Origin of the sequence: Micromonospora sp. NPDC092111 (genome assembly GCF_044755745.1) — a bacterium.
In the GTDB taxonomy this organism is placed as follows: Bacteria; Actinomycetota; Actinomycetes; order Mycobacteriales; family Micromonosporaceae; genus Micromonospora.
The window spans coordinates 1-57,671 of record NZ_JBIVRQ010000015.1 but is presented as its reverse complement, the minus strand read 5'-3'; the positions used below and the strand labels follow the sequence as shown (position 1 = coordinate 57,671).

At 69.4% G+C, this 57,671-nt stretch carries 40 protein-coding genes and 8 pseudogenes (1 of these 48 running past the window's edge); 20 read left to right on the top strand and 28 right to left on the bottom strand.

Annotated features, from left to right (window positions below; genetic code table 11):
• Positions 1-5: the beginning of a hypothetical protein gene (locus ACIQG9_RS24510; RefSeq protein ID WP_400406557.1), read on the bottom strand. The gene continues 733 nt to the left of window position 1, outside the view; only the first 5 of its 738 coding nucleotides appear in the window; its start codon is at positions 3-5; its stop codon lies off the left edge, out of view.
• A gap of 224 nt (positions 6-229) precedes the next feature.
• Between ACIQG9_RS24510 and ACIQG9_RS24505 the strand changes: the two genes are divergently transcribed.
• The 5 genes from ACIQG9_RS24505 to ACIQG9_RS24485 all read left to right on the top strand — a co-directional run bounded on the left by ACIQG9_RS24505 (position 230) and on the right by ACIQG9_RS24485 (position 11,036).
• Positions 230-529, top strand: coding sequence for a WXG100 family type VII secretion target (locus ACIQG9_RS24505; protein WP_400406555.1), 300 nt, complete (start codon positions 230-232; stop codon positions 527-529).
• Between the two features lie 6 nt (positions 530-535).
• The gene (locus ACIQG9_RS24500) at positions 536-1,015 is read left to right on the top strand and encodes a hypothetical protein (protein ID WP_400406553.1); all 480 of its coding nucleotides are present in this window, start codon (positions 536-538) and stop codon (positions 1,013-1,015) included.
• Between the two features lie 116 nt (positions 1,016-1,131).
• Complete coding sequence (eccCa, locus tag ACIQG9_RS24495) at positions 1,132-5,073, top strand: type VII secretion protein EccCa (protein WP_400406551.1); 3,942 nt, start codon at positions 1,132-1,134, stop codon at positions 5,071-5,073.
• A 54-nt stretch (positions 5,074-5,127) separates the two neighbouring features.
• The gene (locus tag ACIQG9_RS24490; protein ID WP_400406549.1) at positions 5,128-10,755 is read left to right on the top strand and encodes a hypothetical protein; all 5,628 of its coding nucleotides are present in this window, start codon (positions 5,128-5,130) and stop codon (positions 10,753-10,755) included.
• A gap of 26 nt (positions 10,756-10,781) precedes the next feature.
• A complete protein-coding gene (locus ACIQG9_RS24485) occupies positions 10,782-11,036 on the top strand; it encodes a glutaredoxin family protein (protein WP_400406547.1) in 255 nt (84 codons plus the stop codon).
• Between the two features lie 145 nt (positions 11,037-11,181).
• Here ACIQG9_RS24485 and ACIQG9_RS24480 read toward each other — a convergent pair whose 3' ends face one another.
• The 5 genes from ACIQG9_RS24480 to ACIQG9_RS24460 form a co-directional block, all read right to left on the bottom strand.
• Positions 11,182-22,563 carry a toxin glutamine deamidase domain-containing protein gene (locus ACIQG9_RS24480; RefSeq protein ID WP_400406545.1) on the bottom strand — a complete coding sequence of 3,794 codons (11,382 nt, stop codon included), beginning with the start codon at positions 22,561-22,563 and terminating at the stop codon, positions 11,182-11,184.
• 1,124 nt (positions 22,564-23,687) lie between these two features.
• Positions 23,688-25,082, bottom strand: a complete 1,395-nt coding sequence (locus tag ACIQG9_RS24475; protein ID WP_400406543.1) for an EsaB/YukD family protein — start codon at positions 25,080-25,082, stop codon at positions 23,688-23,690.
• The gene (locus tag ACIQG9_RS24470) at positions 25,060-25,380 is read right to left on the bottom strand and encodes a WXG100 family type VII secretion target (RefSeq protein ID WP_400406541.1); all 321 of its coding nucleotides are present in this window, start codon (positions 25,378-25,380) and stop codon (positions 25,060-25,062) included. The genes ACIQG9_RS24475 and ACIQG9_RS24470 overlap by 23 nt, the downstream gene beginning before the upstream one ends.
• Before the next feature lie 51 nt (positions 25,381-25,431).
• Positions 25,432-25,785 carry a WXG100 family type VII secretion target gene (locus tag ACIQG9_RS24465; RefSeq protein ID WP_400406539.1) on the bottom strand — a complete coding sequence of 118 codons (354 nt, stop codon included), beginning with the start codon at positions 25,783-25,785 and terminating at the stop codon, positions 25,432-25,434.
• Between the two features lie 157 nt (positions 25,786-25,942).
• Positions 25,943-26,620, bottom strand: coding sequence for a DNA-binding response regulator (locus ACIQG9_RS24460; RefSeq protein ID WP_400406537.1), 678 nt, complete (start codon positions 26,618-26,620; stop codon positions 25,943-25,945).
• Between the two features lie 314 nt (positions 26,621-26,934).
• Between ACIQG9_RS24460 and ACIQG9_RS24455 the strand changes: the two genes are divergently transcribed.
• Positions 26,935-27,252 carry a YbaB/EbfC family nucleoid-associated protein gene (locus tag ACIQG9_RS24455; RefSeq protein WP_400406535.1) on the top strand — a complete coding sequence of 106 codons (318 nt, stop codon included), beginning with the start codon at positions 26,935-26,937 and terminating at the stop codon, positions 27,250-27,252.
• On the opposite strand, the gene ACIQG9_RS24450 is transcribed toward ACIQG9_RS24455, so the two are convergent.
• The 4 genes and pseudogenes from ACIQG9_RS24450 to ACIQG9_RS24435 all read right to left on the bottom strand — a co-directional run bounded on the left by ACIQG9_RS24450 (position 27,191) and on the right by ACIQG9_RS24435 (position 32,482).
• The gene (locus ACIQG9_RS24450; protein WP_400406685.1) at positions 27,191-28,297 is read right to left on the bottom strand and encodes a hypothetical protein; all 1,107 of its coding nucleotides are present in this window, start codon (positions 28,295-28,297) and stop codon (positions 27,191-27,193) included. The genes ACIQG9_RS24455 and ACIQG9_RS24450 overlap by 62 nt on opposite strands.
• An 87-nt stretch (positions 28,298-28,384) precedes the next feature.
• Positions 28,385-28,579, bottom strand: a pseudogene (locus ACIQG9_RS24445) (helix-turn-helix domain-containing protein); the annotation flags it as partial.
• Between the two features lie 296 nt (positions 28,580-28,875).
• Positions 28,876-31,566: a right-handed parallel beta-helix repeat-containing protein gene (locus ACIQG9_RS24440; RefSeq protein ID WP_400406533.1), complete on the bottom strand. Its 2,691-nt coding sequence runs from the start codon at positions 31,564-31,566 to the stop codon at positions 28,876-28,878.
• Between the two features lies 1 nt (position 31,567).
• Positions 31,568-32,482 (bottom strand): hypothetical protein, encoded by a 915-nt coding sequence (locus ACIQG9_RS24435; RefSeq protein ID WP_400406531.1) that lies wholly within the window; start codon positions 32,480-32,482, stop codon positions 31,568-31,570.
• Between the two features lie 1,191 nt (positions 32,483-33,673).
• On the opposite strand from ACIQG9_RS24435, the pseudogene ACIQG9_RS24430 reads away from it, so the two are divergent.
• Positions 33,674-34,050, top strand: a pseudogene (locus ACIQG9_RS24430) (transposase); the annotation flags it as partial.
• 406 nt (positions 34,051-34,456) lie between these two features.
• Here ACIQG9_RS24430 and ACIQG9_RS24425 read toward each other — a convergent pair.
• Together ACIQG9_RS24425 and ACIQG9_RS24420 are read right to left on the bottom strand one after the other, a co-directional pair.
• Entirely contained in the window at positions 34,457-34,681 is a 225-nt protein-coding gene (locus ACIQG9_RS24425; RefSeq protein WP_400406529.1) for a hypothetical protein, read from the bottom strand.
• Positions 34,660-35,484 (bottom strand): RHS repeat-associated core domain-containing protein, encoded by an 825-nt coding sequence (locus ACIQG9_RS24420; protein WP_400406527.1) that lies wholly within the window; start codon positions 35,482-35,484, stop codon positions 34,660-34,662. Before ACIQG9_RS24420 ends, ACIQG9_RS24425 begins: the two co-directional genes overlap by 22 nt.
• A 215-nt stretch (positions 35,485-35,699) precedes the next feature.
• Here ACIQG9_RS24420 and ACIQG9_RS24415 point away from each other — a divergent pair, with 215 nt between their 5' ends.
• Both ACIQG9_RS24415 and ACIQG9_RS24410 read left to right on the top strand, forming a co-directional pair.
• Positions 35,700-36,284 (top strand): transposase family protein, encoded by a 585-nt coding sequence (locus ACIQG9_RS24415; protein ID WP_400406525.1) that lies wholly within the window; start codon positions 35,700-35,702, stop codon positions 36,282-36,284.
• Entirely contained in the window at positions 36,284-37,258 is a 975-nt protein-coding gene (locus tag ACIQG9_RS24410) for an aminoglycoside phosphotransferase family protein (protein WP_400406523.1), read from the top strand. The genes ACIQG9_RS24415 and ACIQG9_RS24410 overlap by 1 nt, the downstream gene beginning before the upstream one ends.
• 113 nt (positions 37,259-37,371) lie before the next feature.
• On the opposite strand, the gene ACIQG9_RS24405 is transcribed toward ACIQG9_RS24410, so the two are convergent.
• Positions 37,372-37,824 (bottom strand): DUF4253 domain-containing protein, encoded by a 453-nt coding sequence (locus ACIQG9_RS24405; protein ID WP_400406521.1) that lies wholly within the window; start codon positions 37,822-37,824, stop codon positions 37,372-37,374.
• A 117-nt stretch (positions 37,825-37,941) separates the two neighbouring features.
• Between ACIQG9_RS24405 and ACIQG9_RS24400 the strand changes: the two genes are divergently transcribed.
• Together ACIQG9_RS24400 and ACIQG9_RS24395 are read left to right on the top strand one after the other, a co-directional pair.
• Positions 37,942-38,499 (top strand): hypothetical protein, encoded by a 558-nt coding sequence (locus ACIQG9_RS24400; RefSeq protein ID WP_400406519.1) that lies wholly within the window; start codon positions 37,942-37,944, stop codon positions 38,497-38,499.
• A gap of 661 nt (positions 38,500-39,160) precedes the next feature.
• Positions 39,161-39,316: a hypothetical protein gene (locus tag ACIQG9_RS24395; RefSeq protein WP_400406517.1), complete on the top strand. Its 156-nt coding sequence runs from the start codon at positions 39,161-39,163 to the stop codon at positions 39,314-39,316.
• Positions 39,317-39,481: 165 nt separating this feature from the next.
• Here the strand turns inward: ACIQG9_RS24395 and ACIQG9_RS24390 are convergent, their stop codons facing one another.
• The 8 genes from ACIQG9_RS24390 to ACIQG9_RS24355 form a co-directional block, all read right to left on the bottom strand.
• Positions 39,482-39,832, bottom strand: a complete 351-nt coding sequence (locus ACIQG9_RS24390; RefSeq protein ID WP_400406515.1) for a VOC family protein — start codon at positions 39,830-39,832, stop codon at positions 39,482-39,484.
• Positions 39,833-39,902: 70 nt separating this feature from the next.
• Entirely contained in the window at positions 39,903-40,886 is a 984-nt protein-coding gene (locus tag ACIQG9_RS24385) for a tripartite tricarboxylate transporter substrate binding protein (protein WP_400406513.1), read from the bottom strand.
• A 14-nt stretch (positions 40,887-40,900) separates the two neighbouring features.
• Entirely contained in the window at positions 40,901-41,917 is a 1,017-nt protein-coding gene (locus tag ACIQG9_RS24380) for a hypothetical protein (protein WP_400406511.1), read from the bottom strand.
• Positions 41,914-42,555 (bottom strand): hypothetical protein, encoded by a 642-nt coding sequence (locus ACIQG9_RS24375; RefSeq protein WP_400406509.1) that lies wholly within the window; start codon positions 42,553-42,555, stop codon positions 41,914-41,916. The genes ACIQG9_RS24380 and ACIQG9_RS24375 overlap by 4 nt, the downstream gene beginning before the upstream one ends.
• Positions 42,556-42,600: 45 nt before the next feature.
• The gene (locus tag ACIQG9_RS24370) at positions 42,601-44,199 is read right to left on the bottom strand and encodes a tripartite tricarboxylate transporter permease (protein WP_400406507.1); all 1,599 of its coding nucleotides are present in this window, start codon (positions 44,197-44,199) and stop codon (positions 42,601-42,603) included.
• A gap of 53 nt (positions 44,200-44,252) precedes the next feature.
• Positions 44,253-44,744 carry a tripartite tricarboxylate transporter TctB family protein gene (locus tag ACIQG9_RS24365; RefSeq protein ID WP_400406505.1) on the bottom strand — a complete coding sequence of 164 codons (492 nt, stop codon included), beginning with the start codon at positions 44,742-44,744 and terminating at the stop codon, positions 44,253-44,255.
• Positions 44,741-45,451: an RraA family protein gene (locus ACIQG9_RS24360; protein ID WP_400406503.1), complete on the bottom strand. Its 711-nt coding sequence runs from the start codon at positions 45,449-45,451 to the stop codon at positions 44,741-44,743. Before ACIQG9_RS24360 ends, ACIQG9_RS24365 begins: the two co-directional genes overlap by 4 nt.
• A 67-nt stretch (positions 45,452-45,518) precedes the next feature.
• Positions 45,519-46,514 carry an amidohydrolase family protein gene (locus ACIQG9_RS24355; RefSeq protein WP_400406502.1) on the bottom strand — a complete coding sequence of 332 codons (996 nt, stop codon included), beginning with the start codon at positions 46,512-46,514 and terminating at the stop codon, positions 45,519-45,521.
• 160 nt (positions 46,515-46,674) lie between these two features.
• Here ACIQG9_RS24355 and ACIQG9_RS24350 point away from each other — a divergent pair, with 160 nt between their 5' ends.
• A complete protein-coding gene (locus tag ACIQG9_RS24350; protein WP_400406500.1) occupies positions 46,675-47,499 on the top strand; it encodes a MurR/RpiR family transcriptional regulator in 825 nt (274 codons plus the stop codon).
• A 63-nt stretch (positions 47,500-47,562) separates the two neighbouring features.
• On the top strand, positions 47,563-48,651 hold the full coding sequence (locus tag ACIQG9_RS24345; RefSeq protein WP_400406498.1) for an IS630 family transposase: 1,089 nt from the start codon (positions 47,563-47,565) through the stop codon (positions 48,649-48,651).
• Between the two features lie 18 nt (positions 48,652-48,669).
• On the opposite strand, the gene ACIQG9_RS24340 is transcribed toward ACIQG9_RS24345, so the two are convergent.
• From ACIQG9_RS24340 to ACIQG9_RS24330, 3 genes are read right to left on the bottom strand one after another with little or no spacing between them, the layout of a single operon-like run.
• The gene (locus ACIQG9_RS24340) at positions 48,670-50,373 is read right to left on the bottom strand and encodes a hypothetical protein (RefSeq protein WP_400406495.1); all 1,704 of its coding nucleotides are present in this window, start codon (positions 50,371-50,373) and stop codon (positions 48,670-48,672) included.
• Positions 50,374-50,405: 32 nt separating this feature from the next.
• Positions 50,406-51,008: a hypothetical protein gene (locus ACIQG9_RS24335; protein ID WP_400406492.1), complete on the bottom strand. Its 603-nt coding sequence runs from the start codon at positions 51,006-51,008 to the stop codon at positions 50,406-50,408.
• A gap of 10 nt (positions 51,009-51,018) precedes the next feature.
• Positions 51,019-51,549, bottom strand: coding sequence for an RNA polymerase sigma factor (locus tag ACIQG9_RS24330; RefSeq protein WP_400406489.1), 531 nt, complete (start codon positions 51,547-51,549; stop codon positions 51,019-51,021).
• Positions 51,550-51,682: 133 nt separating this feature from the next.
• Between ACIQG9_RS24330 and ACIQG9_RS24325 the strand changes: the two are divergent.
• Positions 51,683-51,940, top strand: a pseudogene (locus ACIQG9_RS24325) (transposase); the annotation flags it as partial.
• Positions 51,941-52,098: 158 nt separating this feature from the next.
• Here the strand turns inward: ACIQG9_RS24325 and ACIQG9_RS24320 are convergent.
• Positions 52,099-52,542, bottom strand: a pseudogene (locus ACIQG9_RS24320) (transposase); the annotation flags it as partial.
• A 1,051-nt stretch (positions 52,543-53,593) separates the two neighbouring features.
• Between ACIQG9_RS24320 and ACIQG9_RS24315 the strand changes: the two are divergent.
• Positions 53,594-54,043 carry a VOC family protein gene (locus ACIQG9_RS24315; RefSeq protein ID WP_400406486.1) on the top strand — a complete coding sequence of 150 codons (450 nt, stop codon included), beginning with the start codon at positions 53,594-53,596 and terminating at the stop codon, positions 54,041-54,043.
• A 13-nt stretch (positions 54,044-54,056) separates the two neighbouring features.
• On the opposite strand, the pseudogene ACIQG9_RS24310 reads toward ACIQG9_RS24315, so the two are convergent.
• A pseudogene (locus ACIQG9_RS24310) lies at positions 54,057-54,269 on the bottom strand (IS5/IS1182 family transposase); the annotation flags it as partial.
• Positions 54,270-54,339: 70 nt separating this feature from the next.
• Between ACIQG9_RS24310 and ACIQG9_RS24305 the strand changes: the two are divergent.
• The 3 genes from ACIQG9_RS24305 to ACIQG9_RS24295 are packed head-to-tail and all read left to right on the top strand — an operon-like array spanning position 54,340 to position 55,816.
• Positions 54,340-54,648: a transposase gene (locus tag ACIQG9_RS24305; protein WP_400406484.1), complete on the top strand. Its 309-nt coding sequence runs from the start codon at positions 54,340-54,342 to the stop codon at positions 54,646-54,648.
• The gene (locus ACIQG9_RS24300) at positions 54,645-55,340 is read left to right on the top strand and encodes a hypothetical protein (protein ID WP_400406482.1); all 696 of its coding nucleotides are present in this window, start codon (positions 54,645-54,647) and stop codon (positions 55,338-55,340) included. The genes ACIQG9_RS24305 and ACIQG9_RS24300 overlap by 4 nt, the downstream gene beginning before the upstream one ends.
• Positions 55,337-55,816 carry a DUF5662 family protein gene (locus ACIQG9_RS24295; protein ID WP_400406480.1) on the top strand — a complete coding sequence of 160 codons (480 nt, stop codon included), beginning with the start codon at positions 55,337-55,339 and terminating at the stop codon, positions 55,814-55,816. The genes ACIQG9_RS24300 and ACIQG9_RS24295 overlap by 4 nt, the downstream gene beginning before the upstream one ends.
• A gap of 15 nt (positions 55,817-55,831) precedes the next feature.
• Here ACIQG9_RS24295 and ACIQG9_RS24290 read toward each other — a convergent pair.
• Positions 55,832-56,061: pseudogene (locus ACIQG9_RS24290) on the bottom strand (transposase family protein); the annotation flags it as partial.
• A 247-nt stretch (positions 56,062-56,308) separates the two neighbouring features.
• Here ACIQG9_RS24290 and ACIQG9_RS24285 point away from each other — a divergent pair.
• Both ACIQG9_RS24285 and ACIQG9_RS24280 read left to right on the top strand, forming a co-directional pair.
• Positions 56,309-56,908: pseudogene (locus ACIQG9_RS24285) on the top strand (IS5 family transposase); the annotation flags it as partial.
• A 2-nt stretch (positions 56,909-56,910) separates the two neighbouring features.
• Positions 56,911-57,295: pseudogene (locus tag ACIQG9_RS24280) on the top strand (LexA family protein); the annotation flags it as partial.
• Positions 57,296-57,470: 175 nt separating this feature from the next.
• Here the strand turns inward: ACIQG9_RS24280 and ACIQG9_RS24275 are convergent.
• The coding region (locus ACIQG9_RS24275) for a hypothetical protein (protein WP_400406477.1) at positions 57,471-57,671 on the bottom strand (201 nt) is incomplete at its 5' end.

The following is a 57,671-nucleotide window of genomic DNA, read 5'->3' as shown; positions in this document are numbered from 1 at the left end:
GGCATGTGTGCGCAACCCCTCGAAGCAGTTCTCCTGGTCCAGTATCCGCCGGATGCCCGTACCCGTGCCGAGTCCCTCATCGGCTACCGCTGAGGTCCCCGGAAAGTGACTGTCCGGGCGGCTGGCCGCGTTCCTATCGTCGAACTGGCTCGGTCTGCCAACACTCCCGTACCCGACCCTAAGGAAGTTCGCCGTGCCCAGGGAAGTGTCACTGGAGGAGTTCAGGGTGATGATGCGTGTCTTTGGCGAAGCCATCGACACGGTGGCCACCCAGAACAGACGCGTCGAGGCGACGCTCGGCGAGCTACGTGGCGGCTTCGTCGCCTCCCAGGACGACTGGCGCTCGCCGGCCGGCAACACCTTCGCCGACCTGGTACGGGAGTACGACGCCGACGCGGGAGCGCTGAACGAACTGCTCGCCGAGATTCTGCGGCGGATGCGGCAGACATACCACAACTACCACGAGGTCGAGGCGAAGGCCGTGCAGAACCTCAACAACACGCACCCGAACAACCAGGGCGGGAGGTGACGCCCGATGACCAGTCCCACCGGCGCCGTTGCGGTGCCCACCGGCCCCACCTACAGCGCGGCCAGCCCCGAGGCCGACATCATGATGGACATGACCGGGCTCTGGGCGATCGGCAGGAACACCATCCCGGGCCACGTCAGCGAACTGGTCGATGCGCTCGACAAGATATCGAACGCGTTGGACTCGATCCGACTCAACTGGGCCGGCGCGAGCCAGAAGGAAGCGCAGGACATCAATGACCGGTGGCAGGCCTGCGCGAGGTCGCTCTTCGGCACCAAGCAGCAGCCCGAGCTGGGCGTACTCAACCGCATCGCGGGTGGCGTGCAGGGTGCGGCGCTGAACATGAGCGTCGCGGAGTCGCACATCGTCGAACTGTGGCAGAAGTACGTCGAACTGCTGAACCAGTTGCTGGCCGGCCAGGACACGGGTGACAGCGGTGGCGGCGGTGGCGGCGCCGCGCCCACCCCGCCGATCACCGAGGTCTGATTGACAACCATCGAAAGACGGCACCTGACATGACCCGGATTCCCTTCCACCGGCCGGCCCGGCTTGCCTACCCTGAGGCACCCCAGGACCGGATCACGGTCCCGACACCGCCACCGGTGACCCGGGCCCAGACGTCGAGCGCGTGGCTGACCATGATGCTGCCGCTGCTCTCCACCGTGGCCATGGCCGGTTACCTCATCTCGTACCAGCGCCCCCTGCTGATCATGCTGGGCATCGGGTTTGTGGTGCTCTCGGTGGTCGCCACCATCGGCGTACGGTGGCAGATGAAGCATGCGGCCGAGGCGAACCAGCGCCGGCAGCGCGAGCGCTACCTGGAAATCCTGGACGAGGTGCGGACCTCGGCGCGGGACCTGGCCGCCGCCACCCGCCGCTCGGCCGTGGTCCACCAGCCCAGCCCGCAGCGGCTCCTCGCGCTGGTCGGGGCTGGCCGGCGGACCTGGGAGCGGCGCCCCGGCGACCCCGACTTCCTGCGCGTCCGGCTCGGCGCCGGCGCCGGACGGCTCGGCAGTGGGGTCGAACTCGGCGGCCGGATGGACCCGATGGCCGAGTACGACCGCGCCCTCATCGCCGAGGCCGAGGCGGTGGTGGCCGACCACCGTACGGTCGGCGGGAAGGCCGCCTGGATCGACTTCGGGCGCTGCGGCGTGGTGAGCCTCGTCGGTGCCGGGCCGGAGACCCGGGCGCTGGCCCGGTCGGTGGTGGCCCAGATCGCCGCACTGCACACGCCCGAGGACGTCACCATCGTGGTGCACACCGACGGCGCGGACGGCTGGGACTGGGCCAAGTGGCTGCCCCACACGCACGAGCCGGGAGCCGCCTCGCCCAGCGGCGTGCCGTCCCTGGTCGCCGACGACTTCGACCTGCTCGCCGACTACCTGGAACGGGAGCGGGACCGGGCGCGGGAAGAGGCCCGCAACCGCCGTACCTACGCTCCCGGCGCCCTCACCCGGCGGCTGGTGCTGGTGCTGGACGGCTACCGTCCGGGCGTGCCCTGGGCCCGTACGCCGATCCTGGAGTCGCTCTGGGCCGACGCCGGACCGGAACTCGGCATCACCGTTGTCTGCCTGGCCGGCTCGCAGGCCGCCGAACCGACCCGGGTGGACGGGCGCGCGAGCGTCGCCGCCGACGGCACCCTGGAACTGAGCGGGCCGAACCCGGAGCGGTACGCGGCGGTCGAGTCCGCCCGGGCGGACCTGAGCCCGCCGGAGCTCTGCGAGGCGATCGCCCGCCGGCTCGCGCCGCTGCGACTGACCGAGGACCGAAAGCCGGTCCTGTCCCGAATCACCACGCTTCCCGAGATGCTCGGCGTGCCCGACGTGGGGCAGCTCGACGCGCGCCGCGGCCGGGTGCTGCCCGCGGACCCGGACATGCTGCGGGTACCGCTCGGAGTGGACGGCGACGGCGAGCCCGTACTGCTGGACCTCAAGGAGTCGGCGCAGCGCGGCATGGGCCCGCACGGGCTGGTGGTCGGCGCCACCGGCTCCGGCAAGAGCGAACTGCTGCGCACCCTGGTGACCGGCCTGGCCGCCAAGCACAGCCCGCAGCTAGTCAGCTTCGTACTGATCGACTTCAAGGGTGGTGCGACCTTCGCCGGCGTGACCGAGTTGCCGCACGTCTCCGGCCTGATCACCAACCTCGCCGACGACCTGGCGATGGTCGACCGGGTCCGCGCGGCGCTTCAGGGCGAGCAGCAGCGCCGACAGCGGATGCTGCGCGACGCCGGCAACGTCGACTCGGTCCGGGAGTACCAGGTCCGGCAGGCCGCAGGCGGTACCGACGTCAACGGCAAGCCGCTCGAACCGCTACCGTACCTGCTGATCATCGTCGACGAGTTCGGCGAGCTGCTCTCCGGCCGGCCCGACTTCATCGAGCTGTTCGTCCAGATCGGCCGCGTCGGCCGGTCGCTCGGCATGCACCTGCTGCTCGCCACCCAGCGCCTTGAGGAGAGCCGGCTGCGTGGCCTGCAGTCGCACCTGTCGTACCGGCTGTGCCTGCGTACCTTCTCCGCGGCCGAGAGCCGGGCGGTGATCGGCACCCCCGACGCGTACCACCTGCCGCCGGTGCCCGGATCCGCCTACCTGAAGGTGGACGAGACCATCTACACCCGGTTCCGCGTCGCGCACGTCTCCGGCCCGTACCTCGGCACCCGCGACCCGGACGACGAGAACAAGCGGCAGGTCAAGCTGGTGCCGTTCACCCTACGCTCGGTGATCGCCACGACCACCGAGCCGGAGGAGGACCGGCCCGCCGCCACCGCCGTCGACCTGGGCGCCCGCACCGAGCTACAGGTGGCCGTCGACCGCCTCTCCCGCTTCGACCAGCCGGTGCACCAGGTGTGGCTGCCGCCGCTGCCCCCGGTGGTCGACCTCGGCAGCCTGCTCGGCCCGGTCGTCGAGGACCCGCAGCGCGGGCTGACCGCCGGGCTGTGGCAGTGGCCGGGCGGACTGATGTTCCCCGTCGCGGTGCTCGACCAGCCGCTCGACCAGCGGCAGGACCCGATGGTGATCGATCTGTCCGGCAAGGACGGCAACGTCGCCGTGGTCGGCGCGCCGCAGTCGGGCAAGAGCGTGCTGCTGCGCGGCCTGGTGATGTCGGCGATGCTCACCGGTACCCCCGACGAGGTGCAGTTCTCCCTCGTCGACTACGGCGGCGGCGGGCTGTTGTCCCTCGCCGCCGCGCCGCACGTGACCGGCACCGCGTCCCGGCTGGAGCCGACCCGGGTCCGGCGACTGCTGGCCGAGGCGATGCGGCTGGTGACCGAGCGCGAGGAGCTGTTCCGGGCCGAGGGCATCGGCTCTGCGGCCGAGTTCCGGCGGCGCCGGGAGGCGCGGAACCTGCCCTCGGGGACCCGCGGTGCCGACCTCTTCGTGGTGATCGACAACTGGGCCGCCGTCCGGGGCGAGATCGAGGAGGCCGACGCGCTCGTGGTGGAACTCGCCGCCCGCGGGCTCGGCGTCGGCGTGCACCTGGTCCTCTCCGCGAACCGTTGGGTAGAGATCCGGGCCAACCTGCGCGACAGCATCGGCGGACGGATGGAGTTGCGGCTGAACGACCCGTACGAGTCGGAGATCGGTCGCGCCTTCTCCCGCCAGCTCACCGGCGCGGTACCGGGTCGCGGCGTCATCGCGCCCGGCATCTTCTTCCAGGCCGCGCTGCCGACGCTGGACGAACGCGGCGGCGTCGAGGTCACCGAGGAGCTCTCCGAGGCGCAGGCAAAACTGGTCGCCCGGATCGCCGGCGGCTGGCGCGGTACGGCCGCGCCGACCGTGCGCATGCTGCCGGACCGACTCACCGTGGCGGAACTGGCCGCCGCCGGCGTCGGCTCGGCGGGGGTGATCGGCCTGGACGAGGTGGACCTGGCACCGGTCGCCGTCGATCTGACCCGCGAGCAGCCGCACTTCCTCGTCTTCGGCGACAGTGGCTCGGGCAAGTCGCAGTTTCTGCGCACCTGGATGCGGGCGCTGGCCAACCGGGTTCCGGACGACCAGGTCCGGTTCATGGTGGTGGACTACCGGCGCAGCCTCCTGGGCGCCGTACCGGACGGGTACATCGGCGCGTACGCGGGAGACGCGCACTCGGCCGAGGCGTACGCGGCGCAGTTGGCGGAGCGCCTCGCCGAACGCCGGCCACCCAGCAACATCTCCGCCCGGGACCTGCGCAACCGGTCCTGGTGGAGCGGGCCGGAGCTGTATCTCGTCGTTGACGACATGGACATGCTGGCCACCGGCGCGTCGTCGCCGCTCGCGCCGTTGACACCGTTCCTGTTGCAGGCCCGCGAGGTCGGTTTCCACGTGGTGGCCGCGCACCGCTCGGCCGGGGCGTCGCGTGCGCTGATGTCCAGCTCGCTGCTGTCCAAGGTCGCCGAACTCGGTACCGACGGACTGCTGCTCTCCGGCGAGGGGCGGGAGGGGCCGCTGCTCGGCAGCGTCCGCCCCGGCGCCCAGCCGCCCGGCCGGGGCGTGCTGGTCCGGCGCAACCGGCCGCCCGTGCTGATCCAGGTGGCGATCGACCCCGAGGACGACCTGGTCTACTCCTGACCGGAGCAGGCATCCGGCGGACGTACCAGGCGACAAACTTCAGGAGTACAGCAGATGCCCGACTATCTGGGACCGGACCCGCAGACCGGACTGATGCCGCCGCGGTACCCCCCGAGCCCCGGCCCGGATTTCGAGGCGATCTACGCGTACGCCAAGCAGTGGCTCGACCTCGGCGACGAGATCTACCAGTACTACGTCCACCTGGCGGTTCCCGCGCTCTCCGTCACCTGGAGCGGCGCCGCCCAGGCCAAGGCCATGGAGTCGCTCGAACCGCTGCGCAGACTGCTGGTCGACCCGGCGCAGGACTCGAGTGGGAAGTCGTTCCTGAGCGCCGCGCGCATCGTCTGGAACATCGGCGAGTCGATCAACTGGTACGCCGAAAAGCTCCAGGAGCAGCGGAAGAAAGAAGAAGCCCAGGCCCTGAAGGAGATGTTCCTGGGCATCTTCATGTTCGCCCTGATCTTCGTCGCCTTCGTACCGGCACTCGGCTTCATCGCGAACCTGATGGCGACCTTCACGCGGCTGCTCACGGCGGTGGTCCGCATGTTCGAGGGCGCCGTGTGGATGCAGCGAATGGCCGGCTTCGTAGGCGGTGCGATCGACGGCGCGCTCGGCGCCTACGTCAGCGACAAGGTCTTCAACGAGCTGTCCGGAAAAATCGCCGGCACGCACCTGGAGGAAGACCCGAAGAACACCATCATCAACGTCGGCGTGGGTGCCGGCCTCGGCGGCCTGTTCGGCCTGGCGGCAGTCGGCCGGAACGTGCCGCACGACGTGCCGAACGGCGTCGGAGTGAGGGGCGGCTTCGGGGTGGGAGCTTCCGGACCGAAGGGCGTCGGCTCGGGCGTCACCAAGACGCCGGATTTCGGTACGGGCAGCCCCAACGTCGGGTTCCCCCGCAACAACCTCTTCAGCGGGCCGAAGGTGGAGGGGCACGGCCCGCTCACGGTTCGCGACGCCGACTCGATCATCCTCGGGTCGGCTCCTCCCCACACCGCCGGGTCGCCGCAGAACGTGAGGCCCGGCGGCGGGCGGCTCGACCTCGAACCCCCGCCCAGCCAGAGCGTCAAGCCGAACGACGCCACCGCGGGGCATGGCGTACCGATCGACAACCCGCGAACCGGCACCCCCCGTCCGGAGGGTGGTGGCACGTACGGCGGCCCGACCCGGGACACGGTGCTGCTGCCGCCGCGCGACGGGCAGCAGGTCCCGACGGGCGTACCCCGCAACGCGGGGGAACCGCCGCAGCCCGTCCGCAACGTCGGATCCTCCGATCCGAGGTTCCCGGGTACGGGGAACACCCTGGGCGGCAGGCCCGGGGGCAGCAGTCTGCATCCGGAGCCGACCGTCTACGAGGGCCCGCTGCCGAGGGCGCCGCACGAGCCACTGCCCGCTACGCCGAGCGGCTCGAAGCCCCCGGAAACGGGCAACGCGGTGAGCGCCAAGCCGGACGGTGGGAGCTTCCCGGGTACGGGGAACACCCTGGGCGGCAGGCCCGGGGGCAGCAGTCTGCATCCGGAGCCGACCGTCTACGAGGGCCCGCTCCCGAGGGCACCGCACGAGCCACTGGCCGCCACGCCGAACGTCCCGAGGCCCTCCGGCGCGGGCAACGTCCTGGGGGCCAGACCGGCGGTCAGCGACCTGCACCCGGCGCCGAACGTGCGGGACATCCCGCCGGCCGGGTCGGCTGCGCGGGACGTCCCGCCCGCCGGGTCGACCGTCCGTGACACCCTGCCTGCCGGGTCGACCGGTTCCAGGGCGGAGGTCGGGGGCGCGAAGGCGGGCTCGGCCAACTCGCTCACGGCACCCAGGGACACCCCCGCACCTCCCACCCGAGATCTGGGCGACCGGCAGCCCTCGGCGACCTCGAACGGCGACGGCAACGCGGTCTCGGCGCGCTCCGGGTCCGGGGCTCGTTCCGGCACCGGTCAGGCCGCCAGCAACGACGGCCGCCGCGGTACCGGCCAGCGCGAGACCGACGGCGGGCCGGTGCTGCTCCCGAACCACGTCGGGCCACCGCCGGCGGCCGGCCGTGAGGTGATCCGAATCGACCCGGATACCGGTGCCCGTGACTTCGTGACGATCGCGAAGGACCCCTTCCCCAGCGGTGGCAGGACCCTGGGCGGCAGGCCGGGGGTCAGCGATCTGCATCCGGCGCCGAATCTCGCCGAAGGTCCGTCACCCCGCCCCAGCCAGGCACAGGGCCAGCGCGCGAGTGAACACGGCAACTACGAGTTCCACGAGGTCGACCCGGTCACCGGCAAGACGACCCCCACCGGGCTCGGGCGGGACGACGTGGTCGTGAGCGTCAAGCCGGTGGACCGGCAGGTCCTCCGTACCGACGTCGGCACCGGGCAGCGCGAGTTGGTCACGCTGTCGCGCGTGCCCGGCAGGGGGAACACCCTCGGCGCGGCCCCGGGGGAGCTGCGTCCGGCACCGAACATGCAGGAGGGTTTCCCACCGCGTCTCGGGCATGGGCCGGAGGCGGATGGCGGGGCCTACCGGTACCACGAGATCGATCCGCACACCGGTGCCGCCACCCCGACCGAGGTCGGCGCGACCGAACGGGTCGTGCGGGTCCAGCCGGCCAGCGGGTTCGAGCAGGGAAACTTCGTCCTCAAGGGCGGGGAGAAGGTTCCGGTCGGCGCGCCGGACGAGCGCGTGCTGCGCTACGACTGGGGCAAGCGGCAGTGGGACGTGGAGACGGTTCCGCGCGCGTCGGCGCCTGTCGAGGGCAGGCCCTACCACGCCGAAACACCTCCCGGGCGGACCCTCAACGAGTCGGTTCCGGAATCTCCCGCCGGCTTCCAGGTGCTGCGCCGGCACGCCGACGGCAACGTGGACCTGCTGACCTACCAGCGCGACCCGGTACGGGTGGCGAACGGCAAGACCGACGGGTTCACCTTCCAGGAGCTCGGCACCGGCCGGACCGGGTGGCACGAGGGTGAGTTCTTCGGTGGTACCCCGAAGGTCGAACGGGTCACCACCGTGCCCAACGCCCACCGGTTGGACGGGACGCAGGTCAAGATCACAGAGACCGGTGCCCTGGTACGCGACCCCGAGACCCGCCTCTGGACGCCGGTGCGGGGCGGTGGCGGGGCGGACGGGCCAGCCGCCACGCCGACCAAGGCCAACGGTCCGTCCTACTACCGCGCGCCCCTGGGACGCGACGGCCTGGATCCCGCCGCGGTCAAGGGCGACCCGCTGCCGGTGATCAAGGTGAGAAGCGACGGCACCGTCGAAACCACCAGCTTTTCCCCGTCCGGTGACAACCTGCCCCGGCTGCGGATGGCCGAGAACGGCGAACTGGTCAACCCCACCCCGAACAACATCCGGCCCGACCAGCTCAGCTTCGACCCGAAGTCCGGCAGTATCACGTACCGCGAGTTCAAACCGTTCGAGTCGCACGGCAGCTCGGGCGGCGGCGCCGACGGACCCAGCGGTGGTGGTCCGTCGCGGGGCGGCGGGCTCGGTCAACGGAGCATCGGAACCGAATCCCAGACGCGGACGGAGACGCGCACCATCACCTTCACCGAGGACAGGCCGTCCCCGGTGGGCGGCAGGACCCACGGCGAAGGCCCCGAGCAGAGGGTCCCCGTGCCGAAGCCGACCGAGGCGGACCCGGTCCCGACGAGTACGACCGGCGGGGGTCTCGGTGGCGGCCGACCGGAGACGAACGTCGGTACCCGGTCGGGTACGAGCACCGGAACGTCGCACGTCGAGTCGCCGAGCACGCCCACCAAGCCGGACCTGCCGCCGCGCCCCACCCGCACCGAACAGGTCGACACCAACGCCCACGGCGCCAGTTCGAGGCCGGTGTCTTCCGACGGCCGAGGGTCGGAGGGTGCTTCGGCTCGGGACGAACTGGGGCCGCACGACGGGCCCACGTCGCTACTGGACTCCCTGCCAGCCGAGAATCCGCTCCGAACCAACCGACGCCTAGCGGACGACCCGCGGTACGCGGCCGAGGTCCTGTCCGCCGCCCGGTCCCACCCGGACGTCGTCCTGGGCCGTGGCCGCAGCTACGCCCTGATACCCGAGTCGGACGTGCCCCGCTTCATCGAGAACGGGCAGGTCGTGGTGCGGGTCGACACCGATTGGCTGCAATCGATGCCGGACGGTCATCGACTACTGGTCTTCGATGCGACCTTCCTGCGGGTTCCGCACGGCGAGCAAACGATCACGCTTGTCCCGACAGACCGGTTGCAGCTCACCTCGAGGAACCATCCCGAGCTCGTGGGTACCCGGATACTGGGCGGACTTCAATTCGTCGGGCCACCAGTTCCGGACCTCATGCCGCCGACCAACCTGACGACACCGCCGCCGCTCACGCCCCCGCCGCCGGCACCGTCCGCCGCTGAGACGGGTGCTCAACCCCGAACGCAGACCCAGACCAGCACGATCACCTCCACCGAGAACAGGCCGCCGCTGGCCGGTAGGACGGCCGAGGACGGCCTTCCCGAGGCGGTCATCCGGCAGCCGGATCCGGCGGAGAGCGACACGATCGAGCAGCCCAGGGACGTCGAGGACGGCGACGGGCCCGAAGTCGCCGCCGGCGGCCAGGAACCGCCTGAGGGGACCCGGGCCGGTGGTACGGGCTCGCCGGCAACGTCGGTGACGACGCCTACGAGCACGACGGCGCCCACGAGCACCCAGCAGCAGCCACCACCGGTGATGCCCACCCCGGCGCCGCCGGTCAAGGGCAACGCCGTGCCGCTGTCCGGACCGGCTGAGGACGTGTCGACCCGGTCCGCGTCGATACTGGACCCATTGCTCGCCCAGGATCCGCGCACCGTCAACCGGCGTTTGGCGAACGATCGGCCGTACGCGGCGGACGTACTCCGTGTCGCCTGGTCCCACCCGGACGCTGTTCCGGGCCGTGGCCGCAGCTACGCCCTGCTGCCTGACTCGGATTTGCCGCGCTTCATCGAGCACGGGCAGGCCGTGGTGCGGGTCAGCACCGACCAGCCGCAGTCGATGCCGTTGGGCTACCAACTGTTGGTCTTCGATTCGGACTTCCTGCGGCTCCCGTACGGCGCGCAGACGGTCACCCTCGTCTCGGCGCACGACATGAGGTTGCAGAGGCGGGTCGGGCGGGAGGCCCACTTCGCACAGCCGCCGGGGGTGAACCTCATGCCGCCGCCAGCCGGATCCGCGGCGGGGTCGCCGGCGTCTCCGCAGGCGCCGTCCGGGCCGCCGCCATCGGGTTCTCCGACGCCTGACGATGCGGACACCCGGATGCTGCACAGGATCGGCGCGCGGGTCACGAACGAGATCGCGAGCAGCGGTGGTGGAGATCTGTTGGCGGATCTGTTCCGCGCGCGGTTTCCGGCCGGGGCGCGCCTCCCACGGGACGCCGGCGACGGACAGGGAGCGCCGTGGCGGGCGCATTCGGCGGCCGAGGGGCCGGGGTGGCGGCGGGTCGTCTCGTGGCACGACGTGGCCACGGTGGCACGGCAGGCAGGCCGCGGCGGCTTCGCACTGGTACGCCTCGACGACGCGAGCCCGGACGCGGTCGGGCTGCACGTCGGGCGAGACGGCGAGACGCTCTGGATCGTCCAGCTACGTCCCGGCGTGGCCCCGGTGTACCAACTGTTCGACGAGTCCCAGACGGCCGGGCTCCCCGACCCGGTCCGGGCCGCCGCGATCAACTACTGCGCCGACGTGCAGTCGGCGGCCTGAGCTTCTCACCCCGAGAGGAGAGCCAAATGACGAGGCTGACGCTGTTGGTCAGGGCCGGTTGTCACCTGTGCGACCGGGCGAAGGAGGCGATGGCGCGGGTCGAGCGGCGTACCGGCGAGGCGTGGAGCGAGATCGACGTGACCGGCAACGCCGAACTGGAGAACGAGTACGGCCTGCGCGTACCGGTGGTCCTGCTCGACGGCAGGGAGCACGGCTACTGGCAGGTCGAGGAGGACCGGCTGGAACGCGACCTGGCTTCGCGGCCGGCCCCGAACGGGTAGTCCGTAGGCCCCCGACGCCGAGCGGCGGCGACTGGTCCACGTGCCGGTCGGCCACCCTCGTCGATGTGCCCGGACCGGTTCGGTTTCACTGCGGCCCGCCACCGATTCCCCCTTCGGCAGCGGGCCGCGCCTTGTCCTTCGCCAATCAGCCCGGCAGTAGCAGAACCTCGCTGCACTTGTTGAAGATCATGATCCCCCGAGGCGGCGTCACCCCGTTCGTGGCCAGTTGCTCCGGTACCGGCCCGTCCGGCGTGAAGCTGATCTGCCAGATCTGCCCGTCCTCGCCATAGGACAGGACGGCCGGCGCGTGGTTGTCGTCGGGCAGGGCGACCACGAAACCGCTGTCGTCGGCCAGTTGGAGGGCGACTTCCACCCGCCGCCACGAGTCGGGTCGGATGACGCCGTCCGCTCTCCCCTCGACCGCCTCGCTGAACCAGTCGGCGACGGCCGTCCCCTCCATCGGCGGCTGACCTGGGTAGCGGATCTCCATGAAGTGAGCGTCGAGGAAGTCCACCAGCGCCTGGGTGCTGTCGCGATACGCCGACCCCGGGGGAAGCCTCCGCGCCACATCCAGCAGCGAGCCGATGGCTCTCGGCGGGTCGGCCAGGGCCGTCGGGGTACCGGCCGCCTCCGGCGGCGGGGCGACCTGGCCGGTCTCGTGTCCGCCGCTGGTCGGGGCCGTGGGCACCGCGCTGATTCCGTCGAAGGGATGCCGAAGGACGACGTCCTCCCGGGGTACGCCCGTATCGAACGGCTCACCGTTGACGGCGTCCCGTACCTCATCGTTGATGACGTCCCACGGCTCGCCGTCGGGGGTGAAGATCAGCCAGCTCTCCCCGCCCACGGTCAACAGCTCGGCACGCTCATCGGGCAGGTCCACGAACAGGTCCGCCACCGGGGCGAGGACCTGCCAGCCGCCCGCCTCCGCCAACCGCCGGGCGAACCCGTCCGGCAGCGCGCCGGCGGCGCAGGAGAGCAGCGCCACGTCCGCGCCGGCCGGCAGCAGCGTCGCGAGCATCCTCGCCAACTGCTCGGGGGTCAACAGGACCTCGCGGAGCGCACCGTCCGGCAGCCGTACGGGAACCCGCACGAACCGGCCGGCCGGGTGTACCAGCAGCGGCACGCTCCGGCCAGCCTCCAGCAACCGCCGGCCGGCGAGTTGGCCCAACTCGTGGTCGGTCAGCAGCGCCCAACCGTCCCGCGCCTCGGGCACCCGCCGCCACAACACCTCGGCCCCGTCGGCGAACCACGCGTCGTCCTCGCCCCGCACGAGCCGCGACACCAGCGGGAGCCGGACACCGCCGGTACCGATGGGCACCAAACCCGGGGTCGGTAGCCCGCCGGCGGCCGGAGTCGGTGGCCCGAGCAGGAACCCGCCTCCACTGGACGGGCCGGCCGGGGCCGCCCCCTGTAGGGGTCGGGACGAGAGAGCGGCCGCCTCGACGTGTGCGTTCTGGACGATCCGCTCGATGCGCGAGTAGACCTGCTCCAGTTCTCCCAAGTTCATGAAACGGGAGCCCGGCGCCCGCGCCTCAAGCACGATCATGCCTTCGGCCAGTTCGTCGAAATGGGTGCCCACGCCGAGCATGCTGCCCTGGCTCTGGGGTACGGCGCCGGTGCGTAGCAGGGCATTGTTGAGGTAGTCGTGGGCACCGGCGACGGAGAGCGGAGTGACCGGCGGGCCGCCCTGCCGGCCGGTGTGGGCCCGGTAGCGCTCGTCGAAGTCGGGATACTGGTCGAGGAAGCGCAGCTCGAACATGTCCCGTATCCACGGCGCGAAGTCGTGTACCGCTCGGCTCGCCGCCGGGCTGAGCTCCCGACGGATCCTCCACAGCGGGTGCCGGGAGACAAGCGCCACGTGATGTTTTCCGGCGCTCCGGACGGTCGTGGCGAGGACCGCCCCGGTCACCTGCATGGCGGCGAGGGCCAGTAGTCCTTCGATGTCCCGTACGTCGCCCGGGGCCAGCGCCACCCGCGTGACCAGCCCTTGGACGATCTCCTCGGCGAACTCGACGGCCCATCTGGCATCGGCCTGGGGGTTCGGGAGCCAGGTGAGATCGGCCACCTCAACAATGATGTCCCTCAACGCCCGGAGCCGGGCGCCGAAGCTCATGTGCGCATACAGGTCGGCGACGTTCCCGGGGTGCACGGGCATAAAACTCGCCCGTTGCGCCTGCGGGTGCAGCGTCCAGCCTGCATCGGGCCGCAACACCTCGGAGAGATTCACCCCCCGCGCTTGCCGGCCCTCCTGAAGGGCGTGTTGGGAGTAGAAGGTGAGGCGGTTTGTCGCCCGGCGCAGCGCCTCGGCCGCCCACCACCGGTTCATGCCGACCTCACCCGGCAGCATGGCGAACGGCGCGGTGTCGACGAACTCCAGAATCGGCAGAATCTCGGTCCGCCTCACCTGCTCCTCGGTCAGGCCCGGCACGTCCTGCCAGACCTCACGGTTGTGCAGGAACCGGAACGTGCCCCGGTCGGAGACCGCGACGACCCCGGTTCCCTCGTGCCGGGCCAGCCAGGGCACTCCGCGCGCGTCGACGTCTTCGGGGAACTGAAGGTAGCCGCTGTGCACCTCGGTCTCTCGGCCGCCGAGGCCGGCCTCCCCGGCCTCCCACCGTGTCGGGTCGACCCGCTCCGAATTCGTGGGCGCATCGATGCCGTGCGTCAGTGGAAAGAAGACCAGTTCCTGCGGCGCTTCAGGTACCCGCGCCACCCCGCCGCGCTGGCCGTCGAGGAGCACCACCCCGTGCTCGTCCCGCACCACGTTGAACGCGTGCGAGGTCCACACCCGGGCCCCTTGCCGCGGACCGGTGGGCTCCGGCGCCCGGTGGCGGACCAGCAGGATGCCGCGCGCCCCGACTTCCGCCGCCCGCATCGCCGCCAGCACCGAGTCCAGGTCGGTCCGGTAGACCAGCGATTCCGTCTCCGGCAGGCCCAACAGGTCCCGCTGGTACGGGAACAGGTGCGAATCCGACTCGGTGCCGCCCGCCGGCGCCTGCCACGCGAGTTCTTCACCGGGTACCAGGTTCATGTCGGTGGTGATCGCCGCCACCACACAGTTCGTCACCGACAGGTCCGGATTGACCGACCGCAGCCACGGGTACGCCGCCCGCACAGCCTCGTCCGTCTCCGTCTCCGTCTCGTCGTCGAACCACGCCGACTCCTCGGGCCGGACAGATCCTCCGGGGCGCGCGGATCGCCCCACCACCGCCGCCGGCGGGGGCGTCACGCTCCTGGAGCCGTCCGACTCGTCCGACTCGTCGTCGAACCACGCCGACTCCGCCGACCCCGCGGCCTCGACGGGCTGGGTGGGGAAATGCGGGTTGGGCGCCTCGGGATTGAAGTTGGGGTTGGGCCGGAACGGGCCGGTCCGCACCGGCATGAACGAAGAGGTTCCTTCGATGACCTGCTCGACACCCAGGATGTTCTCCGGCCTGATACCACCCGGGAACACCACCTCCTGCTGCCCCTGGTCGGCATGGGAACCGAGCGTCGCGTTCACGTCGATGCCACCAGGTGCCTGGATGTAGTAGCGGAAAACCCGGGGACGAGTCCGAGTGGGCGGGCCGAGGAAGTTCAGGTCCTGCCGACGGGTGGTGGAGACGAACGCGCCCGGCTCGCCGTCGACGAATTGCGGCAGGTTCGTCATGGACGGGTCAAGCGGGGCGAACCCGGTGGTGAAGATGCCCGGCCCATTCGGCGGGTAGGCCGGGTTGTTCCCGGGATTGCCGTCGAAGTCGACCGGAAGCCGGGTGTCGTCGCGGTACAGCATGTTGTTGTCGGAGCGGAACTGGGGCAGACCGCTGGGATTGTCCGTGTTGGGCCGCAACCCGGTCACCAGCAACGGATTCACCGACGGATCGAGCTGCGCACTCGGTCGGGCCGGATCCGGCGCCGGCGGTTGCGAATCCTCGAGTCCCGCGAGATCGCCCGAGGTGATCCGGGCCAGAACGTCGGTCGGGACAGGTTCGGCGCCCGGGCCCAGGACGATGTCGGGGGTCAGTGGCAGGAATCGCAACACGGGGTCACGCGGCAGTCTCGCGAGGGAGCGGGTCTGCCCGTCGAGGAAGCTGACGGCGGGTCGACCGTTGATCTCGTGTCGGACCACGTTGACGGCGTGCCCGAGCTCGGCGTCAGGTCGGTGGACGACCACCACGCCGCGTGCGCCGTCTTCGGCTGCCAACATTGCGTCGCGGATCACACCGATGTCGCGTACCGCCCACGCGCGTGCCTCGTGCTCGCCCAGCCCCAGCAGTTGCTGCTGCATCCGGACCAGATGCAACTCCGGCTGTGGTTCGTCCGGCGGGGCCAGGTACAACGCGGTGGGATCCGGATCCCGCAGCGCCATGTCCGTCGCCTGGACCGCCAACACGCAGTTCGTGGCGAACTGCACTTCCGAGTCGGAATTGACGAAGTCAAGCCAACCGAAGACGGAGTGGACCGATACCTCGTCCAGATCGGACGGGGTGGGAACCTCCACCATGGCGGGGTCATCGGTCAGCCCGGACCCGAGACGACCAAAGCCGTACCCCGACGAACCCGACCCCGGCGGCGGATACTGCCCCTGCCGGGGGTACCGCTGTCCCTGCCGCTGTCCCTGCTCCTGCTGCGGGGCGCCGCTGGTAGGAGGGCTCGACGGGTACTGGGAGGGAACTCCCCCGGAGGGAGCAGCGGAAGAGGTCGCGGGCGCGGTCGCATACGGCGTGGGACGGCGCTGGCGCCGCTCCTCCGTGTGGTCCGACGCCTGCCCGCCAACGCGGTGACCGGTGCCGTACGGCGGAGCGCCCTGCCCACGCTGACCGGAACCGCCCACGCCGAACCTGGAGGAACTGCCGTCCCGGCCGGAGCCATCGCGGTATCCCCCCGAAGAAATCGGGCCACCGTAAGCGGGCTGGCCCATGTCGTACGGCGGGGACGGGGGCACGAGGGGTCCGAGACGTTGCTCGGCCAAGGCAAGTGACTCGGCGACCTGGGGCCGATCGCCAGGGTGATCGCGTAGGTGGGTGGCGACGGCGTTCCGGACGTCCGCGATACGAGGGCCTCGTTCCGGTGGCGCCACGGCCACCGCTGCCCGCACCGAGTCGACAATCGCCCTACCCGTGCGCGTGGCGGCGAGCGCGGCCGTGTATTGGGAGATCCGATCGGCCCGCTGCGCGGCGGCAATCAGGCGTTCTTCGATCCCGTCGTATTCCTCGGGAGTCTGATTGCCAGCACCGAGCGATCGCAGCTCGACCACCACCTCGGGTTGAAGAGGCGCCGGGCGCTGATCGAGCTGGTGGGGTCCGCCCACGCCGAAAATACTGAGCGGAGTGATCTCCGGTTCGTTGCCCAGAAGTAGCTGATCAAGGTAGCGCGCACCCGAGAGATTGCCGATCACCCCGCCAATGGGCACCGTGACGTCGACCAGCGGACGGAAAGCGAAGTCGGGTTGCCTCTGCTCGTTGATGTTGATGTCTCGGGCGAGCGTCGGGAACGCGTTGGCCAGAGCGTCCGCCGCGTGCTCCTGAATCTGGTCGCGATTGCGTGAGAGGAAGTTCCGCAGGTGCCGCGGCATCCCGGCACGAACAGCGGCCAGGGAGGTACGGGACGCGGCGGCGAGGAAGCCCTTGACATGCATTTGTCCCCGCCTTCGCCGGTACCAGAGGGGAATCACCCCGCTTTGACCAAGGGCGAGAGACAGGTTGCCGTAGAGCATCCCCACGTCACTGTCCAACGCTGCGAGCATCGGCACGTCCTCGGCGTCGTCGGCGCCACGTCCGAGGGATGCGAGATACATTCGCGCCACTTCCATACCGAACCGTTGCCCGGCGGCGAGCAGCGGTCTCATTTCCAGCTCACCCCGGACGACGACGCCAGGGGCGGGTGGAACTCGGGTTTCCGCAATGGCGGCGTCGAGAACAAGGCCGACGGCGTTCAAGGGCATGCCGAGGTTAGCCTGCGTATACAGGTAGTCACCGCGCGGAAACACCGATGGATGCGCGGTGACCGTCAGGTCCCTGTAACGTGGACTGACCGTGAAGGCAGGATCGTTGAACAACTCGGAAAGCGTCTCGCCCCTACTGTTGTTCAGGATGTTCCTGATGGTCGTCCTATGCCGATCGGCATCCGCTCGCCTGGAGCCGTCTTCGCCGGCGAGAATGACCGAAGGATTGATGACGACAGTTTCCGGAATGGGTATCAGCCTGAGTTGACGGGGTGCGCCCGCCGGGATCCCGTTGAGATTTCCGTAGTACCGATCGCCAACCCACCACCAACCGGCGACGTCGGCGACGACCTGCACGACGCCATCCGCCGTTCTCAGGAGGACCTCGCCCTTTCTGACCATTTCGCCGAGGACGACTGCGTGGTTCTCCTCCTCTGGACCGTACTTGCCAAACTCGTGGTTCGTCGGCGCGTCGGTCAGTCCCGCCGCCGTCGAGTCCGACTCCAGCAGCGCCCACGAGTCCTCAGGGGAGAGCTGACCCGGGTCCACCACCCGACCCTGGTCGTCGATGACGAGGGCCCAGGTTTCCATCACCCCGGTCCGGCCGTCGGGCCCGTCGAGGCGCCCGGCCGGATTCGCCGCATCGTCGTCGAAGCCCGCCGCGGCGGCGTCCGCGAGGGGGTAGACGCGCCCGATGTTCCGTTGCGGGTCGACCCCCCACCTACCGTCGCCGGTGGCCTGCCAGGTCCGCACGTGGCCTGTCCGACCGTCTCCCCGCAGGTCCAGGAACACCACGGTCGCGCCGGGGCCCAGCCGGTCGAACAGCCGCCGTAGGTTTCCGCGGTCACCCACCCGAGCCCAACCTGCGCCGGCGACCAACCGATCCTGTACGCCCGCGACTCCGCCGCGCCCGGCCGGTAGGTCGTCGGAGGTGCGGCCCGGGGAGATACCGGGATGGATCCGGCGAACGAACGTCCTGGCCAGCACCACGCACTCGGCCAGCGACCACTCGCCGGCATCCCCGTGCTCCCGGACCGCGTCGAGCACGTCGTCCACCAAAGCGGCAAGCGAGTCCCGATCCCACCGGCTCGGGTCCGAGTGACCCTCCGGCGACCGCTCGAACGGCGCCGCCCCGAACAGGTCCCGCGCCCGCTGCCCCGCCGTCCGCCTTCCCTGCGAGGCTTCGGGGCCGCCGGCTCCCGTCGAGCCGGGCCCGGAAGGGTCGGACCTGGTCGGGTCGCCAGTGGGTTCGGACCCCAGCGATCCGACCCCGGACCCGAAACCGCGGCCGGAGCCGCCGAGCGGCACTTCGCTGGCGGTACCGAAGGAGGTCGGGCCATCGGAAGTCGGTCGCCGGTCGGTGCCGAAACGCGCCTGCGGCAGGAATGGGACGGCCTGCGTGGCTCCACCCGGTACCGAGTGGGAAGGGTTTTCGGTCGGTGAGCGGAATGCGCTGCCCGCGCTGAAGAGGACATCGTCGACGGGCGGGTGGTCGACACCGGACGTCAGGGAGAGGCTGGACGGTCTGTTCCTGGCCCGTGGCCCGCCCTGGACCGGTGGTTGCTCTTCCGGAAGTCGCGGTGACGCGAGGTCCGGTTCCTCGATCTCGTAGGCGGCGGCGGTTCCGGGTGGAGTCGGCTGGCGCAGCGTGCCGTAGGCATGGCCGAGCGCACGGGAGAGCGCGGCGGCGGCATCCGTCCCGTTGGCGTGCAGCTCGGCAGCCATCATCGTGGCGAACCCGTCGAGCAGCGCGAACTGACTCTCCTGCCGGGGGGTGGGTTGATGCGTGACCAGCGGGCGTTGGTGGTCGATCGTCACGCGGAACCTGGCCCAGGCGAGCACGTCGTCGTACACCTGGGTGCGCTCGCCCAGCCGATCGAGATATCTACGGGCGGAGTCGAGTTGCTCCTGATCGGCCGGGGCCAGGTCGACGCGTTCCGAGCTGGTGCTGTCGGCCCAGGCCCAGCTCGACTCGCCGCTCAGCGCGGCGATGAGCTGGTCCGGCGTGGTGATCGTGGGACCGACGACGTCACGCCCCAGCGCCGTGGCGACGAGCCTGGTCGCGAACACCACGCAGTTGCTGTTCAACAGGTGGTAGTTCTCTGCGGAGCCGTGCGCAGCGAACAGGTACGCGTCCGCGAGTTGGCGGGCGTTGATGTGGTGCACCGCGAGCACCCGGGCGTGCCTTGCCAACAGGTACCGGTCGTCATTATTGATGATGCCTTGGGCGCCGAAGAGGCCCTCGTGCGGATAGAAGCCGAGGGCGACCTGTCTCCCGTTCGGAAGCCGGAACGCCACCACGGCGTGACCCGGACTGAACACGGCATCGGCGGCAAGCAGTCGGGACGGCGCGGCCATCAGGACGAGCTCGATGTCGCTGGCCGGGTTGGCCTCTTGTTGCTCGGCGTGTTCCCGCAGAGGTCTCGCGAGCTCGATGAACCTCGCGATCGGTTCCTGCGGCCTTGGACGAGGCAGGCCAGACTCCGGGGCCGGCGGAGCCAGCAGGGTGAAGCCGCTCAGCGTGCCGTACGTCTGTCCCAGCCGCCGCGACAGGTCGCGGGCGGCGTCCTCGCTTTGGTCGAGGTACCTCGCCGCGACCAGCGTGGCGAGCGAGTCGAGGAAAGCCAACTGCGCCCGCTGGGTGACGGTGACGTGTCCCGCCAGCATCGGGCGCTGGTGGTCGAGCGCGACCTGGTACCTCGCCCAGGTTCTTGCCGCGCTCACCGCCGCCTCGCCGGCGTTCTCGGTCAGCAAGGTCGTGGCCGATGCCAGTGCCGCCGCGTCCGTACGCGCCAACGCGGTGACCGGGTCGGGCGCGTCGGACCACGTCCGGCTGGAGTGCGCCGCCATCGCGGCGACGAACTCGCCCACCGAGGCCTCCCTCGGCGCGTCCGTGATCCGGTGACCCACGGCGGCCCTGGCGAATCTCCGTACGAACTCCGAGCTGCCCTCCTGCAGCGAGCGCGCCCAGAGTTCCCAATTCTCGAAGCTGAACACTACGGCGTTCGTCAGTTGCTCGGCGTTGATCCGGATCGAGGCAGCAACCCTCAACGACGAGTCGAGGAGCCCGCTGTCCGCCGGGCCGAGACTCACCGGCTCGACCCGATCGGGGACACGAACCTCGACCCACACCCGATCGACGCTGCCCGATGCCGCCATCACGACGAGATCGACCGTCGGCCGCGGGTCCGCCTCCGACAGGCCGCCCAGATACTCCTGCAGGGGCCTCAGGCGTTCCGCCAGCAACAGGAAGCTGTCCCCGTCCGCCTCCCAGCCCTGAGCGGCCGGGGCTGCGGCCGGTCCGGCGGGGCGGGTGACCGGCTCCTCGGCCGTCGCGGGTCGTCCGGTCCCGCCCTCGCGGCCGGCCATGGCGGCCGGGTCGCCGGTGTGGTGATCCCGCGCCTGTTGGGGGGTGGGCTGACGGATCTGGAGCAGCAGGTGGTTCGGGTCCCCAGAGCCGTGGGCGGGGTTGGGGCCGGTTTGGTCGTCGGGGGAGGTGATGCCGAGCATCCCCGGGTTGATGCGGGGTGCGGTCGGGTCTGGGTGCAGCAGTTCGGAGATGAATTGTCCGGTGGTGGCGGCGGGTAGGCCGGTGTGCTCGTCGAGCAGCGGCACCGCCCAGAGGTCCACCTCGGTGTCGTCTGGCAGTCCGCGCTCGGCCCGCAGATCGTTGGCAAAGTCCGGGTACCGGGCGTTGAAGCTGTCCGTGAAGAGATTGCGGATGACCGTAACGTGTTGGACGAAGAAGTCCTGCAGGTCGTGGCCGGCGGCCTCCCACTGGCTGAGCATCGGCTGCCGGGTGAGTACGGCCGTGTCCGAGGTCGCCGGTCCACCGGGGTTGGCCTGGCGGGCGAGTACGGCAGAGAGTTGGACGTGTAGCAGGGCCATCAGTTCGACGGTGGTGGCCACGGACGGGTCGTCCGCGGTGTGGGTGGGGATTTCCTCGGCTGGGTGTGTCGTGCCGGTTCTGGCGGCGACCAGGTGGGCAGCGACCTCGTAGCCGAACTGTCGGGCGGCGATGATGTGGTCGCGGTCGGCCGGTTCGGCGTTGTCGGCGAGGTCGTCGAGGATCCGCAGTACGCCGCCGCCGAGTGGGGCGGCGACCTCGTGCCGTGGGGTGGGGTCTGGTGGCGTCGGTGTGCCGTCGGTGGGTTCGGTGGCCGGCCAGGTGCCGTCTGCCGGTTGCCGGATGTGGCCGTCCGTGTCGATCAGTAGCGCCTCGGCGCTGACAGCGCCGTTTACCTCTGCGGGGATCTCGCCGGCGTGGTAGACCCGGCGGCGTAGCGGATCGACCCAGCGCACGCCGGTTGTGGTGGCGACCATCGTCAGGGCGTGGTCGCTGTGGCCGTCGGGCGTACGCAGCACCACCAGCGCGAGCCGGGGACCGTTCGCACCGGGCGCGTCCTGCCGGGCGACGCCGGGTTCGTTCGCGGCGGGCCCGTCCGCTCGGGTGGGGCGGGCCACGTCCCGGGCCAGCGCGGCCAGTGACTCCACTCGGGTCCAGCCGCCGGATGTGGCGGCTGCCGTCAGGGCCTGCTCGGTGAGGGGCAGCCGGTCGACGGTGCTGCCCGGGACCGCCTCGCTGTCGTGCAGGGCGGTGATGAGGGCGGCGACTGCGGCCAGCCGGTCGGTCAGGGTCTGCGTGCCGTCCGGGTCGACGGTGTCCCGGGGTGGCAGCGCGTCGACCGTGGCGTGCAGCTCGGGTACGGCGAGGGTGTGGCCGTCTGCCGGGGACGACGTTTCGACGGTGTGGAGGGCCAGCAGCGCCGCGTGTCCGGCGGCGATGTGACTGCCGGACTCCCGTACCGTCTCGGTCAGCAGCAACCGGTCGACCGGGTCCAGGCGGTGGGCGCGGGCCGCCTGGGCGCGGGCCCGGTCGGTCGCCAGGCGGTCGCCACCGGGCCGGGTCGGGGTCATCCGGCGGGCCGTCAGCTCGTGCCGGACGGCCCCCCGGAACAGCGCCAACGCCACCTGTTCCGGGTCGACGTCGGCCGGCGGGTCGGCGGCCGAGGCGGTGCGGCCGAAGCCCGCCACCGGTGGTGTCCCGTCCTGCGACACCTCGACGATCGCGTGTTCGACCGGGCCGCTGTCCACGGTCGTCGTGGCCGCACCGGCGATGACGATTCGCCCGGTCAGCCGCTCGGCGTCGGCTGGCCCGAGGCCGAGTCCGCGCAGGTTCTCCGCCACCAGCCCGCGCAGCGCCTGCCGCGTCACCAGGGCGGACCGGGCACCCGACCCGCCGACCCGTACGACCGGCGGTCGCTGGCCCCCGGCCGACCTCGACCAGTCGAAGGCCGTCTCGGCCAGCCACTGCGCCGTGTCGACCAGGTCGACTGAGGAACGGGGATCGCCCTGCGCGTCGGTGAAGGGTACGGTCAGCGGGGCCGGCGGGCGGGTGGCCTCGCCGGTACGCAGCGCAAGCCCGGTGCCGAACTGCACCGGACGATTCCCGTCGGCGTCGTGGTGGCCGACCGCCGTGTACATCCGCCGCACGTGCGGCGGCACTGGGACCGTCCGCCACAGCGCGGAGTCGTCCCGGGTCAGGTCGGCGACGGTGGACACCTGATCCAGCAGCGACTCGGCGCGCAGCCGCTCCACGACCACCCGGGCCACGATGTCCGCGTGCGTGTGCCGACTCGCGACAGCGGTCAGCCCGGCGAGATCGAGCCGGGTGGGCTCCTGCGCGAGTTGCTCGCGGGTGGCGGTGTAGGCGCTGTCGACGAGCGCGAGCGTGCCGACCCGGTCGTCGAGCGGGACGGGCAGACCCTCGGCGGTGGCGAACCCGTCGTAGCGCCAGCCGAGGTCGTGCGCCTGGGCGAGTTCCCGCACGACGATGTCGACCTGCGAGCGGGTCAATCCGCCGAAGATGCGGAAGTGCCCGCCGGTGTCGACGAAGAAACCACCCCGGGGGTACGTCGCCTCGGTGCCCTGCGGGACGACCCCGCCCGTCGTCGACGACGTGTACACCGTCACGTCGAACCCGCGCGCCCGCATCGCGGTACCGAAGTCGGCCCCGACGCTCGCGCCGATCACCGCGATGGACCGCACCGGAAGGTCGGGGTCGGCGTACTCCCGCGCGAAGGACCCCTCCGCGAGCACCCTGTCGGCGAGGGCCGCCCCGTCGACATCCGGCGGGGACACGATCGCGAACGTACGGGTGTCCGCCACCCACGGCACCGTGATATCCCGGAACCGCGGCTCACCACCCGACACCGCCTCGTAGTGGCGGGCGTACGCGCGGTCGCAGTCAGCGATCCACCGCCCCACCAGATCGGCGAAATCCCCACCGGCGTTGCCGAAGTCGAGCCCCACCGCCCGGCCCCACCGGTTCGACAACACCCGCGGACCGCCAGCGCCCCTGCCGCCCGCCGATCCCGCACCGACACCGGCCGCCGGCCGCGGCTCCCCCACACCAACACTCACTGGATCATCCCCAGGCATCCATCGGATACAGAGTCCACTCAGAACCGCTCACAGCTCCACGCCCCGACCATCCGCGAGGAGAGGCCCGTGCAACGGGCAGTTCCCCGGCCATCCCTAGCCCGCCGGGTGTTACGGCATGTGCCCACTCGAAGACATCCGTGCCGGCGCGGCCGATGGGGCGTACGGCGGCAGCGCCGCCCATCGTGGTTTTGAGAACGACGAACCGCCGCATCCGAGCGGGATGCGGCGTCTCGCCATCCGGCGCCGGTCCTTTGCGGCGCCGGTCCCGGATTGGCGCCGAGCCCTCAAAAGCTACGGCCGAGCCCCCAGAGCAGCCCGTAGACGCCGTAGACGCCGAGCAACAGCGGGGGCAGCACGAGCTGGCAGGTGGTCAGCAGCACGCCGAGCCGGGGCCGGCGATCGCCGGTGTCCTCGATGCCGCCCGTACCGGAGCGCCACAGCAGCACCGGTAGCCCGACGCTGACCGCCACCAGGCCGGCGAGCACCGTCAGCGGCAGCACCAGCGGTGCCGTCGCGCTCCAGTGGTCGAGCGCGGCGAAGAGCCCGAACGCCCCTGCCATCGCCGCCACCACCGGTCCGATCGCCTCGGTCGTGAACTCGAACGTCCCCGCCCGGATGACCAGCGCAGCCACGGCCGCCGCCGCCAGGGCGAGCGAGAACGCCGAGGTGTTCCGGGTCAGTACGAGCAGCGCCGCCGCGACGATCGCCGAGGTGGCTCCCACCAGCAGCACCAGGGTGTGTTGGGCCCGGACGATCCGGTTGCCCAGCATGTCCGGGTCGGCCTCCGGCTCCACGCTCGGCGATGACATCCGCAGCCACGAGGCGGCGGTGAGCAGACCGGCGACGCGGGGCGCGACGGCGAGGAAAAGGGTGCCGGCGGTCACGGCGGTGGCCGCCGTGGCGGCCGGGGTGGCACCGAGACCGAGTGCCAGCGTGGTCATGGTGCCGGCGACCACGACGAGCAGCGTCACTGCGGCGAGCAGCACCCGAGGCACCGCGACCAGCGCGATCACGAGGCCGAGTACCGCCCCGATCTGCGCGTAGACGAGGTGCCTGACGTCCCACTCCAGCGAACCGAGGCTCAGCATCGAGACCAGGATCATGCAGGGGATCACGGCACAGCCCAGCAGCGCCCGCAGTCCGCGCGGTAGCACTCGCGGGTACGACCGCAGCAGCCGGGCCGCGACGGCGAACCCGATGCCGATCACCGCCAAGAGCACCTCGATGAGAAGCCGGCCGTGACCGGCGATCCCCAGGTAGCCCAGCGAGACGACCAACCAGGCCGCTCCGAGCAGCATCGCGGCGCGGCCCTTGGCGCGGATGTCCCACCGGGGTCCCCGGCCGGAGGTGCCGAGGTCCGACACGACCTCCCAGACGCTGCGCACCACCGGCTCGTCCGCCTCGCCGTCGAGCACGTCGCGCAGGTAGAGCACGGCGCCGTCGACGATGCCGGCGCTGGCGAGCGAGGAGGTCACCGGCAGCGGCGGCGCGCCGGTCGGGGCCAGGCTCCAGGCCGGAGGCAGCGCCTCGTTGGACTCCTGGCCGACCAGCCGGGCCAGCAGGTCGGCGTACTCGGCGATCGGCGCGTTGGCGGGCACGGCCAGGTCGACCCGGTTGCGGGTCCCGACGACAGTGACGAGGCAGCGGGGTTGGATATCAGTGTTTCCAGGTTTCGACATTGGCCCATTCGCAGTCGGTGTAGTTCTGCCAGGTGATGTTCATCGCGCGGGCGACCTGTCCGAGAACGCCCTCCGGGCCGAGCAGACCCTCGGCGGCGATGTTCCATTCCTGCTGGAGGCCCTCGTAGTACCGCTTGTTCTCGCCGTCCCAGCTGTCGAGCACCGGCTGGAGCTGGTTGCGCAGCTTGATCAGCTCGTCTTCGATTGTCTGGGCCATGCTGTTGAGGTACGGACCGGCTTGCTCCAGGTCCAGGGGTACGGCAAGTTCACGGGAGTCGATGCTGCCGCCGGCTGCCATGGTTGTACTCCTTCAAGGCGGGGATGGGTCGATACGAGGCGGGTCGCCGGTTCAGAAGCGCGCCGGCGGCAGGTCGAGGCCGGCCTGCCCCGGCATCGGCTGGCCGTTGACCGGTTGCAGGTTGCGGACGTTCTCGGCCTCTGTGTCGGTGTAGTTCACGTAGTTGCCCTGTAGCCCGAGGCTGATGTCGGTCAGCGCGTCGTGCATCATCCGCGCGTAGGTGTCCCAGTCGGTCATGAGCTGCTGGAAGGTGTCCTGGGCAATGCCGTGCCAGGTCGCCTCCAGTCCGACCACGTAGTTGCGCAGTACGGCGAGCTGCTGCGAGACCTGCTCGGCGGTCTGGCTACAACTGATCGAGGCGCCCTGCACCATCTCTGGTGTGACGCGAAAGCCTGGCATGGTCATGGCTTGTCCTGACGGAGTTTCGGTCGGTTCACGGTGCTACCGGTACCGTCGGCCGTTCCGGGCGGCTGCCGCGGCGCGAGGGTCGACGGTCCCAGCACAAGGCTCACATCGCGGTGACGGCGCGACGAGTTACCAATCTGATGTCCCCATCGGCCGCTCATCCGGCCGAGACGTAGCCCAGCTCGATGGCCCGGCGCGTGAGCTCGGCCTTGTTCCCGGCGTTGAGCTTGGTACGGATCCGCTTGACATAGGTGCTGACCGTCGACTCGGTCAGCCCCATCCGGCGGCTGATCTGCCCGTGCGTCAACCCCTTCGCCACCCACTGCAGCGTCTCGATCTCCCTGCTGGCCAGTTGCGGCTCCCGGCCGGCCGGCTCCGGGGCGGTCTGGTGGACCAGGGGGCCGAGCAGGTCGGCGGAGACGTAAAGGCCGCCTTGGCGTGCGATCTCGACCCCGTGCAACAGCTCCTCAACCGCCGACTCCCGAGTCAGGAAGGCGTGCGCCCCGCCCTGCATCGCCGTCGGCAGGTTCGGTGGGTCGTCGGGCCGGCACAGGGCGATGGTCCGGCTACCTGGCGGCAGCAGTGCCCAGAAGCTCGCCCCGACCCGGGTGCTGCGCTGCCCGTACAGGTCGAGGACGACCAGCGCGGGCGGGTCGTCCCGCGTCGGCAGCGCGGTGACCGTATCCACCCCGTACCGCACGGCCACGCCGGAAGCGCCGGCGAGCACCTGTGCCAGCCCGCTACGGATGATGGTGTTGCCCGACACGACGGCGAGCGCGGACGGTCTCCCACCGCTTCGCCGCGCGTCGTCCAGTTGCACATCGATGATACCCATCGATATCTTCCCCTCGGCGGATGTTCCCCGGCTGGACACCGAGACGACGTCCCTGTCCATGCAACGTGAGAACGCGGGGGCCGCCCAGGCGAGATCGTCGGCGGGACTGAGGAAACCGCCGAATCCGCCGGCGAATCTGCCGGTCCGGCGGCCCATGGCCGACGGTGTACGGCCTGTTCCGCGGATCCAGTCCTGCAGGTCGGCGAGGATCCGGTCCCGGGTTCCATCGCGCTGCCGAGCACCCCTGTAGTCCCGCTGCGACGTCCCAGAACGGGTACTGTCCGGTAAACGCCGCGAGCCGATAGAACTGGCATATGACAATGCCCGACTTCCGGCAGCTGACCGAGCAGCTGGCTCGGTTCGGCAGCGACATGCAGCGCGCCCGCGAGGAGTTCGAGGCGGTCGAGGTGCATGGCAGCTCACCGGACGGCGCGGTACGGGCCACCATGCGCTCCGGCAAGCTCGCCGCACTCACCATCGACCCGCGCGCGATGGAGCAGGAGCCGTCCCGCCTCGCGGATCAGGTGCTGGCGGCGGTGCGGGACTGCGAGGAACGCTCCAGCGAGACGATCATGAAGCGAACCGCCCCGATGGCAGGAGCGATGGAGAAGATGATCGAGGAGCTGAGGTGACCGCGGCGCCCCCGAACGGCGCCGTCGCCCCCATCTCGGCGAAGAGCCGGAAGACGAGCGAGACCGGCTCCTGCTGATGCAGCAGTTCGTGGGCGAGCAACCGCAGCGGACCCTCCAGCCGGTAGCGGTCGGGCGAGGGGGTGGACGCGAGCAGGCTCGCGTCCACCAGTTCCTCGAGCACCAACTCGGCGCAGTCCCCGTCCGGCTCCAACAACGCCGCCGCGACCGGCACCGTGGCGATGCCGTCGGGAGCAATGGAGAGGCGGCGAAAGAGCCGCTGGGCGGTCGGGCCCAGCCGATCGTAGGAGGTCCGCAACGCGGGGCGCATGGCGAGGTCGCCCGCGACCAGCCAGGAGAGCCGGGTGCGTTCGTCCCGCAGCCGGTGTGCCAGGTCGCGGAACGCCCACCCCGGGCGCACCGCCAACCGGTTTCCGGCGATGCGCAGCGCGAGCGGCAGGCGACCGCAGGCCCGGGCCACCTCGGTCGCCTCGCGCGGCTGGGCGTCGACCCGGTGCCAGCCGGCGATCAGGCCGAGTAGCGTCAGCGACTCCTCGCGCCCGAATCGGGCGAGCGGTATCCGCCGACCGGCGTCCAGGCCCGCCAGAGTGCGGCGGCTGGCGAGGATGAACAGTGACCGTCCGCCACCGGCCAGTAGCGGGCGGACCTGTGCCTCGTCCTCAGCGTTATCGAGCACGAAGAGCACGGACCGGTCCCGGGCCAGCACCCGGAACAACCCGGTGCGCTGCTCCAGCGAGGACGGCAGTTCGCCCTCCGGCACGCCAAGAGCGCAGAGCAGCGTGCCGAGCGTCTCGTGCGGCTTCGCGCCCCGGAGGTCGACGAAGATCTGGCCATCCGGAAACCGCGCGGCGAGACGGTGGCCGGCGTGCACGGCGAAGCTGGTCTTGCCCATGCCGGGGCCGCCCGAGATGATCACCGGCGGGTAGCCGAGGTCGACGACGCGGTCGGCCCAGGAGAGCAGCCGATCGAGTTCGGCCTGCCGGCCCACGAAGTCGGTCAGGTCGGCGGGGAGTCCCCAGACCTCCATTGGGCAGCCGGCCCGCTGTCTCGATTCGCCGGGTTCCGTCCGGAGGTCGCGGGCGTTCCGGGCCGCAGCCCGGAACGCGTCGGCCCGCGCCCCGTCCAGATTCAACGCGGTGACGAGTGCGTCGACGGTACGCCGATGTGGCCGGGTAACGCGATCGCGCTCCAGGTCACTGACGGTTCGCATACCGAGACCAGAATAGAGGGAGAGCTCCTCCTGGGTGAGGCCGGCGCGCAGCCGCGCGTCGCGAAGCAGCCGACCGAAACTCGTCCGGGTCGCGATCATCGAGGAAATCTCCGCGTTCGCCGGTGCGGATGGCCATCGTGGGGAGGGCCGGTCGCCGGCCTGCGGTGCCGTGGAGGAACTTAGCATCACTGTCTTTTTCTGTGCATCGCTCTGTCGGTAGTCGTTCCTGACGATCGATCTCCCGTCGCGCCATCCTATCCACGGGTCCGACGGTACCGATCTCAGTGGCCTCTGGTTGAGAAGATCACATCCGGTGAACGCCAACGGTTCCGTCGTGTTGCGCTCAGGTGAAACGCTCTACCGCCGCGCCCCCACCGGACCCGACGACTACGATGTTACGCCGCGTTTTCGGGAAGATCCGCCGGCGTAAGCACCATCAGGTCCTCCTCGGTCGGATCGGCGATCTCGGCGACCCGCTCGGCCTGACGCTCCGTCATGTCCTGGAAGGTCTGCCGGGCCGCCCGCCCGTTGCCGAAGCGCACGTCCCGCTCCAGGGTCGAGAAGTACTCCAGCAGCGCCGCGCCAGACGCGTCCGCCAACCGGTACTGGTGTACCCGGGCCTGCTGGCCGACGATCCGGACCAACTCCTGCGCGGTGTAGTCGGCGAAGGTCAGGGTACGGGTGAAGCGGGAGGCCAGGCCCGGGTTGGAGCCGACGAAACGGTCCATGTCGTCCGGATAGCCGGCGGCGATCACCACCACCTCGTCGCGGTGGTCCTCCATCAGCTTGACCAGCGTGACGATCGCCTCCTGGCCGAAGTCGCTGCCCTGACCGGTCGGCACCAGGGAGTACGCCTCGTCGATGAAGAGCACTCCCCCGATGGCGCGGCGGAACACCGTCTGGGTACGCGGCGCGGTGTGCCCGACGTACTCGCCGACCAGCATGGAACGGTCCGCCTCCACCAGGTGACCGGAGCTGAGCAGTCCGATCGCGGCCAGCAGCCGACCGTAGAGCCGGGCCACGGTGGTCTTGCCGGTGCCCGGATTGCCGGCGAAGACCAGGTGCCGGCCGAGCGGCGGAGGTTGCAGGCCAGCCTCCTGACGCTGCCGGACCATCTGCATCACCTTCACGAGCCGGCCCACGTCCTGCTTCACACTGGCGAGACCGACCAGCCCGCCCAGCTCCGCCAGTACTTCCGGCAGCGATTCGCTGTCCGGCACCGGGCCGCACCGGCCGGCCGGTGCCGGACCGGTCACCGCCCGGCCGGCCTCGGCCCCGACGGCCAGTACGGCGGTACGCGCCGGGCGGGCCGCCGCCGGCAGGTCGTCCGCGCCGACCCCGGACGAACTGCACTCCTCCCAGCTCGGCTCGGCCCGGGGATCGAGGCTCACCCCGCGCGCCGTCTCCGCCAGCCGCAGCCGGCGGAACCTCGGATCGGCGCCGGCGCCGACGTGCAGCGCGGAATAACCCGCTCGGGACACCGCGCAGTCGTCGAACTGCCCGTGCGACTGGTCGTGCAGGTAGATGCCGTTCTTCCCGGTATCGCGGACCGAGCTCGACCGGACCGCTGGCCGGGCCCGCGCCCCGACCACCAGGCCGGTCCCGCCCGTGTCGGAGATGGTGCACCCGTCGACCCAGGCGGTGCAGCCGTCGTCCAGCCGCAGCCCCACGTCGCCGCTGCCGCGGATGACGCAGCCGGCGAGCAGCGCGCCGGTGCCCGCGGCGACCAGCACCCCCGTCTGCCCGCTCTCCGAGATCTCACAGTCCTGCACCAGCGGGCGGTGCCGGCTGGCCAGCGTCAGCCCCGCCGCGCCGCCGACGACCGTACAGGCGACGGCGGCCAGGTCGCCCCGGTCCGCCACGGCGATGCCGCCCATCTCGGCGGCGCGGACCCGCACCTGGTCCAGCTCGACCAGGCCCAGCTCGACCACGCGTACCCCGTACTCGGGGGTGTCGTGCAGTTCGCCACGGGTGATGCCGACCTCGGCCCGGCCGCCGACGTGTACGGCCGTGTACCGGGTATCGCCGATCCGCAGGTCGGTGAAGCGGGCCCTCGCGTCGTCGCGGACCACGATCCCGTTCGCGCCGGCCCGGTCGACGGTGACCCGTTCCGCCGCCACGTCCGCCTGGTCGCGCACCGCGAACCCGGAGCTACCGGCGTGGCTGATCGAGGCACCCTCGACGCGTACCCGGGCGGCGCCGGCCACCAGCACGCCGGTACGGCCGGGGTCGGTGACCGTGGCGTCCCGCAGTACCGCCCCGACCATTCCGGAGAACCAGATGCCGAAGCCGGCGGCGCGGGCCACCTCGACCCGCTCCAGCAGTGGGCCGCCCGTGCTCGCCCCGACCGCCTCCCGCGCCGGCCGTGCCGGGTCGCCGGTGGCGTCCGGTTCCGTCCGCGGCGGGCCCTCGACCCGGATCCCGTCGGCACGCGGGTCGCGGATCCGCAGCCCGCGTACCGTCGGCGCCGCCTGCTCGCGCAGCACCAGCCCAGCACCAGCCGGCCGGCTCACCTCGCAGCCGTCGACCAGCCCCCGGGCCGCGCCCGCGAAGACCAGCGCGTCCGCGCCGGGCTGGGTGACGCGGGTACCGGTCAGCTCCGGTGCCGCGTCGCCCTGGACCAGGATGCCGACGCCGGGCGCGCCGGTGACCGTGCAGTCGACCAGCCGGGCGGTGCTCGCGCCGTCCAGCACCACACCACCGTCGGTGATCCGGCAGCCGCGCAGCACCGGCGCGGCGTCCCCGCCGAACTGGAGCCGCCCCCGGATCTCGCAGCCCTCGAAGGCGATCGCGCCCCGCTCGGCGAGCACCGCCGCCGCCCCGCCGGTCGCCTCCACGGCGAGACCGTGCACGCTGCCGGACTCGGCAAGCAGGGTGATCACCGGACCGCCGGCGCCGATCAACCGGACGCTTCCCGGGCCGCCCTCGGCGCGGATCACCACCGGCTTGTCCAGGACCAGCCGCTCGGCGTACTCGCCCGGCTGGACGGAGACGGTCGCGCCGGGGGCGGCCGAGCGCACCGCCGCGCCGATGCTGCGGTGCGCGCCCCAACCCCGGGGCGCCACCCGTTCCCAGGCCGCCCTCACGTCACGCGGCGACGCACTGCGCCTTGACGGCGCCTCCCGCCAGGTGCGGGTACGTCATCGGGTAACCGTTCGGGTTGCCGCGGCTGGTCAGCTTGAGGCTGATCATGCCGTTCCGCGCCGGCCAGGTGCCGAGCGTCACCCAGCTGCGGTGGTGTGCGCTCTGGTTGACGTACTTCTCGCCCGTCGGCTTGGAGTAGGAGACGTTGTCCCCACTGTCGTGCACGACGAAGAAGTGGGCGTTGGTGGCGGCCACGTCGCGCGAGCTGTTGCTCGTGGGTACGTAGAGCGACAGCGTGCAGGACTGCGGCTGGCTGCCCACGTTGAAGGCCCAGACGATCGCCTGGCCCGGCTGGTCCCAGTTCGCGTTGCCGGACATCGGCATGTCGCTGAACCTGCCGTCACAGCCGTTGCCGGTGTAGCTGCCGGAGGCGAGCGTCCACCATCCGGCGTCGCCATTCATGTACCAGCCGTAGTTGAAGTAGCTGGCGCCGGAGCTCTTGCAGCCCAGACCGGCGTACCCGGTGTAGGTGACCGGCTTGGCGGCGGTCTCGGCGTTGTTGGCCACGGAAGCCTGCCCGCTGGCGGAAGCGGTTCCGCCGACCGGTGCCGCAGGGACGCCCGACGCGCCGGGCTGGCCGGGGGCACCCGGCATCCCCGGTACGCCCGGCGCGCCCGGTGTGCCAGGCCGGCCGGGAGCACCGGCCGGCGGCTTGGCGGTCGGCGAGCCCCCGGGCGTGCCGATGCTGGAGGGGGATGCCTTCGCGGGCGACTCCGCAGCGGTCTGGGTGGTCTTGCGGCTGCCGTTGAGCAGCGCGCCGCTGGCCACCACCACGGCCGCGAGCACCACGATGATCAGAGCGCTGATCGCGATCTGCCCCATCGGCGAGCGCGGCTGGTCGCGACGGACGGTACGCACGAAGGCGCCGACGAACCCGCCGCGGGCGCTCCGGGACCGGGCGAGCGTGGTTGGCGGTTCCGCGGCAGCGGAACCTCCCGGCGCCTCCGCCGTTGCGGCCGGCGCCTCCGCCGTTGCGGCCGATGCCTTGGAGTCCCGTTCCGCGGTCGACGCATCGGTCGGCTGCGACATCCCGTTGTCCCTTTCGCCCATGAGGTTCACGGTCCGGTGCCGCCCTCGACGGACCGGCATACCGTCACCCTGTTTACGCACGGGACTGGTGTCCCGGCATGTTCCTATTCAGGGACACGTCCGCCGCCCGCCTCGGCGACGGAACGTCCGGTGCCGCTGGGCCGTCCCGTCGAGACGTTCCATCCGTCCACCTCGCCTTGGGAGTGAGCGCCACGGGATTCCCTTCCGTCCTACCGCGAGGCGTGCTTACAGATCTTGAATAGCTCGACGAGTAAGTCCCAAGTCGGGTTAGTGGTCGTAGGCGATGAGGGACCTGGTGACGGGTTGGCCGGTGGCGCGGTTATGCCAGATCGCGGCGGCTCGACCGCAGCAGGCCCCCGTCCGGTACGGGTGGCTCGGGCCAAGCAGCGCGCTGGCGACACGGTCGCCGGGCTGATCATCATGGGCGTACGGCTGTACGATCCGACCATCGGTCGGTTCCTGTCGCTCGCTCGATCCGCTCTACGGCGGCGGCGACAACCTGTACGGCTACCCTGCCGACCCGTCAACCAGTACGAGCTAGACGGGCAGGCGTGGAAATGCCAGGCCAAGTGTCAGCTGGCCGGCACGGACGCCAAGTGCACGGGGTACATCCGCGGTGCCGGCAGCGGCAAGACCGAAAGCGACGCGGTCAAGAGCTCCAACAGAGACGCGTCCAGCCGGGCACCCCGCGGCTGCTACGTCAGGCACTGCAAGGCCACCAAATACACAAAGAGCAGGGTCGCTCAATTTTCGACAGCGACTACACCCCACGTATCATCCATCAGCGCGTCCCCGGACCCTACCGGTACCGATCCCTCCCGGAACCAGCACACCCATAGAAGCGTCCGACTGGCTCAAACCGGGAGCCTCGTCCTATGTCGACACCAGCCCGGCCACGCCCCTCGTGACCAGCCACATCACGATGAAAAAGCCTCATGGTACTTAGTACTGCAACGGCAGTAGGCGAATCGTCTTCGGGTCGGGTTGGCTGGTCTGCCTGTGACGGACGTTGATGTTGAGCGTTGGTATGGGGAGTTGGATCGGCTGCCTGCGCGGATCGGGCCTCGGTTTCGCCGGTCGGAGCTCCGCGTAGACGGGCGCGGCAGTACCTGTGTGGGCTGGTCTCGGGTCTGGGCCGGAAGAACGGGTGGACACTGGCTGAGCGGGCCGGGATGTGTCGCCGGACGGGATGCAGCGGTTGTTGCGGTGGGCGGACTGGGACGTCAACGCCGTCCGAGACGACGTCCGTGACTACGTGGTCGAGCATCTCGGTGACCCGGCCGGGGTGTTGATCGTTTGATGACACCGGGTTCCTGAAGAAGGGCACCCGGTCGGCGGGGGTGCAGCGCCAGTACTCCGGCACCGCCTCGAAACTCCTGGCCAAGACCCGCTGACCGGCTATGCAATTGCTTTGGGGGTTGGGCCGACAAGTGGGCGCCCGCCGCTGGTCTGCCGGGCATCGCGGACATTTCGTTCCTGGAGCAGGGGCGTGACGGCCGTTACGGCACGGCTGTGCCTGAGCGAGGAGCCAGGTACGTCTCTGGAACGAGGCGAGCGATGGATCGCGCAGCGTCTGCTGGGACGGGCCGACGGTCGCCCGGGCTCGCGAGCCCCATCCGAGCGGTCCGGTGCTGGCCGGCCCGAACCTGCTACCTGGAGGAACGGCGTGCGCAAGCTGGTCAGTTCCCTGGCGTTCACACTATTCATGCAACGAGTGCCGGCGGTTTCGGCCGCCGGCACTCGCGCGTTGCCATTCTCAAGTGAGTCGGAGAAGGTGCTGAATCACTTCGTCCGGTACGGAGCGGCAAAGAATGCGAAGAAAATCAGCAGAACAAAACCCGCCGATTGCACCCATTCCTGCCCGGACCTCGACGCGACCACCTGGGTAACGAATGCCAGGGCCAGAATCCCGAGAACCCAGAACGCCCATCTGGCGACGGTTGGCCTCTGCCCGCTCATCATGCCTCCCGGAAAGTTGTCGTCGATCACCACCACCTGCTCGCCCACTGGCGCCACCCGCGCTCACGGTGCGAGCCGGACCGGCTGTACCCTCCGCGTCCATGGCCGCAGTGCGATGCCTTGACGTTCCGGCCTGCGTAACGGAGCTTGAGGTATTTACCAGCGCCGCCAGTCAGCGCGCCATAGGCCGCACCCTTGGCTGCCTGACCGCTGCACCGCCTGCTCCACCGGTAACCACTGTCGTGGTAGCAGTTGTAACCGTAGCCAGCGCCGCCGACCACAGCACCGACGATGATGGCACATGCGACGCCAGCGGAGGCGAGGCAGGCGGCTGCACCACCAAGGGCGAGCGCCCCGCCGACCACCCACTTACCGTTCGATCGCCACCAGCGCTTGGTGCTCTGCCAAGCCTTCTTCCTCCACTTGGAGAAGCTCCATTTACCGTCGAGGTCGAAGCAGTTGACCGGATCGCCCGAACAGTAGTCGTACGGGTTGGCGTTGCCGCCGTAGATCGGATCGGTCTGCAGGAACCGGCCGGTGGTCGGGTTGTAGAGGCGGACGCCCATTAGGACGATGCCGGACGGGGCGTCGGCGGCCCGTTGCTTGGCACCGAGCCACCCGTACCGCTGGGTTCCGAGGTCATCGGTGTTGCGCGGGGTGCCGTATTCGGTGGCTTCGCTGGTACGGGACAGGCCCTCGTCGTCGGCCTGGATCGTCGCGACCACGTCGCCGTGCAGGTTGGCGACCTGCCAGTCGACTTGACCGCTCTCACTATTGAAGATGCCGGCCATGCCGGCGAGCCCGGAGACCGGCCGGGTGAAACGGTCGACCGCTTCCTGGGTCCAGGACATGACCCTGCTCGCTGCCGGGTTCGGTATCTCGCGGGCGACCGCCTACCGCTATCGCGACGAAGGCATCACGGTCCTCGCCGACGGGGCGGTCGACCTGCACACCGCTCTGCGTCGGGCCGCTGCCGACGGCTGGTCGCACGTGATCCTCGACGGGAAGCTGTTCGACTGCGATCGGCTCACCGAGACGACCCTGTCGGTGAAGGGCGAGGTGATCGATGCCTGGTTCTCCAGAATGCACCGTGACTTCGGCGCGAACATCCAAGCGATCATGCGCCCGGACGGGGCTGCCGATCTGGACATCGGCGGCGCTGCCCGGACATCTGCACGACACCAGTTGCGCCCGCGAACTCGGGATAACCGCTGCCCTGAACTGGTCCGCCGCCGAGCTCGACCTGCCCGCCCTAGCGGACTCCGGCCACGAAAGCGCAGGCCACGGCATCAAAACCCCGATCAAGCAACCCGCCGACGGCAGCCGACTCGCACCCGACAACCGCGCCTACAACCGACTGCTACGCGGCCTGCGCTGGCAAGGAGAACGCGGCTTCGCGATCCTGACCGGACGCTGGAAAACGCTACGCCACACGACAATCGCCCACGCCGCATCGGTGACATCGTCGCCGCCGCGCTACACCTCACCCACCTCGAGTACAAATACCTACCGGAAAGTCGCTGAGATCACCTCACTGGACCCACTACCTCGCCGCCTCCAAAGAAACGGCATCAACAAGCGCGGACAACTCCGCCATCGGGACGCGGAGAACTGCAGCAAGGACACTGCCGAAGGGAGACACCACTCGTGATGCCAGAAACTAACGCCGACGACAACGAGCCGAACGGCGGCATCCCATCGATGACGGGAAGCCGGCGCATCGCCTGGGCCGCGATGCCGACCAAGGTAAAGGCATCGATCGAAGAACTGCTCGGCAGCACCGTCGTCAACGCCGTCAGCCAGCCGGGCGGCTTCTCCGAAGGCGTGGCCGCACGCCTACACCTGGCCACGGGCCAAAATGTGTTCCTCAAGGCAGTCAACTCTCTGACCGCACCTGATGTCGCCCGATTCCACCGCCAGGAAGGCAGCATCACTCAACGCCTGCCATCCGATGTGCCGGTGCCCCGCTTGCTGCATATCTACGACGACGGCACCTGGGTGGCCCTGCTGTTCGAATACATCAACGGGTCCCTACCGGCCCAACCGTGGCGAGGCGACGAACTCAACCAAGTCCTGACCACCGTTACCGCCATGGCCCTCGCTCTCACCCCCTCACCGATCAGCGCGTCGGCCGCTGCACAGCCTCGCCTCGGTGGGTGGTCCCACCTCGCCGCCCCGACCCAACTGACCACGCTGACACGCTTGTCACCCTGGGCGGCCGAGCACCTCAACGACTTGATCAGAATGGAAACTGCGGCAGCCGAAACCATTAGCGGCGACACACTGCTGCACGGCGACCTCTACCCGTTCAACATCCTGCTCACCGCAGCAAGCCCCTACGTCATCGACTGGCCCCACGCCTGGGTCGGTCCCCGACATTGTGACGTCCTGACGGTTATGTCGACCGCCGTAACGAGCGGCCTAGATCCCGAGCCATTCGTCGAGTCGAATCCCCTTACCCGACACCTGCACCCGTACGAGATCGACACCTACCTGACCGCCCATGCTGGCTTCCTCGCTCGACTCGCGATCACAGCTGGACCCGCAGCCGATCCCCACCTGATCAACATGGCAACCGCGCTCGGACAAGCGTCCCTACGGTGGCTTCGCCGTCGCCGCCGCTGATCACAACACCAACACCGGGCGGTGGTCATGTCGGGTGAGGCGCAGTGGCATCCCCGAATACTGCACGGTTCGAATACCACCGTCTCCCAGTCTGCCCGGTGAGAGAGCACCGTTCAGGGGCGGTCGTGGAGGAACCAGGCGTCACTGCGGGTGAGAGCGATCGCGAGTTGCCACTGTTCGCACTGCAGGCTGCCACCGACAGCCATCAGCTGCCCGGCGAGCTCCCATGCCTCCGGACCGGGTCGCGGCCGGCGTTGTGCGGTGAACTGCAGCATGGTGCCCCAAGCGGCGATGAGAGCGGTGCCCCACCGCCCCTCCCACTGACACATGGCCGCCGCCCACCCGGGAATGCCGTCCTCGCAGGTTGCCCCGAAGTAGGGCACCCAGGCGGGGGCCAGCCACTGCGACGTCGTGGGTAGAAGCACCAGCTGCACTTGCGGCCATGTGTGCCACATGCCGGTGCCGACGAGGTGCTCGAACCCGCAGAACGCCCGGAAGGCGAGCTGCGTGTCAGCGAGAAGGTTCGCGCCGTAACCCTTCAGCACCACCGGGGTGTGGTCGCCCACCTGCCCGGCCCAATGGGCCGGCAGGGGCTGGCCCCAGCCGTCTCCGCTGTGCGGTACCCACCGCCCGCGCACCCGGAGACGGGTGCGCGGGCCCGACCCATGGAATCGAGGCAACCCATGACGACACCACACCCGCCGGCCCCGCAGGCCGGTTCACCGCAGAACGACCCGGCCCCGGCCAGCGGCGCCGGCACTCCCACCACCGAGGCAGTCTCCGGCCGGTCCGGCTACCTCTACCGGAAGATCGCCCTGCACCTGGCCGACCACCCCGACCAGATTCTCAAGGTCGGTGAGATCACCCGGTCCATCGGCGCACCATCCTCTGGGGCGGTGTTCGAGGCGCTGAAGAAGATGGCCGCCGCCGGGCACGCCACCCACCAACGCGACCCGCACCACCGCTTCCAGATCACCCAGGACGACATCGACGCCGCCGGCACCCTCCCACCCGCCGCACCCCGCACCCGCTCCAGCAGCGGTGCTGGTGGTGGTGGCCGGCAGTCCCGGCCCGTGCCGGTGGCGCGACCGAACGGGACGCTGTACCATCCGCGGCGGCTCGGCAAGGGCTGGGACGTCGAGGAACTGCGGCGGCTGCGCACCCAGCAGGTGCCTGGCTGCGGCAGGCGTGGGTGGCCCCAGGGTGACGGTGGTAGCTGGCCCCACCTACTGGTGAGGTGACGCTGCGGGGCAAGGTTCTGTGGCTACAGCGACTTCGATGGATGCTGATGGCCGTGTCGGTTAAGTTGGCGCCACTTGTCGTGAGCGCGTGAGCCTACGACTGTGCGGGGGCATTATCGACAGCACCGGGGTATGGAATGGGGCACGCATGAGTGACGCGAAGCTGGTGCGGGAAATCCCGCAGGTCATCGGCGTGTCGGGAGCTGGGCCAAGGCATGCAACGCCTGTGGAACCGATCTCGTTCTGATGGGTGTGACCCCCTCAGAAGAGCAGGACTTCACGGAGTTTGTGCGGGCCCACGGAGACCGGCTGCTACGGATTGCGCGGTTGCTCGTGCCGGACGCCGCGAGGCCGAGGATGTTCTGCAGACCGCCCTGCTGCGGCTGACTAAACACTGGTCGAGACAGCTGGAATCTCCGGAGGCGTACGTCCGAGCCGCGCTGGTCAATCTCGCGAAGGACCGGGGTCGGCGCAGCCATCTTGTCCCCGTCCCACGGAGGCTGACCCGGACCTGTCGACTGCCGGGTCCGATCACGCTGAGGCGATCGCGGCCCGCGCGCACCTCGACCAGATCCTTGCCGCGCTCCCGCCGCGACAGCGCATCACGGTCGTGCTGCGCGTTATCGATGGGCCTTCCTCGACCACCCCGGGGACCGAACTCGTGCTCATCGGCGCCGCCCACGACGCCTCCGAGGAGCTACACATCGACCTGGACGCCGAGGTCGACCGGGCGGAGGGGAGCACCGTCTTCGGGGAGCTGCGGATCGGCCGCCGGGAACGCCCGGTCACCCCGCTCTTCCAAGGAGAGTGGGCCTGACCGGCGCGACCGAGCGGACGTACCTGCTGGGCCTTCCCCGCGCCGCGAACACCGCCGCCGCTGGTCAGCGCGGCGGGCCGCCCGGGGGCGGGCCCGAGGGCGGGGTCCCGCCCGGGCCGCCGCCGGGCAGGCCACCACTTCACCGCGCTGTGCCGGTGCACGAGCTCATTCGACGAGCTGCCACTTGCCGCCGTGCGGATCGAGGAAGTTGCTCACCGTCCGGCCCGTGTGGGTCGGATGCCGCTCGCGGCTGAACGTCCCTCCGGCGGCCTTGATCTGGTTGATCGAGGCCGCCGGGTCGTCGACGGCGAACGCGACGTGGTCGATCTTGGTGCTTTCGACCGTTGGGTCGTGGCGGACCTCGAACAGCACCTGGTTCTCACCCGGCAACGCCAGCTCGACGGAGCCCCGCTCGGCCATCCGGCGGACGACCCGGAGGCCCACTGATGTGAAGAACTCGACGGCGGCCTCGAGGTCGGGGACTTTGAGATCGATGTGATCGACGCGAACGAGCATGATTTCTCCTCGGACAAACGACGACGAACGCGCGGGACGCCGGGTGCAGCGGCGGGTCGGACTCAATCGGTCAGCCAGCGGCGGCGATCACCGGCGCGGCCTCCTGCTCCCGCCGGTCCCACAACTCCGCGTGCTTCCGGGGGTCGAGGAAGGTCGTGTTGAAGCCGAGCTTCCCGACGGCGTCAACGAACTTCGGGTCCGCGACGGCCTTCTCCAGCGCCCTGCTGTACGCCTGCACGATGTCGTCCGGAGTCCCCGCCGGCAGGGCGAAGCCGTTGACGGTGTCCGCGATGATCTTGTAGCCGAGTTCCGTGGCGGTGGGCACGTCGGGGAAGGTCACCGTTCGTTGCGAGCCCAGGGTTGCCAGAATCCGGAACTTCCCGGACTGGACGTTGGCCACGACGGCGCTGGGAGCGGCGATGATCACGTCCACCTTCTTGCCCAACAGGGCGGTGACCTTTCCGGAACTGCCGCCCTCGAACGGGACCAGGTTGAACTTGCCGTCGAACGCCTTTTCGAGGTAGGACATGGGCAGCAGGTCGTCCACCGCGCCGGCGGCAAGGTTGACCGAGCGGGGCTTCTCGTGCACCGCCTTCGCCAGGTCCTCGAACGACTTGTAGGTCCCGTCGGCGGACGCCACGAGAACGACGCCGAAGCCGGTGACCGCGCCGACCGGTTGGAAACTCTTCCGGTCGTAGTCGACGTCGGTGTTCGGATCGAGGTAGCTGGTGATGACGGACGGCAGGTTGACGCTGCCGAGGACGCTGCCGTCGGTGGGCGCCTTGGCGACCTCCTTGAGCCCGACCTGGCCGTTCCCCTCGGGCTTGTTGAGCACCTGGACCGGCACACCGAGTTCGCTCTCCAGCCGTGGCGCGACGAGGCGGGCGACGGTGTCGGTGCTGCCACCCGCGCTGAACGGGACGATGAGCGTGATGCTGTCGAGCGACTTGGGGAAGGGCTCCTGCCCGCTGCTGCTCGGGGCCGTTGTCGCGCAGGCCGCGAGCAGCAGGGGCGCGGCGAGGAGGCAGGCGATCCGACGGACGTTGCGCTTCATGAATGGATTTCCTTTCAAGGACAGGCGGGGTGGTGGAAGATGTCGTCGACGTCGACGGGATGCCGGAGCAGGCCCTGCCGGTGGGCGTAGTCGATGAGGGTCGCGCAGCTCTCGCGGTTGGCTGCCAGCCCGTACGGGTTGAAGTCCCCGCCGACGATCCCCTCCAGTTGGAGGGCGTACTCGTCCTGCGCGGTGGTGGGTCCGTCCTCGCGGAGCTGGCGCTGGTAACGCCGCTTGCTCTCGAGAAAGAGGCCGTACAGTTCGTCGGCGATTCCCGGCAGTTCCTCGAGCAAAGCGGTGTCGACCGCCACCACGTGGTTCACCGGATAGATGCCAGTCGACTCATACGCGGACCTGGCCCTGTCCGGCGCATCGGGGAACAGCGGACGCGCGATGCCCGGATCCAGGTGGGGGTCCATGATGACGGCGGCGTCGAGATCCCCCGAGGCGAGTAGGCCGGCGATGCTGGCGCCGTCCGGCGCGCGGGTGACGTGCGGCGGGTCGACGTACTCCGCGACGTGCGCCGCCTCGAAGGTCACCCATCGCATCTGCTCCGGGGCGATGTCGTATTTCGAGGCGAGGAGGCCGCGGACCCAAACCCCGGTGGTCTGCGAGTAGGCGCGCACGCCGACGCGGCGACCGATGAGATCCTCGGGCGCGCGGATGCCGGAGTCCGCACCCACGACGATCGAGCGGTAGTGGAAGTCGCGGTTGAGGACCACGGGCAGCCCGATCATCGGCCGGCCGTGCTCGATCGCCATGGCGAGCGTCGTCAGCGCCATCTCGGCGACGTGGAACGAGCGCTCGTTGACCATCATCCGGAACGCCGTCGGCAGCGGTGTGATGTCGTGGAGGTCGAACGACCAGCCGAGTGCCGACAGCCCGTCGCGGATCGGGTTCACCACGCCACGGCGGCCGAAGGCCGCGGTCAGCAGCGGAGGCCCGTCGGCGCGAAGCGCCGAGCGGTACGGCCTGCCGGCGCCTGCCGGCGCCGCAGGGCGGGCACCGGTGCGAGAGCCTGCGGAGCTCATTCCTTCTCCTCTTCGACCACGGTGCGGGCGATGTCCTCGGCATCGGTCCACTCGACGCCGAATTGGTCCGGGCCGAGAAATCCTCCGCCGTAGCCGAGCGCCTCGACGGCGCTCCGGAAGGTGGTCTTCTCGGCGACGTCCCGCAGCGCCCTGACGAGGACGTCGCGGGCCTTGTCGTCGATCCCCGCGGGCGCGGCGGTTCCGATGCGGGAGAGCAGATTGAGGTCGAAGCCCTGTTCGGCCGCGGTCGCCGACGCGATCCGGCCCGGCTTGGCGCGTGCCGCCTCGACGAGGTCGCCCAGATTCTCGTGCGGGCTGTCCTCGTGAACCGCGTTGACGGTGCTGACCGAGGTCAGGACGCCGAGCGGCATGAAGGAGCGCTTGTCGTAGCTGACGTCACCGTTGCCGACGTAGGTAGTGACGGCCGAGGGCAGGTTGGCGAACCCGATCATGGATCCGTCGGGTACGCCGACGCTCTTCTCCAGTTCCGGGGCGACCAGGCGGGCAATGGTGTCGGTCGTTCCACCGGCGCCGAACGGCACTGAGATGGTCAGTGGCTTCAGGTTGCCCGGGTAGGCGGCTCGGCCGCCGTCACCGCCGCCGGTGCTGTCGGCGCAGGCGGCGGTGAGCAGGGTCAACGACAACAGGGACGCGGCGATCCGTTTCTTCATATCGCGGTCCCTTCAGGCGGCGGTGGAGTCGGCGGGCCGCTGGCTGGGGGTGTCCGCAGCCGGCGGTGGCGCGGTGGTGTGCTGGCCTGCTGCCGTCGGCTCGGGCTCGGGCTCGGGCTCGCGCCGGCCGGTTGCGCGCCGCGCACGGAGCCGGCGGGTGAGGGGGATGCTGGCCAGCGACACGGCGGTGATGGCGTAGATGACGATGGCCGTGGTGCTGTCGAAGAAGCCAGCCGGGTTACCGCGGGAGAGGGCGAGCGTCTGCCGGAAGGCGGTTTCCATGAGGTCGCCGAGAACGAGGGTGAGCGCGATGGGCGACGCCGGGATGTCCAGCTTCTGGAGCAGGTACCCAAGGAACCCGGAGGCGAGGAGGACCAAGATGTCGAAGGAGCTGTTGCGCAGGCTGTAGGCGCCGATGAGGAGGAAGACGACCACGACCGCGTAGAGCACCGGGTACGGGGTCTTGAGCACCTGCACCCATATGCGGACCAGCGGCACGTTGAGGATCAGCAGGATCAGGTTGCCCACGACGATGCTGGCCAGGATCGTCCATGGCACCTCGGGGTTGTCGGTGAACAGTCTGGGGCCGGGGATGAGTCCGTTGGCGGTGAAGACCCCGAACATGATCGCCATCGTCGCGGAGGAGGGGATGCCCAGTGTGAAGAGCGGAATCATGCCCGCCACGCTCAACGCGTTGTTGGCGGATTCTGGTCCGGCGACGCCCTGGATAGCGCCCTTGCCGAACTGTTCCGGATGCTTGGAGAGCTTCTTCTCCAGGCTGTAGGAGGCGAAGGCGGTGGTGGCTCCGGGTGAGCCTGGTACAAGGCCGAGGAAGAACCCGATCACGGAACCGCGGGCTGCCGGGCCGACCGACGCCCTGAGGTCGTCGCGCGTGGGCAGGATGCGGCCGACCTCGATCGCCTTGCGTTCCGTGTAACGCCTTTCGATCGTGGTGAACAGCTCGGTCAGCCCGAACAGGCCCATGATGACGGGGATGATGTCCAGTCCGTCGATCAGGCCGTCGATGCCGCCGGTGAACCGCTCGGTTCCGGAGAGCGGGTCGCGGCCGATGGTCGCCAGCAGCAGTCCCAGTGCCACCGCGACGAGACCCTTTGCCATCGACCTGCCGACCAGGCCGGCCGCGATCAGCAGGGCCAGGATGGTGAGAGCGAACATCTCGACGGGGCCGAGCGTGACCGCGAACTCGGTCAGCGGGGTGGCGGCGACGAACCCGACGACGGCGACCATGCAGGCGGCGAAGCCGCCGAGCGCGGCAACCACGAGTGCCGGTCCGGCGCGGCCGGCCCTGGCCATCGCATAGCCGTCTAGCGTCGTGGCGACCGAGCTGGCCTCTCCGGGAACCTTCAGCAGCACCGCGGTGATCGAGCCGCCGTAGGTCGCGCCGTACAGGACGGCCGCCATCATGACGAGGGACTCGGTTGCCCCCAGGGAGAACGACAGGGGGAAGAGCAGCGCGGTCGCGGCCGCCGGTCCGAATCCGGGCAGGATGCCGACGATCATGCCGACCACGCATCCCACGAAGGCGTACAGCAGCATCTCGGGTGCAAGGACGTTCTGCAGTCCCGACAGGAATTGGTCGACTGAGTCCACGTCGGACGACCCTTCTTAGTGTTTCGTCGTGATCGGAGGCACTGGCCGGCGGGTTACCACCGGAACACCGGCAGCACCATGCCGAGGCCCAGGGCGAGCCCGAGATAGCAGATGACGGCGAGGACGACCCCGAGCGCGGCGGACAGCAGCAGGGATCGACCGAAGACGAAGCGTAGGAGGACAACCGTGACCGCGAAGATCGTGAGCCGGAAGTCGACCACGTCGAACAGCAGCCCGGCTGCCAGGAGCGCCCCGGCGGTCAGCAGGATCCGGCGGGTCCCGCCGGCGTCCGGCCACTCGATCGGTTCCTCCGACTCGGGTACGGCGGAGCGCCACGTCTGCCAGGCCCAGGCGGCACCGGCCAGGAGCAGTGCCGCCGCGACGATGGCGGGGAACAGCCCGGGCCCCACCAGCTGGTTCTTGCCCTTGAACCCGTAGCTGACGGACCGCTCCAGGGCGACCGCGGCGACGGCGATGGTCGCCGCGCTGCCCCAGATGTCGCGGGGATGCCGGGTCGGTGCGTCCCGCCTCGCCCCGGTGCTCACCTGGTCGCCGATTCGTATTCGTACGTGTCCGGTTGGCGGTAGCCCTGCGCGGCCAGGCGTTTGTCGACCCAGGAGTCGTCGCGGCTGCCGGCCGCCGAGTTCTCGAGAGAGATCGCCTCCGTCGCGCCCTTCCGCAGCGCCGCCGCGTGGACGCCGTCGAGCGAGTCCAGCGGGATGCTGACGATGCCGTCGGCGTCACCCACGACGAGGTCACCCGGGTTGATGACCATGCCGCCCACGCCGACGGGCACGTTGATCTCACCCGGGCCGTCCTTGTACGGGCCCCGGTGGGTCACACCCCGGGCGAAGATGGGGAGCGAACCGGTACACAGCGTGCTGGCATCGCGGATCGCGCCGTAGATGACCAGGCCGGCCAGGCCCTTGGCGATGCCGGCCGCCACCATGATCTCGCCGATGATGGCGTTGGTGAGGTCCCCGCCGGCGTCGACGACGAGGACGTCGCCGGGTTCCACCATGCCGAGGGCCTTGTGGACCATCAGGTTGTCACCCGGGCGGGTACGAACGGTGAGCGCCGGGCCGCTCATCTTCGTGGTTAAATCCCGGTTCATCAACACCACGTCCGCTCCCCCGGCCGAGAGCCGGTTCATGCAGTCGCTGATGTTGGCGACCGGGATGTCCGTGAAAAGGGCCGCCTGGGACGCCGAGGCGGCCCGTGTCCGGCGGCGGATCTGGAAGCCGATCGTCATGTTGTATCCCTCTCCTCGGGTCCGGAGGTCACTGAAGCTCGTCTGGCCTGGTGAGTTCGCGGGTGGGTCAGAGCTTGGCGCGGCTGTACAGCCGACGCGCGTTGCCAGCGAAGACCTTGTCCTTGTCCTCCTGGCTCAGCCACTCGATGTCGTTGACGAACGCGACGGTGTCGTCGAACAGTCGGTTGGTCTCCGGGTCGGTCGCCTTGGCGGTCCCGAACGGCTCGGCGGCGTACAGGATGTTGTCGGCGCCGACCTTGCGGATGAGCATCTCCATCGAGTCGCGGTCGTAGAGCGCGGTGTCGAAGTAGATGTTCTTGATCCGCTCCTCGAACGGCGGCTTGCCCTGAAGGGTGTGCAGGGCGCGGTGGCGGTTCCAGTTGAACGGTACGGAGCCGCCGCCGTGCGGCACGACGAGCTTCAGGCCGGGGTAGCGGTCGTAGATGTCGCTCCAGCACAGCTCGAAGGTCACCGCGGCGTCCGAACTGGTGTAGTGCGAGCCGTTGAGATGCAGCGCCGGGTTGACCGTACTCGAGGCGTGGACCAGGCCCGGCACGTCGAGGGAGATCATCGCCTCCCACAGCGGATACCACCACTCGTCGCTGATGGCCGGCGTGAACGGCTGACCGCCGCCGGACACGTCCGGATTGACGTTGCAGCCGACGAAACCCAGTTCTTCGACGCAGCGGGTCAGCTCCTCCAGGCAGTTCTGAGGGCTCACGCCGGGTGACTGCGGCAGTTGGGCCGCCGGGATGAACCGTTCGGGCAGGAGGTCGCAGACCCGCTTGATGAGGTCGTTGTTGACCTTCGTCCAGTAGAGGCTGACCTTGGCGTTGCCGACCTCGTGGCCCATGCCGGATGCGCGGGGTGAAAAGATCATGCGGTCGATACCGAAGTCGTCCATCCGCTTCAGGTGCCCCTGCAGCGAGGCCAGGATCTCGTCGTCCGAGATCTTGGGGGGCCGGCCGAGGGACGGCCGGTTCAGGGAGCCCAACTGACGGGCACGGTAGGCGTCCAGCTGTGGCGGGGCGGTGGTGTAGTGCGCGTGGGTGTCGATGATCAACACGGGCTCCTGTGGCTAGACCAGGCGTGTTACGGGCCGATGAACGACGTAACCGATGTGATCGCCGACACTAGGAGTAGACCTGCATGATGTCAACATCGTCGCAAGAATTCTTGCGGAGGCATCCCAGTTCAGTCCCCTACCTCTACGATCGGCACCGATGAGCTTCTACCAGGCACTTGAGAGCACGACGCGCGCCCTGACCGCGGCCGAACGCCGCATCGGCGGCCTTCTCCTGGCCGACCCCCGGGAGGCGCCGTTCATGCGTGCCGCCGACGTGGCCAAGAAGGCCGGCGTCCACGAGTCGACGGTCGTGCGCTTCGCCCAGAAGCTCGGCTACGCCGGCTACATCGAGATGCGGGAGGCGCTCGTCGCGGACAGCCTGAACGTGATCGACCGGACGATCGCGATGCGGGAGGAAGGCGAGAGCTTCTCCCTGGCCATGGTCATCCGGTCACAGGTCCAGGTACTCCAGAGCCTCCCCGAGAAGATCGGCCAGGAGAGGATCGACTCAGCGGTCCAGGTGCTGCTCGCCTGCAGCCGCGTGCACATCATGGGGCACGGCCTGGTCCTCCCGCTCGTCGAGTTCATGCGGGCGAAGCTGTCCCTCGCCGGCCTGCAGGTCGCCACCATCACCCAGACCGGCCGCGGACGGGCCGAACGACTGGCAGCCGTCCGACCCGACGACACACTGATGGTCTTCGCGTTCTCCGAGGACTACATGAGGATGTCCGCACAACTCCGGCTCGTGGCCAAGCAGGGGGCGGCGATCATCCTGCTGACCGACGAGGACACGCTGCTGCACAACGACCTGCCCCATCACGTGATCGCGATCCCCCGCGACCGGGCACGTCACGGAGTGATCGTCTCCATGACGACGCTGTGCTACGCCATCCACTACGACCTGCTTCAGTATCGCGCCGACGCCCTGCGAACCATGCGGGAACGCATCGATCAGCTCGAAGCAGCGGCCGAGCACCACTGACCCGGCGATTGCAGGGCTAGTGTGCTGAGTCGTTAATTCGGCGGCAGAAAGTAGGCTGTCGGGATGGCTGGTCGTCCGCGTGGTGTGGTGGAACTGACTGATGACGAGCGTGCGTGTCTGACCCGGTGGGCGCGACGCGGTAAGTCGTCGCAGGCGTTGGCGTTGCGGTCGAAGATCGTGTTGTTGTGTGCTGATGGCCTGGTGAACACGCACGTCGCGCAGCGGCTTGGGGTGTCGCGGGATATGGTGGGCAAGTGGCGTGGCCGGTTTCTGGCGCGTCGGTTGGAGGGCCTCGTTGACGAACCGCGGCCGGGAGCGCCCCGTCGGATCACCGACGACCGGGTTGATGAGGTGATCGTCAAGACCCTCGAACAGCAGCCGGCCAATCAGGACAGTCACTGGTCGACGCGGTCGATGGCGCGCGAGACCGGGTTGTCGCAGACGGCAGTGTCCCGGATCTGGCGGGCGTTCGGTCTCAAGCCGCATCTGGTGGACACGTGGAAGTTGTCGGCTGACCCGATGTTCGTGGAGAAGGTCCGTGACGTGGTGGGCCTGTACCTGGATCCGCCGGTCAAGGCGATGGTGCTGTGTGTCGACGAGAAGTCGCAGATGCAGGCCCTCGAGCGGACCCGACCCATGCTGCCGATGATGCCCACCGTGCCGGCTCGGCAGACCCATGACTACGTTCGTCACGGCGTAGCCAGCCTGTTCGCCGCGTTCGATCCCGCTACGGGCAAGGTCATCGGGCAGTTGCACCGCCGGCACCGCCATCAGGAGTTTCTGAAGTTCCTGAAGGCCATCGACGCCAACACGCCCGCCGACGTGGACCTGCACCTGGTGCTGGACAACTACGCCACCCACAAGACCCCGGCCGTGCAACGCTGGCTGGCCGCGCACCCCCGCTTTCACCTGCACTTCACTCCGACATCGGCATCGTGGCTCAACCTCGTAGAACGCTGGTTCGCCGAGCTGACCAACCGCAAACTCCGCCGTTCCAGCCACCGCAGCCTCGCCGACCTCGGAACCGATGTACGGACCTGGATCGAGGCATGGAACACCGACCCGAAGCCGTTCGTCTGGACCAGAACTGCCGACGAGATCCTGAACAGCCTCGCCACATACTGCGGCCGAATTAACGACTCAGGACATTAGTTAGGAGTTGTTAGAACGTCAGGACACCTGGTAGGCGTTGGTGATGGTCTGCCTGACGTGGTTGCCGGCCGCGTCGGTTGCCGCGAACCGGAGCGACACCCCGCCGCTGGCCGGGTTCACCAGGGTTGCCTGCCAGCCGTTGTGGGTGCGGTCGAGCGGGACCGGTCGCCAGGTCACACCACCGTCGATGGAGACATCCAGGGTTGCGGTGGTCATCCGGGTGCCGGTTACCACCGCGAACGAGTACGGCTGATTCGCTGGTGCGTTGTTGTAGTCGTCGAGCCGCATGTCGTACTTGGCGCTGATGAGCGGTAGGGCCTGGGTCGACGGGGTGGTCGCCGAGCGGAAGGTCCAGTTTGTTGCCGTCTGGGTGCTGAGCGTTGACCACGACACCTTGCGTGTCGCCGACGCGGCGAGCTGGTATTCGTGCAAGCCGCTGGGCGCGTCGCAGGTTGCCGCCTCAAGGTCGGAGCCGCAGACCTTCGCGTCGCCCGAGGAGAGAACGACGGCACCGGTGGCACCGGCGTAGGGGCCCGCGTAGTCGCCGTGGCCAGGTTGTGAGTCGGCGAACATCGGGAGGCGGATCCGAATGGAGTCGCCGTCGCGGGTCGCCGCTGGCTGGCCGGACGCGTCGGTGGTTGACGGCGCGAAGGGGGCACTGTTCCAGATCGCCTGATGCTTGCCCGGACGCCGGTAGGTGACCGGCGGCGCGGTCTGCACGTCGATTTCGTCGAAGGTGCAGTCCTTGGCCATCTGATCGAACTCAGTGAACCAGGAAACGTCGGTGCTGGGAATGTAGTACTCGGTCCGGCGGGTAGGCAGCGGAAACCGCGTGCCGTAGGAGACGGTCGCCGGCACACCCTGGTACAGCGGTCCGATATATGTACCACCGCAGGCGTCGACGCCCTGTGCCGGGTATCTGACCTGCACGGCGGCGAGTGTGGCAACCCGCACCCGGTAGATGAGCTGTTCGGGAACCCGCCCTGTGGTGGCGTTGACCAGGTTGTAGATTTCGGGACGGTCCGGCATCGTCCACACCGTGTAGACATAGGTGTTCAGATCGCTGCGGGCGGGTGTCGGGGTGACGAAGTACGTGCCGTCGGTAAAGCTGGTATCACCGAACTCGTAGCGGATGAGACGCCCGTTGGTTGCTGTCTGCAGCACGGTGACTAGCGCGCTGACCTGGGTGGCGGTCGGTTGGTCGAGGTCGACGGAGACCGGCTTACCCGCGCGGGCGTCCAGGGTGACCGTGGTGTCCGCGGTCAGGTCCAACTCGGGGTGGATGACGAGGGTTCGCGACGCCGGAGCGGTATCCGAGCCCGGTGTGAGTACGGAGGACCGCATCCCGAACCGGCCCGCCGGCAGTTGCACCGCGCTGTCCGCTCCGATCTGCCCGAACGCGACCTGGCCACCGGTCTCCAGGCTGTAGATGGCATAGGAGGTCTGGCCGTCATCGGCCGGATTCCCGGCTCGGTCGACCGCCCGGAGGCTGATCGAGTGGGACGGATTGTCCGGGTTCGGCGCGGAGCCGGGACGGCCGGGGCCGGCTGCCGCGAGCGGGTGTTCTGCGGGGTCTGATCGGCGGACACCCTGGAAGGACGCGTCCGCGGAGGCCGAGGGTCGCGATGACACGGTCGCGTCCCAGTAACCGTCGAGTTCGGTCGCAGGCTGGCCGGCTGCCGCCGCGAAAGCGCTGGTGGCGGCGGAAACGACGGCGAACATCGCACTGACGACAACGGTCGGTATGCGTCGCTTCACTTGGTCCCCCCGTCGGTGCCTTGACTGGCCCGGCCCGGATGAGCCGGCGTGTTCGTAGGAGGGGTGTTGTTGGGCTTGAGGTCGTTCGGCGCGACATACATCTTGATGGACTCGCACGCCTGGGCGGCGGTGTTGTACTGGTCACCGGGGATGACGACCACGCCTCCACCGGTACCGACGCCGGCGTCGGTGGCGTGGCGGTACACACAGGCGAACAGCTTCTCGGGCACCCGTCCGGTGCGCCTGAGCCAGTCTCGCCGACATACGTCGACCGGGCTCTCGCCCTCGTTCCAGCGGTAGATGGCCAGGTTCGAGTCCGCCTTGCGCTCCTCCGCACAGCCCACCGAGCTGTCCGGCACCGACCAGGACGGCGGTGGCTCCGGCGCGAACGCCACGATCGCCGCGGCGCCGGTCGCGCCGGCCACCAGCAGGCCGACAGCACCGACCAGAATCAGCCGTACTCTTCGGCGAGCACGCGGTACGGGCTGCGGGTCGGGGCTGGCCAGTACCTTCGCCAGCACCTGTCGACCGGCGGCACTGTCCGCCCAGTCCCGATGCGGGGTCGGCCGGCCCGCACGTACCAACTTGTCAATGTTCATCGCGATCTCCTCAGGCGATCAGTGCGTTGTGGCCAGGCGCACTGCTGGCACTCGGCTCGTGTGTGAGCAGTTCGAATGCCGTACGGAATCGATTACGGGCGCGGTGCAGTCGTACGGCGTACGTCGGCCTGGAAACGCCAAGGACCTTGGCCGCCTCGGCCGGGCTCAGGTCGAACCAGGTAGCGGTGATCAGCAGTTCGCGATCCGCGCCGCTCAGCTTGTTCAGCGTCCGGTGGACCTGGTCCTGCAGAACAACGTCGTCCGCTAGCGGGTCGACGCTAGCCTCGCCCCAACTCTGCGCCGCCAGCCGCCGTTCCAGGGCGGTTGAGGCCGCACTCTGCCGGTGACCGGCGAGCATGAGCCGGCGGGCAACCCCGAAGAGCCAGGCCCGCTCGTCGCCATCTTTGACCCGATCCCGCGACCGCCACGCGACCAGGAAGACATCACCAACGACATCGGCGGCGTCGTCACGACCCACCCGGGACGCCGCGTAGGCGAAGATGTCCGCCGAATGTCGGCGGAACAACTCGGTAATCCGCATTTCCCGATCTCCCATGACACCTCCAAGTTGTCCTGTCGCCGGTACCTGTCGAGAAACCCCGTCGCGATTACAGCCGGGCCCCAATTACTTCGACCTAACGACCTCGTGCACGGTTGCGAGTCCTTGAGCATCGATGATCGTTGTTGGCGTCATGGTTGGTGCTGCGATCATGATGAATCCTCGGATGACAGGTCTGTCTCGGCAGGTGATAGCGGGCCTGGTCGCGGAGTTGGGGCCCCAGTGGCAGGCCCGCCACCGTGATCGACTCACGACGTGGACGCGTCGCCGTGGCGTCGGCGCGGGTGCGAAGCATCGGTTCGGGTTGGCCGACTGGTTGCTGGCCACGCTGGTGCACCTGCGGCATGGGTTGACCCATGACGTGGTAGCAGCCTGGTTCGGGGTGCACCGCTCGACGGTCACCCGCAGCGTCGCCGAGGTACGGCCGCTGCGCCGGGCCTTACCGACCGCGTCACGAGGCCCGGACCGTGGCCAGCAATACCTTGGCCTGAGCCCCGGACAGACTCTTCTTCGCCCACCGGGGATGAGCTCCAGCAGGAGTTGGTGCAGCTGGGACACCATCCGGGTGTGGTCCTCGCCGAGGGAGCGGCGCCGGTCGACCAGAATCCGCAGCAGAGCCAACTGCTCATCGTTGACCACCGGGCGCAGCCCGGCCATGCGGGTGCCGACCAGCGCGATGGAGTGGGCGTCGGTGGCGTCGGTCTTGCGGCCCTGCCCGGTGGCGAACACCCGCGCCCTGGCTGACAACTTCGGTGGCACGTCCACGACCTGCTCGCCGTCGGCCAGGAGCCGGTTGGCGAGGTGCCGGCCGATGCCCTGGCAGCCCTCGATCGCCCAGACCCGGTTCGGCCACCGGTTGGCGTACTTCTTCATCGCCGTGTAGCCGTCGCGGTCGGTGTCGAACCGGCCGCCACCGACGATGGTCTCGTCGCGGGCCATGACCTCGATCGTGGCGGAGCGCTTGTGCGGGTCCATCCCGATGACCACACGATCTGACGTGCCACTCACCGCGTCCTCCGATGCTCGATCCACATGGGTTGTCGAGCCGGGAGGGCAACGCTACTTCGAGCCGAGCAAACCCCTCTTGAGCCTCTCCCCGCCCTGAGGCGACGCCCGGGCCGCGCAGGCCAAATGAAAGCCACACGACCAGCGTGGGCAGCCGAAAAGAGAGCGACAGCCCGGGCGCCTCGACCGAAGCCTGGCCGGGCCACGGTCGCAGGTCAATGAAACAAGTAGCCGAAGAGCGGATGCCCAGAGTCTCTAGTGAGAGCGTTCGAAACTCGCTGCGGCAACCTCGCTACTGACCCCTCACGGCACGCTGACAGTAGACGATTGCGGAAGCAAGAGGCCATCCCCATCCGAGGGCACCACCGCACACGCCCCCAAGTCGAGGGACACCAAAAGCCCACCAGACTTGACGACGAACCCGGAACAGATTCGCGTACCAGAATGTGGGCACCAGCAACGGTAAGCCCCACCATGATCAAAACCCAGACGGACGCAACAACCGCCCACCGGACAGGCCCGGACGTGAGGGATGCTCGTCGCACGAGCACCCACCGAGCACCCAACCGACCACAAAGGACAGAAAAGCAAAGGGGCCTGACTGCCATTCCGGCAGGTCAGACCCCTATTGATCTTGTGCGCCCGAAGGGACTCGAACCCCTAACCTTCTGATCCGTAGGCGGGGTCGGGAGTGTGAATGGCTGTGTGTGTTCCTCCACACCGGTCGCTGGGGGCGTTGCTGCGATCGTTCGCTGAAGATCAGCCAAGCGCCGTTTGTCATGGCCTAACGTGGCTGGTGGGCGCCGTAGTGATAGGCATCCGCGCGTTGATGAGGCGCGCCACCTCGGCGTCGGTCGCAGCGGCGGAAGCTGTCAAGGTGCAACTCTCAGGTCGCACCCGGCTGATGACGTACCGCGGGCGACCACCGCGCAGCGTCCGACCGAAGAAACCTACGCGAGGAAAGTGTGCCAACGCCGAAGGCGGGTAGGCAGCCGACCGACGGGGACCGGGGGAGGCGTGGATGGCGAACGAGGCGCCGGACTACTTTCAGCCCGAGGGCGGGCTGGTGCTCACGCATCTGCTGATCGTGCGGGACGTGGACCGGTCACGGGAGTTCTATCAGCGGGTGCTGGGAGCCACGGTGGTGCGGGACCGCCAGCCGGCGATTCTGCGGTTCCACAACAGCTACATTGTGATCAACAGCGAGGGCGGTCCGACCGACGACAAGCCGGACGTACAGGCCCAGGCGCCGACAGACTCGAACACCTTGAGCAGCGCGATGAACATCCGGGTCACGGACGTCCACGCTGTCTATGAGCAGTGGCGGTCCCGGGGTGGCGAGTTCCTGACCGAGCCCAAGGACCACGGCGTTGAGATCCGCTGCTACCTGCAGGATCCGGACGGCTACCTGATCGAGCTTGGCCAGGGCACCGGGATCCTCGCCGAGATGGGCCAGGCCGTCTCGGCCTGAGAGGACTTCTGATTCACGTATTTTGTGCATGTTGTGGTTGTAGGGGTTCTCGCCGGGCTGGGGTGGTTTCGGCGGTGAGGCGTTTGGCGAGGTTGTCGATCATCGCGATGCGGATCATGCTGGCGGAGTCGAGGGTGCGTTCGACGACCTATCGGCGTTCGACCACGGAGAAGCCTCGGATATGTGGGGCTTTGGTGACGACTTCGACGTCGATGCCGAGGGTGGCGCGGGTCTGCTGCACCGATAGGTGACATCTGAGATGGCTTGCCCTGTGGGCGGGCTGGAAGGATGTCGCTGTGCCCAAGCCCTACCCCCGAGAGTTCCGTGATGACGTCGTGCGTGTCGCTCGTGATCGCGAGGCGGGAGTGACCGTCGAGCAGAGCGCGAAGGACTTCGGGGTTCACCCGATGACGTTGTTCAAGTGGCTACGCCAGGCCGACGTCGACGCCGGGACCACGCCCGGCACGGCCGCCAGTGAGTCGGGCGAGCTGCGGGAGGCACGTAAGCGGATCCGGTTGTTGGAGCAGGAGAACGAGGTCCTGCGCCGGGCGGCTGCCTACTTGTCGCAGGCGCATCTGCCGAGAAAAGGCTCTACCCGCTCGTGAGCGAGCTGGCCGCCGACGGGATCCCCGTGGCGGTGACGTGCCGGGTATTGAACATCGCTCGCCAGCCCTACTACCGGTGGCTGGCCCGACCCTTCACCAGCGCCGAGGAGGTGGCGGCGTATCGGGCCAACGCGCTGTTCGACGCCCACCGTGATGATCCGGAGTTCGGCTACCGTTTCCTGGTCGACGAGGCCCGCGATGCGGGGCAGCCGATGGCTGATCGGACCGCGTGGCGGATCTGCTCCGGCAACGGCTGGTGGAGCGCGTTCGGCAAGCGCAAGCGTCGCGGTAAGGGCGGCAAGCCAGGCCCGCCCGTGCACGACGACCTCGTGCGCCGGGACTTCACCGCCGATGGCCCGAACCGGTTGTGGCTGGCCGACATCACCGAGCACCACACCGGCGAGGGCAAGCTCTACCGGTGCGCGATCAAGGACGTCTGGTCCCCCCGGATCGTCGGCTACTCCCTCGACTCGCGGATGAAGTCCCGCCTGGCGTCGCCGCACTGGACAACGCCGCCGCCAGACGAGCCGATCTGGCCGGTTGCGTCCTGCACACCGACCGCGGATCTGCGACTGATCTTGCGAGCTGTCCGGAACAGGTTGCGAGTCACCCGTACTGACTCCGTCTGGCTCTCCCAGGCCATCGACATCGGCGCACTCATCCGCACCACCCGACCCCGGAGGACACCGTGACCTACGACAGCCGCCCCGACACCCTTATCCACAGCCTCCGCGTCGGCACCCTCATGGGCGCCCCGATCAAGGAACTGATCGCCCGGTCCACCCAGCACGACCTGTCCAAGCTTGAGCCGCCCGAGGTGGAGACGTACGACGAGTACGTGCCGAAGCTCCAGGCGGCCGAGTACGGCAGCGACGAGCACCGAGCCCTTCTTGCGGCAATGGGCGACGGCCTCGCTCACCACTACGCGCACAACGCGCATCACCCGGAACACCACGACCGTGGCATTAACGGGATGACCCTCGTGGACCTGATCGAGATGCTGGCCGACTGGCGAGCCGCGTCCGAACGGCGCGGCAGCGACCTCGCCGACAGCATGCCGAAGAGCTTCGAGCGGTTCGGCATCGACGCGCAACTCGCCGAGATCCTGACCAACACGGCCCGGCACTTCGGCTGGATCGCCGACGAGACCACCCGCACCGACCGATAGGACGGCCGTGCGACACCCAAACAGCGGACCGATCTGGCGCATCGTCAGGTTCGTACGCCAGTACGCGGCGACCAGCAACACCCGATCCGGCAGGTCCAGGGCCCCACTGCCGGCCCAGCCGGCCATCATCGATGCCGTCACCACCACGCTCAGCGACCAGCCGGACCAGCGCGGGGAACTGGGCAGGCTGCAACCTGGGTAAACGAAAAGATCCGCTCCGAGCGAGATGCCGTGATCACCTGCACCCCGGCATCCTGCCCTAACCATCCTCAACGGACAGACACCAAGGTTACGAGACATTCCTTACCGACTTACGCCTCGACCTCGTCAGGGCGATATGCCAAACCTGACCTGGAAAGAGCACATCGCCGCCAGCTCCACGTTGACCAGAATCAGAGCATTTCAGCCCGCGATCGTGTCTGATTCACTTTCATCCGACATCGACGTACATGAGGTCCGCCGATCCGACCCCAGACGCCGTACGCCTGAATCATGACCGCGCGACGAGCCTATCCGTCCGACCTGCCCGACGCCCGATGGGCCCTGATCGCACCCCGTCTGACCGCACGGCGACAGGCCCGCACCGACGCCGGCGTCAGCGGCCGCACCCCCACCCACGACCTCCGCGACATCTTCGACGCGATCCTCTACGTCAACCGCACCGGCATCGCCTGGCGCTACCTGCCCCACGACTTCCCACCCCACCCGACGGTCTACGGCCACTTCGCCGCCTCAAGCAAGGAAGGCATCTCCACCGAACTCAACTACCAACTCACCGGCCTCGTCCGCCACCACCACGGCCGCACCACCCAATCCACTGCGTCCATCATGGACAGCCAGAGCGTGAAGACCTCGACCAACGTCCCACTGACCACACAAGGCACCGACGCCGGCAAGAAGATCGTCGGCCGCAAACGCGGCATCATCACCGACACCCTCGGCCTACCCCTCGCCGTCACCGTCACCGCAGCCAGCACCAGCGACAACACCATCGGCATGGACCTGCTCGACCAGGCCACCACCACCTACCCCACCCTCACCAAGACCTGGGTCGACGCCGGATTCAAGAAACGCGTCGTCGAATACGGCGCGCCCCAATCCTCGCCAAGGAACACATCGAGGAAGTCCTGTCCCTGCCCACTGCGATGGTCGGCCGCGGCACGCTGTTCGCCCTCTACGTGCGAGGGGACTCGATGATTGAGGCTGGCATCGGGGATGGAGACGTCATCGTCGTGCGACAGCAAGCGGTGGCCGACAACGGCGACATCGTCGCCGCCCTGCTCGACGGCGAGGCCACAGTCAAAGGTCTACCGCGCCCGCGATGGAGCAGTCGAACTCGTGCCGCGCAACCCGCTCTACTCAGCCATCCCGGGGAACCAAGCGACGATCCTCGGCAAGGTGGTCCGCCCCTACGCGCCCGCTCACGGCCGCCGTCAGGCCCCGGCACCTGCAACGAGAAGTACCACCGACCATGGCTAAGGTCCGCCAACCGGACACAACCGGCGCCGAACTGCTTACCCGTCACCTCATCACGACAGCCACACCGCCGGTAGACCCGACCCGGTCCCTCGGACACGCGCATCACGACACCGCCCCAAGGCGTCGCTACGGCCATCGAACAGGCCAACCCGACCCCTCAGGACGAGGGCTTCTCCTACAAACCAAGTCCAAGATCGGTCATAAAGCTCATAGCACCCGTCGTCGTAGCTAAGATGCAAAACTCTTCCTTAATAGATATGCATCCAACTACGGCCAGAAGGCTAGTGTCCTGAGTCGTTAATTCGTCGGCAGATAGTAGACTGTCGCGGTGGCTGGTCGTCCGCGTGGTGTGGTGGAACTGACTGATGACGAGCGT

What these genes read in the sequence shown, in the direction of transcription:
- ACIQG9_RS24315 (WP_400406486.1), top strand. Translation starts at nt 53,594, where the DNA reads ATGGCGAACGAGGCGCCGGACTACTTTCAGCCCGAGGGCGGGCTGGTG.
- ACIQG9_RS24390 (WP_400406515.1), bottom strand. Translation starts at nt 39,832, where the DNA reads ATGCTCGTTCGCGTCGATCACATCGATCTCAAAGTCCCCGACCTCGAG.
- ACIQG9_RS24335 (WP_400406492.1), bottom strand. Translation starts at nt 51,008, where the DNA reads ATGAACATTGACAAGTTGGTACGTGCGGGCCGGCCGACCCCGCATCGG.
- ACIQG9_RS24485 (WP_400406547.1), top strand. Translation starts at nt 10,782, where the DNA reads ATGACGAGGCTGACGCTGTTGGTCAGGGCCGGTTGTCACCTGTGCGAC.
- ACIQG9_RS24470 (WP_400406541.1), bottom strand. Translation starts at nt 25,380, where the DNA reads ATGGCAGCCGGCGGCAGCATCGACTCCCGTGAACTTGCCGTACCCCTG.
- ACIQG9_RS24490 (WP_400406549.1), top strand. Translation starts at nt 5,128, where the DNA reads ATGCCCGACTATCTGGGACCGGACCCGCAGACCGGACTGATGCCGCCG.
- ACIQG9_RS24410 (WP_400406523.1), top strand. Translation starts at nt 36,284, where the DNA reads ATGCCAGAAACTAACGCCGACGACAACGAGCCGAACGGCGGCATCCCA.
- ACIQG9_RS24460 (WP_400406537.1), bottom strand. Translation starts at nt 26,620, where the DNA reads ATGGGTATCATCGATGTGCAACTGGACGACGCGCGGCGAAGCGGTGGG.
- ACIQG9_RS24450 (WP_400406685.1), bottom strand. Translation starts at nt 28,297, where the DNA reads ATGGAGGTCTGGGGACTCCCCGCCGACCTGACCGACTTCGTGGGCCGG.
- ACIQG9_RS24420 (WP_400406527.1), bottom strand. Translation starts at nt 35,484, where the DNA reads ATGTCCTGGACCCAGGAAGCGGTCGACCGTTTCACCCGGCCGGTCTCC.
- ACIQG9_RS24330 (WP_400406489.1), bottom strand. Translation starts at nt 51,549, where the DNA reads ATGCGGATTACCGAGTTGTTCCGCCGACATTCGGCGGACATCTTCGCC.
- ACIQG9_RS24345 (WP_400406498.1), top strand. Translation starts at nt 47,563, where the DNA reads ATGGCTGGTCGTCCGCGTGGTGTGGTGGAACTGACTGATGACGAGCGT.
- ACIQG9_RS24475 (WP_400406543.1), bottom strand. Translation starts at nt 25,082, where the DNA reads ATGTCGAAACCTGGAAACACTGATATCCAACCCCGCTGCCTCGTCACT.
- ACIQG9_RS24380 (WP_400406511.1), bottom strand. Translation starts at nt 41,917, where the DNA reads ATGAGCTCCGCAGGCTCTCGCACCGGTGCCCGCCCTGCGGCGCCGGCA.
- ACIQG9_RS24400 (WP_400406519.1), top strand. Translation starts at nt 37,942, where the DNA reads ATGACGACACCACACCCGCCGGCCCCGCAGGCCGGTTCACCGCAGAAC.
- ACIQG9_RS24505 (WP_400406555.1), top strand. Translation starts at nt 230, where the DNA reads ATGATGCGTGTCTTTGGCGAAGCCATCGACACGGTGGCCACCCAGAAC.
- ACIQG9_RS24385 (WP_400406513.1), bottom strand. Translation starts at nt 40,886, where the DNA reads ATGAAGCGCAACGTCCGTCGGATCGCCTGCCTCCTCGCCGCGCCCCTG.
- ACIQG9_RS24455 (WP_400406535.1), top strand. Translation starts at nt 26,935, where the DNA reads ATGACAATGCCCGACTTCCGGCAGCTGACCGAGCAGCTGGCTCGGTTC.
- ACIQG9_RS24500 (WP_400406553.1), top strand. Translation starts at nt 536, where the DNA reads ATGACCAGTCCCACCGGCGCCGTTGCGGTGCCCACCGGCCCCACCTAC.
- ACIQG9_RS24340 (WP_400406495.1), bottom strand. Translation starts at nt 50,373, where the DNA reads ATGTTCGCCGTCGTTTCCGCCGCCACCAGCGCTTTCGCGGCGGCAGCC.
- ACIQG9_RS24350 (WP_400406500.1), top strand. Translation starts at nt 46,675, where the DNA reads ATGAGCTTCTACCAGGCACTTGAGAGCACGACGCGCGCCCTGACCGCG.
- ACIQG9_RS24415 (WP_400406525.1), top strand. Translation starts at nt 35,700, where the DNA reads ATGCCTGGTTCTCCAGAATGCACCGTGACTTCGGCGCGAACATCCAAG.
- ACIQG9_RS24360 (WP_400406503.1), bottom strand. Translation starts at nt 45,451, where the DNA reads ATGACGATCGGCTTCCAGATCCGCCGCCGGACACGGGCCGCCTCGGCG.
- ACIQG9_RS24465 (WP_400406539.1), bottom strand. Translation starts at nt 25,785, where the DNA reads ATGACCATGCCAGGCTTTCGCGTCACACCAGAGATGGTGCAGGGCGCC.